This window comes from Paraburkholderia metrosideri (assembly GCF_904848625.1).
GTDB lineage: Bacteria > Pseudomonadota > Gammaproteobacteria > Burkholderiales > Burkholderiaceae > Paraburkholderia > Paraburkholderia metrosideri.
Genome location: NZ_CAJHCP010000024.1, coordinates 1 through 46151, shown reverse-complemented (window position 1 = coordinate 46151; position 46151 = coordinate 1). Strand labels below are relative to the sequence as shown.

The following is a 46151-nucleotide window of genomic DNA, read 5'->3' as shown; positions in this document are numbered from 1 at the left end:
CGCTGGCCTTGTCGCTGTACAGCGCAACCGGCTTGCCATGCTGCTCGAGGTACGCGCGCATCGCCTCGAAGTAGCTGAACGTCGATTCGGTCGCGGTAAAGTGCAGCGCCATCAGCCGGCCCGTTGCATCGTCGATGAACACCAGCAGCGTGCAGGCGGGCGCCCGTTCCTCGAACCACCGGTGATCACTGCCGTCGATCTGCACCAGTTTCGCCCAGGCACGCGCGGCGGTTTCTCGGCTGATGCAGCTTCGGTGGCCGCTGTTTGCGCGGAATCCACAACCCGGCCTCACGCATCCAGCGCCGCACGGTTTCCTTCGCCAGCACCACGCCATGACATTCGGCGAGTTTCTCGCACGCCAGCGTCGGCCCGAAATCCGCGTAGCGTTCACGCACCAGCGCCATGGCCCGCGCCCGCAGATCCACCGGCAGTTCGCGATTGCTCGGCTGGCCACGCCGCGCCGAAACGAGCCCGGCCGGTCCGGCAGCCTCGTAGCGCCGCACCAGCCGGCTGACCTGACGCTCGCACAGCTGTAGCCGCTCAGCCGCCAGCACGATCGTCAGGCGATGCTGGACGACTGCCTCGATGATCTTCACGCGCTCGAGCTCGTGCATGCTGATCGTGATGAATCCACGTCCGTTCATGGTCTGGCTCCGGGCTGGCTGGGTTGCCGCAGCATGCACCACAGCAGTCAGCCCGGAGCAGGAAACCGGACATTTCTAATGAGCCAGAACCGGACATTTCTAAAAAGCTCTGACAAGCAAAATGTTGATAATTTATATTATGTCAAATCAACTATTCGATGTCCTTAAGCAAGATGCCCAAATGACTCGACTGACACCCCGCATGGCCATGCCCGCCGTTATCCTCGCCACGCCGCTCTTCATCTTCAGCGTCAACGCAGAATCGAGCGACGTCCGATGACGGACCTAGCCGCTATAAATCTCGATGCGATTCCTTCCCCGCTCCTTCGCCCGATACAGCGCCGTGTCGCCGCGATATAGCGACTGGTCGACGCCGACGTCGCTCGTACGAATCATATCGATGCCAATACTGACGGTCATCGGGATCGGCTCATCTCCGTGCAGCATGGGAGTCCGCGAGATACGCTGCTGGACTCGCGCTGCACGTGTGATAGCCGCATCGGTACCGGTATTGGGCAGCACCATCGCGAACTCCTCGCCGCCGAGCCGGCCTACGATGTCGCCAGGCCGCACTTCAGCGCGCAGCAGCGCAGCGAAGTGACTGAGCGCTCTGTCGCCAACTGCATGTCCCCAGCGGTCGTTGAGCGCCTTGAAGTGGTCCAGATCGAACATCAGCACGGCCGCTACGCTACTGCCGGCGCGCCGGATGCGCGCTAACTCCGCCTCGCTCTGGACCATGAAGTGGCGGCGATTGGGAAGTTGCGTCAGGAAATCGACGGTTGCCAGTTCCTGTAACTCCGCCTCGATGCGCTTGCGATCGGTCACGTCCGTGATGAAGCCGTGCCACAGCGTGCTGCCGTCGTCCAGCCGTCGCGGCTGTGCATCGCCTTGTCGCCAACGCAAGCCTTGTTGCGGCAGTTGCACGCGATATTCCAGGTGCCACGGCAATAGACTCGCAGCCGATGCTTGAAGCGATTCCCGGTACGCGCCCAGATCACGCGCATCGATCAGTGCGTCGATCGTATGCGCGCTAGTTGCTGCCTGCTGCGGCGTCAGCTCGTAAATGTCGCGAATGCCGTCGCTCGCATACGGGAATGAAGCCACCCCGTCGGACATCAGCCTGTACTGGAAGACCATGCCCGGTACCTCGTTGGTCAGATTCGTGACCATCTCGATGGACTGGTGCAATTGCGCGGTTGTCTCCCGCAACGCAGTAATGTCGGTCGATGTGCCGACCATGCGCAGTGCGTGACCGGCGCTGCCGCGCTTGACGACCTTGCCGCGGCTACAGATCCATTTGTAGCTGCCGTCCTTGCAGCGAATCCGGTGCTCGACCATGTAGCTGTCGGTTTTGTTGTCGAAGTGGCTTCGCATCGTCGCCTGCACATAAGCGAGATCGTCTGGATGCACGCGAAGATAGGCGTCTTCGATGCGGTTGCCGACTTCGTGCTCCGCGTAGCCGAGCATCGATTTCCAGGCGGCCGAGTAGTCGATTTTGCCCGTGAGAACATTGCGATCCCAGGTGCCGGTTTCGCTGCCGGCAAGCGCCAGACTCATGAGCTCCCCGCTGGCCTCGAGTTCTTCGACGCGCTGACGCAGCGTGGCAAGTGACCGGTCGCGCTCAAGTCCGTGGGCAATCAGCCCTGCCAGTTCGCGCAGGAAATTCCGCTGGGTGTCATCCAGGGTGCGAGGCAATTTATCCAGCAGGGTCAGCGCGCCCAGGTGGCGCCCGTCATCGTCCGTCAGCTCGCAGCTGGCGTAAAAGCGCGGCAAGCGTGCGGCGCTGCCACTTCGTCCGCCGCCAAAACGCTCGTCGTCCGCTGTATCTGACACGACGACCACTTTCGCCCTTGGCGAAACCGCATGCAATGACGGAGCGGACAGATTCGGCGGCAACAGATCAGGCGCTAAGCCGTGGAACGCATGAAGCCGCTGTCCATGAGCGTCAGATACCGTGACTAATGCGGTATCCACGTTGAAATGAGTCCGCGCGAGGCGGGTCAATGTCTGACAGTGTGGGTCAGCCGCCGGCACGGCCAGATTGCTGGGCGCGAGCGACGCAGACACCATGTCGTCTTCAACGGAAAATGTACTGGCCACCATGGGAATGCATTCCGTACGAGATTGCAAAGCGAGGCAACGACCTGTTTAACGGCGCCGACTGCCACGAATTTAGGAGGATTGATTCTATCCCCTCGCTGGGCAATCCTCCGACGCAACCGGTGCACCCGAGGTTCTGGCGAGAAAATTCCGCGTAACATGAGCTTGGTAGAACCGGCCCAGTTCAGGGCGATGTGCCACGTGCGAGGCAGAAATGCGGCTAGCTGACTTCATCTTGCAGAACATGGAAGCGATCGTCGCGCAGTGGGAGGCGTTTGCTGCCACCCTGTTGCCCGCTGCGGCAAACATGAAATCGCCCGCTCTGCGCGACCATGCGCAGCAGATCCTGCAGGCGGTCGCAAAGGATCTCTCAACGGCCCAGACGAGGGAAGCACAATTCGAAAAATCAAAGGGGCACGCACCTCGGTTGATCGATGCTCCCGAGACTGCGGCACAAACGCATGCGATTCTGCGGGCTCGAAGCGGCTTCGACATCAGGCAACTGGCAGCGGAGTATCGCGCGCTTCGCGCGAGCATTCTGCGTTTGTGGATGGACGAGTGCCCGCGCGACGAACTGGATATGGACGATGTCATCCGGCTCAATGAGGCGATCGACCAGGCCCTCGCTGAGTCGCTAGGTCATTTTAGTGCCCAGGTTGAGCAGGCTCGTAACCTGTTACTCGGAATGCTCGGACATGACATGCGCAGCCCGCTTCAAACGATTCAGATGACCGCCTCCTATCTTGTCGCCCTGAATGCCGGAGAGAATGTGACGCGCGCGGGGAGCCGGTTGATCAGAAGTGGCGCCCGAATGCACGCCCTCCTGGACGATCTGTGTGATTTCAACCGGACCAAGCTAGGATTGGGCATCAATATAGCGCCGACGCAGGTCGACCTTGCGGCTGTGTTTGGCGACGAACTGGACCAACTCCGTACGATACATCCTGACCGTCGCCTGAGGCTGGCGATAGCGGGCGAATGTCGAGGGGTGTGGGACGGTCAGCGTCTGCAGCAAATGCTCGGAAATCTTGTGCTGAACGCAATAAGGTATGGTGCGCCGGACACGCCAGTGCGTGTCAGTGTGACTGGCGAGGATGCCGATGTCCGCGTCGTTGTCGCGAATAACGGCGCTGCAATTGCGCCGGCAGACATCGAACAGATTTTCGAGCCTCTGAAGCGCGGCGCGGACCATGAGGAAAAATACGAGGAAGACAGCCACCTCGGGCTCGGGCTGTATATCGTGCGCGAAATTGTGAAGGCCCATGGAGGCGAAATCGACGTTCGCTCCGAACAAGGGGAAACGGCGTTCTCGGTACGGCTGCCACGCAACCGCTAATGTTTCATCGGGCGCTCGCCGGAAGTCAGGACTGTCCCCTCCCCCCGCCCCCGCCCCCGCCCCCGCCCCCGCCCGTGTAAATAATTGCTCTGCACAGGGGGGCGCAGCGCTCGGTCGAGCTCAGGAAGCGTGCATGCCATATCGCCCATTACCCCGCGAGGCTGTGGTGTTGGCGGGATAGGGTCAGTCAGGCAGCGCGATTTTGCGTGCTGGGCACAACCCATGCGGCATGACAATTGGCAACGCGTTGCCATGCACGGTATTTTCGCCATGCATCCGCCAGAGCGTCCGCTCTGAGAGCCGGGCGCCCATCGTTGGGTGCGGACAACCATTCGGTTGCACCGCTGTCCGGGTTGATTCATGGTCGTACGCGATTCTGGCGGGTACGGGGACATAACGGGTCCACCTTGGCATCCGCATGGAATTGCTTCGGCCAGCAACCGGAGAAGTCTCATGTTCATTCACAACAAACGCCTCCAGTACACCGTGCGCGTCGCTGCGCCGAATCCGGGCTTGGCTAATCTGCTGCTAGAGCAGTTCGGCGGCCCTCAGGGAGAACTCGGTGCCGCCTGCCGGTATTTCACCCAGGCCGTCGGCGAAGATGATCCGGGCCGGAAGGATCTGCTGTTCGATATCGCAACGGAAGAGCTAAGTCATCTGGAGATCATCGGGTCCATCGTGGCGATGTTGAACAAGAGTGCCAAAGGCCAACTTGCCGAAGCCGTGGAGGCAGAGGCAGAGCTTTATCGATCGATGACAGGCGGCGGAAACGATTCTCACACGACGGCGTTGCTTTATGGCGGTGGCCCGGCGCTGACCAATTCGGCCGGCGTACCGTGGTGCGCGTCCTATGTCGACACGATCGGCGAACCCACGGCTGATCTGCGGTCGAATATCGCCGCCGAAGCGCGCGCAAAGATTGTCTACGAACGGCTCATCAACGTCACCGACGATCCGGATATCAAGGAAACGCTCGGCTTTCTGATGACGCGAGAGATTGCTCACCAGAAATCGTTCGAGAAGGCACTGCATTCGATTCAACCTAACTTCCCGCAGGGCAAGCTGCCGGGTGTGCCGCAATACACGAGCGTGTACTACAACATGTCAAAAGGTGATGATGCGCCGCGCGGACCGTGGAACGAGGGTCCGGATTGGGAGTTCGTCGAGTCTCCAGAGCCGGCGGTGGACGGTGGGGATGGACTGGCCTCAGTCAACGTATCGCAGCGTGATGTAGAGGTGCTGCAGGCGATGGCATCGAGAACTGCGTCGGATGCGACCTCCGATCCGACAACAGGTGCGGACCTCGGCGCGGGTCAGACTGTCTGACGTTGTTGGCGATGACGCGGCTGTCTCAACGGCCGCGTTTTCCAAGCCACCCGATTGTGTGCAAGGGCCTACAGCGTTGCGAACACACGACCCGTTGCCGTCATTCAAGTCACCGCGGGGTGTGCGGCCGTACTCAAGCGCGAACTGCCGCACGTGGCTCGCGACGACTGACCGCAAACGCCAACAAGGGCGCTTTCATCACTGACCACCAGAAGTCCGGTCATGAAAGAAGCCGACTGCAGAACTTATGTCCGATGCCGCATACGGGCGGCACTCGACAGGTCGGTTGCCACACTCCCCTCGCTTATAATCGTCCGCATTGATAGTGATTTCACCGGCGGAGAGCCCCACTTTATGAGTCAGCCACATGGGCGATATCCGGGATCTCGGGACAAGGGCGCGCGTCAATCGCGCCAGCCCTCAAAGACGACATCCCACCGACAAAACAAACCGTATGTAAAATCCCCACCCGCCCGAGATCCGGGGCAGACCGCATCCATTTTCAAAACGCGTTCGTTCAAATGGCTGGTCGATGCGGTTGGCGCGGAGAACATCGCACTGGGACTCGATTCGAACCTGTCGCGCGTGGCCGAACTGATCAACGGTGAGAGATTCACCCCCGAGACGGCCTTTCACATTGAAACGACGCTCGGGTTGCCCGACGGTTTTTTCGACCAGCCCAACCCTGCCCTCACACCCGAAACCATCAGTCGTCTGAAGGCGCCGCTTGACTTCGTCCACACAAACGCCGAACCCGAATTGGCGGACGAGCATGGTCCTTCAACGCTGGCGAACCACCGCACGCCTGCTGACCGCTTGCCCAAGGAACCAGAAATGCCAAAGAAAATGGATGGCGGCTCGCCAAAGACCGTCGTGAAGCACAGTCCTGCACCGGCAAAGTCAGCCACTGAGTCTTCATCGAAAGCCGCGTCGGCGAAAGCCAAAGCGCCGATGAAACGGGGGGCTCAGCAATCCCTGCCGTTGAACGACGAGGCGGCCGTGCAGAACCTCCGTCGCGCCAACCTGCACGTCCTCACCTCCCGCAAGGGATCGAAGGTGCGACTCGCCGCGGTGGTGGATATCAGCGCCTCCAACCTGGACAACCGTCTGTATGGTCAGAAGCGCATGGACGACGCCGAAGCTCATCGTTTCACTGAACGCCTTGGACTGCCATCAGGCTGGCTAGATGTTCCGCGTGTGGTAACGGACATTCCTGAAGCGGTGTCGGCGCTGCTCGATCCGCAATCGGGTCGGCCTGCCTCCAGTCAGCAGGAGCAACCCGCCGCGACAAAGCCGGAAACGGTAGTGGCAAAGAAGTCCACGACCAAGAAAGCCAAAACCGCGAGCGATCGGCAGGTTCACCCGCAAGGGTCTGAGTCAGAGCGCAACAACAGCACTGCCGTGACGAAGGAAGCCGTGGAGCAACAGGAGCCGGCACCCGCGCCTGCCGCCGATCTTGCGCTCAGGCAACCTGCTGACAAAGATGTCCCGACGCCCGCTTCTCACCAGCAGCCTGCGCCAACTCCGTTTACCGAGTTCGTCGCGGAGCCGCGTCGTTCTGCTTCTGTCACTAGCCTGGACGATCTGATCGGTATTGAACCGATCGCAGAGGCGCTGATCAAGACCCTTGCAGGCAAGGCACGGACTGGCCGGCTGGACGAGGCGAAGGCGTTGGAACTGTTGCGCCAGATCGTGTCGCTCTGATGGGGATGGTTAGCCCGTGGGAACTCCGCAGCGGCGGCACTGTGTCCCCTGGCTAATCAATCGCGAGACGGGCAATAACATCGTCCCTATGTAGCTTTTAGCGGTCGCCCGAACGTCGGTCTGAGCCGTTGCGCAGCTTGACGGTCTTCGTGCTGGCCACCGGTGCGTCGTCGGAGCGACCCGCCGCAAGCGCGTCGATCAACGCCTGGATGCGCGCAGTCCGCGTTCGCCCACCCGGTACGAGCAGATTGACCGGCAGCGGTGCGGGCCGGCACTGCGGCAATACTTCGACGAGTGCGCCGCTCTCCAGGTGCTGGCGCACAATGAAGGCGGGCGTCTGCGTCAGGCCGGCGCCGCGCAACGCAGCTTCAACCAACGCTTCGCCGTGATTAATGCGAAAGCGCGACGACGGGGTGACCGTGACCGGTTTGCCGCGTTCGGAGAATTCGAGCGCCCGGTCGCGGCCCGTCGTCGGCATGCGGAACGCAACCAACGTGTGGTGGCTCAGATCCGCGACCCGGCGAATTCGCGCGTGTGCACTGAGATACGCGGGACTCGCGCACAGCAGGAGATCTTGCGAGTCGACCTGCCGCGCGATCATGCTCGAATCGCGCAGCGCGCCAAAGCGGATCACGGCATCGAGCCGTTGCGCGACCAGATCGACCTGCTCGTCGGACAGTCTTAAATCAATATCGAGTGCGGGAAAGCGCTGCTGCAGATTCGCCAGTACCGGCAGCATGACGCGCGTGCCGTAGCCGATCGGCGCGCCAATGCGCAAGGTTCCCGTCGGCGTATCGTTGGCGCCGACACTGCGTAGATCCAGCGCTTCGATCTCGTCGAGCAGTCTCGAACACTTCGCGAAAAGACGCTGTCCCTCGGCGGTCAGTTGCACCGAACGCGTCGTGCGATGAAACAGCCGCACACCGAGGTCCTGTTCGAGCCGTGCGACGCTTTTCGCCACCGACGACGGGGCGAGACTCAATTCGCGAGCCGCCTGCGCGAAGCTTCCATGCGTTGCGACCGCGGCGAAATTGAGAAACTGGCTAAGGTTCTTCATCGACAGGATTCCCGACATTCAGTCATCAATGAAACGGCTCACGGGAGATCAAACGCCAGTGCGTAAAGCGGTAAATTGGGTTTCGACACAACCCGCTCAAAAGGAATTCCGATGTATGCCAAGAATACCCTTCCCGTCGAATACGATTTCGGCGGATCGCGCGCGCGCATTCTGATCTCCGGCGCACAGTCAGCCGGATCGTACTGCATGATAGAAATATTTTCACCGGCGGGGCGCGCGACGCCCATGCATCGACATCAGCACGAAGATGAAACCATCCATGTGATCGACGGAGAACTCGATGTCGATATCGAAGGCACGCGGCTCACGTTATTCGCGGGAGAAACCGTGCTGCTTCAGCGTGGCACCGCGCATCAACTGATCAATCGCAGTGAACGCACGGCTCACTATCTGGCGATCTGCGCGCCGGCCGGCTTCGACAAATTTGTGGAAACCGTCTCTGAAGTCATGACGCCACCGTTCGAGAGCGAACCGCCAACCAGCGCTGCGAAGCAACGAATGATCGACGCCGCACCGCACTTTGGCCTGACGTTGCTGCCGCCCACCGCCGCGCGCGCGGGCTGAGTTAGCGACATTGATGGTTGTCGCGGTTCGTCATTGCAAGCCGTGGACATCGTGGGCTGCAGATCATCACGCGTGGATTGGTGGTCATCGTTGCAAGTCTCATGGTGTCCCGCCTTATTGCGCTATGTTCGGGCATGAACGGAAAACCGCTGCTGCGTTCGCCGCAAGTACAGCGTGGCCTCAACCGTTTCGCGAACAGGGTATTTGTCGGACTGGCGTTGAAACTCGCCACCGCGAGACTATAGTGATGAGGCAACGCGTGTAACGTAAAGCAGACCGGGCGTGCATTGAGTCGATCAGTCAAAACAGGACTGCGTCGCGGCGGCAGTCAGCCGCTTGCGTCGACGTCAAACTTTCTTAAGGAGAATGGCATGGGCACGGCTTCGCTCACCTCGGGCATCGATCATATCGGTCTTACCGTTAAGGATATCGACTCGACCAGCGCGTTTTTTATCGAGTGTCTTGGCTGGAAAAAAGTCGGGGAAAAACCGGAGTATCCGGCGGTTTTCGTGTCGGATGGACACACGCTGTTGACGCTGTGGCAACGCAGGAGCGAAGAGCCCGTCGTGGAGTTCGACCGCAAGGCGAATATCGGACTGCACCATCTGGCGATCCGCGCTACCGATGAAGACGCGTTCAATACAATTTACGAGCGCACATCGAAGTGGCCTGGCGTGAAGGTCGAATTCGCGCCGGAACTGCTCGGCAAGGGGCCGAAGCGTCACATGATGATTTACGAACCGGGTGGAATTCGGATTGAGTTCGACCTGAACGCGCCGGCATAGGCGAGATAACGCGCATGGCCGGTGAGATGCGCGTCTATTGATCGCGTGCGGTGGCAAGCGAGTCGCGTAGCGACCTCAGCGCGATCGTCGGGCAATGCACCGGTCCCCTCTTCGACACTGCTCGTCGTCGCGCGATCTGGATCTGCTCGGGGGCACCCGTGCTCATCGTCTGGCGAAAAGCTCTGCGGCGCGGTGCCGCAGCGAACAACGCGCACAGCCACCGAGGAGACATCGCAGCGCCGTGTTTCGGGCCGCATTGTGCGCGCTGTCGCCGCCGGTAACGTCGGTCGCAGCGTCAGTTACCATGCCCGCATCATGTCGAGCCTGGCCCCCGCCCGCGCCGACATGATCGCGCCGCTTCCGAAGGCGTCAAGCTACCGCCAGCCGCCTCCCGTCCCCCGGCGGTCAATCTATAAGTTGGTGGCCTGGAAGCTGACCTGTTGCCAGGCACCATCACGTTGCGCCCATACCTGAGTGGTCATGATGTGCATGGCAATGCGCTGTGACGATTCCTTCATTTCAATGGTCTGGGCCAGAGGTCCGGTTGCGACAGCAAGGCCGCCGTAGACCCGCACGTCGAGTTTCTCGCGGCTTGCATCCAGAAAGCGGATCTGCTTTTCGACCATCCGTAGATGCGCTGCAGCACATGGAGCGTGCGATCGAAGAACTTGAGTTTGCCGTCGGCGAGTTGGGGCTTGCCGGTATCGAAGTCGGCAGCAATGTGAACGGCGTGCCGATCGGCGACCTGCGCTTCTGGCCTTTCTTCGAAGCTGCGCAAGCGCTGGGCGCGGCGATTTTCGTGCATCCGTTGCGGCCGGCCGGCATGGATCGGCTGGTCGGACCCGCGTCGCTGGAGCAGATCGTTGCCTTTCCAGGCGAGATCGGTCTAGCCGCGGCGTCTATCATCACCAGTGGCCTGACCACGCGATTTCCCCGCTTGCGCATCGCGCTGAGTCACGGTGGCGGATCGATCCAGACCTTGCTGCCACGCATGCAGTTCGCGTGGGAGCGACAGCTCGCATTGCGCGATGCGATTCCCGTAGCGCCTGGAGATGCCGCTCGCACGCTGTATTACGACGACCTGCTGTACAGTGCGGTCGGGATTCGCGCGCTGATCGACACAGTCGGCGACGATCGCGTGATGATCGGCACCGACTATCCGTTCGCGATCATGGACACCGATCCGCTGCGCGTGTGGCGTCTTTGGGGTTGGGCAATCGCGTGGAGGAAGCGTTGCGATGGAGAAATGCGGCGGCGTGGCTGGGTCTGGATCAGAGTGTTCGGGATGCCACGGGGGCTGCACTTGAGCGGTAAATGAATCTCAGCCGGCAAGACCCATCGGCATCGATTGGTAGATGCGCGGGTCCATCAGCGCCACGTCGCCGATAATCGGGCGAAATGCCATATGAGCGAGCACGTCGCGTTCGATGTCGATGCCGGGCGCCACTTCAATCAGCTGTAGCCCCTCGGGCTGCAGCTTGAATACGCAGCGCTCGGTCACGTACAGCACGGACTGCCCCTTTGCCGCGGCAAGCGGTCCGTTGAAGGTGATCTGCTCAACCGCGTCGACGAATTTGCTCGTACGCCCTTCGGCCACGATGCGCAGTTGGCCGCCTTCGGCACGGGTGGCGTCTCCGTCTGCGGTGAAGGTTCCGGCGAACACCAGCTGGCGCGCATTCTGGCTGATGTTGATAAACCCGCCGGCGCCGGCAAGATGAGAACCGAACCGGCTGACATTGACGTTGCCGGCGCGGTCGATCTGTGCCATGCCGAGGCACGCGAGGTCGAGGCCGCCGCCGTCATAGAAATCAATCTGCTGATTCTGGTGCAGTAGCGCCTGCGTATTGATGCCGACGCCGAAATCGAGGCCGCCCACGAGCATGCCGCCGACCACGCCGGATTCCGCAGTTAACGTCAACTGATCGAGTATGCGCTCCTCCGCAGCGACTGCCGCGACGGCCTCCGGCATGCCGATTCCAAGGTTGATCACGCCACCCAGAGGCAACTCGAACGCACAGCGCCGCGCTATCAGCTTGCGCTCGTTGAGTTCGAGTGCCGGCAGGCTGTCGATAGCGACGCGGATCTCGCCTGAATAGGCCGGGTTGTAATCGGTGGCATAGGTTTGCCGATGCGTCGCTGGAGGCGCCACCACCACGCAGTCGACCAGCGTGCCGGGAACGACCACGCGTCGTGCATCGAGCGAGCCGCTCGAGGCGATTCTTTCCACCTGCGCAATGACGAGGCCGTTCGAATTTCGCGCTGCCATCGCGGCCGCCTGAGCGTCGAGCAGCAGGGCCTCGCGCTCCATCGTGATGTTGCCTTCGGGATCGGCTGTGGTGCCGCGAATCAGCGCGACGTTGATTTTGAAGGCCTTGTAGAAGAGCCACTCTTCTCCGTCAATTTCCATGACGCGCACGAGATCTTCGGTCGTCCGCGCGTTGATCTTGCCGCCGTCCTGGCGTGGATCGACGAACGTCCCGAGCCCTACCTTGGTGACGGTGCCCGCCTTGTGGGCGGCGGAGTCGCGATAAAGATGAGACATCGTTCCCAACGGCAGGTTGTAGGCCTCGATGCGGTTGTCCGTCGCCAATTTCGCGAGCTTGGGAACGAGCGACCAATGGCCTCCAATGACACGACGTACCAGTCCCTCGTGGGCGAGCCGGTTCAATCCGCGCTCCTTGCCATCGCCGCACGCGGCCGCGAAAACGAGCGTCAGGTCACGTGGACCATCGGTAGTGAAGAAACGACGCTCCAGTGCCGCGATCAATTCCTCCGGCGTACCCGTTCCGACAAAGCCGGAGCAACCCACCACGTCCCCATTGCGGATCAACGCGATGGCTTCGTCGGCAGTTTTGATTTTGTCTTTCATCGTGGCTATTCCGTTTCGGGTTCCGTGAGCGCCGGAGGATCAGTGTCGGGAGATGCCGGACGCATCATCAGCCGGAATTGTAGAAACGCTGAATTAGATGAGAATTACCTGGCAACTCGAATGCCACGGCAAATAGACCAGAGGATGTATTGACGCGCGTAGCAGCATTGGGGCGCGTAGCGGCAACGGGGTGACCGCCAAATAAACTGAAATTTCTGAACCGGTCGGAAAGCTTCGCCAACTGCCCAGCCGGGGAGCGTCCTCGTTATAATTCGCCAGCCTTAAAAATATAACCAGGTGCTTCGTCCGGGGAAGTCAATGGCACGTGTCAGGTGCAAAGTCTTAGAGACCATGTTTTCGGTTCGGCGTGCGCCGTCCCTATCCGCTATCAAACGCAGCGTGTTGATGCTTCTGAGTGGGCAGCAACTTTTGATAGCCAGCGACGCACCGCAAAAAACCAGCAAACTGCTGTGGTATTACGACTGGGCGACGATCGGCGACGCCATCATGGACCTGTCACAGAGATTCCTGATAGACCCGCGCATATCCATCGATCTATGCATGCCGCATGGCCCGATCGAGCTTTTCGTCGACGATGACCGATTTCGCCGCGTGTCCCGTTCGCTGGACGATTGCGACGCACGGTACGACATGGTGATTGTTCAGAGCCTGACGACCAGAACCATTTTCAAGAAGCTTCAATATCATCCGTTCACGCCGTGGCTGTCGATCATGGCGCACCGCAAGGATGAGCGCTTTTCAAGGATTCAGCTCGCCTACGAGCAGATTGCGCGCGTCTTCAGTACGTGCGGCCCGGGCCCGGTCGAACCGGCATTGAGGCTCCCGCACCGGCCTTTACCCTCGCAGCGATTCAGTATTGCAGTCGCCGTGGGCGGCGGTGACAAGCGCCGTCGATACGAAAATTGGGCACAGCTTATCTGGCTGATTTCTTCGAACTGGCCTGAGCATATGCCGGCGCCGCGATTCGTTCTGATTGGAACAGGCGACACAGCGCTCGACACCGTGAAAACAGTTTGCGCTCAACCGGATTGCGGCGAGGTCGAACCGCACATCGATCTGCCGACCATCACTGCAGCGGCCGGACTGATCCAGCAGAGCTCATTTTTTATCGGAGCGGACGGCGGGCTAATGCATATCGCAGCAGCCTTGAGAAAGCCTGGCGTCGCGATCTTCTGTGACATAAAGCCAGAGTGGCGACTCCATTCGAACTCGAAGATGCGGCCCGTTTTCTCGGAACACGATATCAATGCTATAGCGCCCGAGAGAGTCGCAGCCGCGGTAGTCGAGTATTGTCGCGAGTTGACGCAGACAGCGACTAGCGCTCTTCCAACTCCTCAACGCGCGCAGCAGAATGGTTGGAGTGTCGAAGCCACCCTGTTTGAATAGCGATCGGCGTGTCGGTGTTCCGGATGCGGGTATCGACAGTCCATGCCGCGATCGCTCGCGCCACCTCTTCACGGCGCAGGGTCATTGCTTCGCGCTGGCCGTGGCGGGATAAACGGTCGTCCAGTCCTCCTTCATACTGACGACGACCCATCCTTCGCGGTTGGCTTCGTCCCAGGCTTTGTCGAGCCGCGCCATCGACGATTGCCTGTCATACGCGAACTCGCGATCGGCATCGTCGTGATGCAGCAGCAATGCCAGCGTTTCGCCAGGACCGCTCGCGACGTATTCGAGCATTTCCCGATCGCCGTCAGAATTACCGAACGCGAGAATGGGACGCTTACCGATCGAGCGAAAAATACCGACAGGTTTGCCGGGGCCGTCGTCGACAAAATCAATGCCCGGCTGGCGAATCAGAAGCGGCCTGCCGTTGCGGATTTCGTACTTGAGCTTCTCCTGCGTTCCCACGACCTGCTCGGGCGGAATGCCATACGCCTCATTCACCCACACGCGCATGAATTCGGCGGTGCCGCCCGAAACAATCCACACGCGAAAGCCGTTCGCCCGCAGCAAATGGAGCAGTTCAAGCTGTGGCTGGTAGACAAGAGCGGTGTAAGGACGATTGAGTACGGGATGTTTCGCGCTGGCGAGCCACGTACGGATCGACTTGTCGTATTCGTCGGTGCTCATGCCGCTGTTGGCCACCGCGATCATCTGCATCAGCGCTTTGGGGTTTTTGGCGAGCGTTGCGGTGTCGTTCGCAAGCAGCGCCTTGTAGGCCGGACTGCGGGTCCATTCCGGATGCTGCGGCGCGGCCGCTTTCAATTGCTCGATCATGAACGACAACTGGAACGGCATGGGCTGCTCGCTCCACAGCGTACCGTCGTTATCGAACACCGCGATACGCGCTTCCGGCGGCACATAAGTCGGCGACCCTTCGCGCGTCACATCGGCGATGAACTTGACGATGGCCGCGCGGGCCGCGCCTTTCTGCCACGAAGGCAACGCCGCTTCCAGTTGCTGGATAGACGGCGGCTGTTGCGATGTGGCGGCCGGTGGTTCATGGGTCGCGCACGCGCTCAGCAGCGCGCACGCGCAGAAAATGAAGCCGCTGACGCAGCGCGGCACCTGCTGTATCCGTGCATGAGATCCGAAGAAGCGCATTGTTATCCTCGCGCACTGGAAGGAATCTGATCCACGCCTCCCAAGTGCCATTGGTCGATGAAACAGGTGATGTAGCAAGCGTGCTTCACTACAGCCGACAGGTCCATTCGACTTGCAAGCAGGATATCGCGTCGTGTTCGGCGTGCATGTTCATCCGCTCGCGGCCTCTCGTGCAGCGATATGGAGCCACTGGGCGTTTTTCCCACAGAAGCTACGCTGACACCATAGGTAGTTGGGGCAGACCGATTTCCCCTTCGGGCAATATTCAACTTCGCCCTTCCCTTTCATGCCGACGGCAACTACATTAGGTTCCGCGAGTGCATCGCGAACACCCGGATGCATCTGCCGCCGACACGCCTTCAGATTCACGAGGCGTTTCTCTCACGAATGGGGAGAGCACAATGAAGCGAAGCGTTTTAGCCATTCTGATGGTGGCCGGAACGGTGGTCGCGCCTCATGTCGAGGCGCAAACGGCGTCGGACGCTGCCGCAAGCAGCCCCGCCACTGCGGCGAGCAGTCCCGCCAATCCGGTGGATCCGGCTGCTATCCAGGCGCTTAAGACAATGGGCGCGCATCTTCAGTCGCTCAAACGGTTTAGCGTGTCGGTCGATCTGATCGGCGAGCGCGTTCTCGACGATGGCCAGAAACTCCAGCACAGCGCCACCGCGCAACTCGATGTCGACCGTCCACACCGGGTACGCGCCGTGATGCGAACGGCGAGGAGCGAACACGAAATCTTCTACGATGGCAAAACCGTGTCGTTCTATGTGCCGCAACAGAAGTACTACTCGACGGTGGCGTTCGACGACAGTCTCGCGGCGCTGGTCGCGCGGCTACACGAGCGTTACGGCGTCGAGTTTCCGCTTTCCGATCTGTTTGTCTGGGGCACGCCCGACGCACCGACCGACCAGTTCGAATCCGCGATGTTCGCGGGCCAGGACTATATCGGCTCGGATATAACCAACCATTACGCGTTCCGCCAGAAGGATATCGACTGGCAGATCTGGATCACGCCCGGCGAGAAACCGTTGCCGCGCAAACTGGTGATCACGCGGCGGGATGACGATGCGCGCCCACAGTCGGTGTCGATCATCGACTGGGTCATGTCCCCGACCTTTAAAGACTCCGTGTTCACGTTCCGGCCGCCAGCGGGCGCGAAGAAGATCGAGATTGTTCCGGTTGGCGGAAAACGGGAGTAAGCCATGAAGACCGTATTTTGGCGAAATCGCACCTTGCTTCCGGTTCTTGTGACCCTTGGTGCCGCCCTTTGCGCAGCGCCGCTAACCGGTGCGCTTGCATTCGGCGGGGGCGGAGGGCATATGCAGCGAGGCGGACACGGCGGCGGTGGAGGTGGTGGTGGATTTCACGGTGGTGGTGGCGGTGGCGGAGCTCACGGTGGAGGCGGTGGCGGATTTCACGGCGGTGGCGGTCAGATGAACAATGTCCATGCCGACCCCCGCACGAACAACGTTCGCAACAGCAGCGTGAACAACGTGAACGTCAATCGCAATGTCAACGTGAATGCGAGCGGCAACGGTAACAACCACGGCGGAGACCATCACGACGACGGCCATCATGACGATCATCACGACGACTACCACCATGGCGGCTGGGACGACTATTACCACCCGGTAGCAACTGCCGCCGCGGTCACGGCGACGGTCGCGGTCACGTCGGCGGTCATCGGATCGATGGTGCGCACGGTTCCCGCAAATTGCGTCCCCGTGAACTATGGCGGAATGATCTATCAGCAGTGCGGTACGACCTGGTATCAGCCGCAGGGCCCGCAATACGTCGTGGTACGCGCGCCGTACTGACAGGTTGCCCGGTCGTCGCGTTTCCGGCGTTGGCTGACAGGCACAGGCTTGCGAGCGCGGCGGAAGCCTGTCGGGCAGCTTTGCGTTGACAGTCGCAGCCGTTTCCTTAGCCGCCCGTGAAACGGGAGGATCTCATCATGAGCACGCTGCCCGGCAAGATCAAACATGAACTCATGAAGGCCCTCCCGCCTACCCTGTTCTTTTTCTTCATTCTCCACGTCGTCACGCTGATTCGGGCCTTGATGATCAAAGGTACCGGCATTTCGGTCGGGACCTCGGGGTCGGTGCTGATCGCGTCGCTGATACTCGGTAAATCGGTCCTCGTCGCGGATATGCTGCCGTTCATCAACCGCTTCCCCGACAAGCCGCTGATCTGGAACGTCCTGTGGAAAACCCTGATGTACGCTATGGTCGCGCTGGTGGTCCATTTTCTGGAGCGGCTGTACGACTACTGGAAGGACGCGCCAAGCCTGATTGTCGCCAACCACAAACTCATCACCGAAATAAACTGGCCGCGTTTCTGGGCGATTCAGATATTGCTCGTCACGCTGATCCTGATGTATTGCGTGATCGCCGAATTGGCACGGGTGATTGGACACAGAACGCTCAAGACCATTTTCTTCGGTCCGCTCAATGGCTCGCGTGAATAAGCGCGCAGGACCCAAGCGGGGCTGATGATACCTACCGGACGGCTGGTGCGGTTGCGACGGCCCTCTTGCACCTCCTTGCAGCAAAAAATAAGCCAAAAGCAACAGCCGTGCCGCTAACATCGTGCAACGGATCTCGACAGGAGCGACGCATGCAGGATTTGATTAGACATCCCATCATTCTGTTCTTCGTCGCACTCATCCTGATGTCGCTTGCCGGCTGGATCGGCAGTTCGATTGTCAGGTCGCGGATGCCGCTGCACGAAAGCGCCAAAGACGACTACAAGCTCGTCCAGTCAGCCACGCTGACGTTGCTCGCGCTGATGATCGGATTCAGCCTGTCCATGGCGGTAGGTCGTTACGATCAACGCAAAAATTATGAGGAAGAGGAAGCCAACGCGATCGGCACCGAGTTCCTCCGCGCGGATCTGCTGCCCGCCGCTCAGGGTACGGCGATCCGCTCGCTTCTCGCTCAATACCTGCACTTGCGCATTGAGTTCTACCAGACCCGCGACACGCAACGCGTCGAGCAGATCGACACGGCCACGGCGGAGTTGGAGTCGCGTCTGTGGACGGCGGCCAAAGACGGCGCCCTCGCCCAACCCACTCCGGTCACCGCGCTTGCGGTCGCGGGCATGAACGACGTGATCAACACCCAGGGCTACACGCAGGCGGCATGGTGGAACCGGGTGCCGGTTGCAGCGTGGATACTGATGATCGTGATCGGCGTGTTCAGCAATGGACTGATCGGTTATGGCGCGGAAATCTCCAAAGGCAGAAACCGTCTTTTGTTAATCATGCCGATCACGGTGTCGCTGTCGTTCATGTTGATTGCGGATATCGACAGCCCCCGCAACGGCATTATTCGAGTCGTGCCGCAGAATCTTATTAGCACGGCACAATCTCTGCATAATCCCTGATAGCGCTCCGGATCGCCGGTGATCGGGAGCGGCGACGTCGACCTGAACGAGCGCGAGCAGGCGGTACTGCGCGGTATCGTGGCCCGGCCGGCTAAACAAACAGATAGCCATTGAGTTCGCGTTGAGCGAGTGAACCATCAAAACCCCCCGGTCCGATCTAATGCATCAATGTCATGCTGATTCGCCGGCCGATCTCATGAGGCGGGCTGATCCCGTTTTGCGAATCTGACAATGCCGTCGGCAGCACATTGCCCTGAAGGGCAATTGCATTGCCCCACGCCCCGATAGCGTCGAAGCTCGGCTCGCACGACACTTGACGTATCGGACGTTGGCACGCAATGACAGATACCAGACCGTTGATCGTAGTCGTCGAGGACGATGCCGGCATGCGTCGCGCTTTGCAGCGCCTGTTGCGCGTATCGGGTTTCGACACGCTGGCGTTCGAGAGTGCCGAGGCATTCGCGAGCGCGAACGACGCACGCGTGCCGGATTGCCTCGTGCTGGACGTGCAACTGTCAGGCGTATCCGGTCCGCGATTTTATGAGCAATTGGGTGGTCGGCGTCCTCCTGCCGTATTCATCACCTCGCACGACAGTCAGGCGACACGCAACGCAATCATCAATGCTGGCGGTCTCGAATTGCTGACCAAGCCATTTGTCGCCAGCGATCTGCTGGAGGCGATTTCACGGGCCCTATCGCGGGGTTCGCCGCCGTGACGACGCTCCGTGTCGGCAATCTCCGTGCGGGGAAATACCTCATCGCGATCGCTAACCATCGTGCTTTGCGAAAGTCGATCAATCAGGCACTTGTCGCCCTGTGCGAAGACGGGACCGGCGAACCGGTCGATCGGAAATGGTGTTCGAAATGGTCTTCGTCGAGTCAGTCGGCGGATGGCCGCGAAGGCGTTGCCGGAAAAATTTCTTTCGCTATTTTTCCATTGCCAATCAATCACTTAGCGCGATTCCTCGGCGTGGCGCATGAATCCTGAAAGCTCCGGCTAATTTTCCGTGTCTCAAGTGCCGTTATCATGCTGGCCGAACCAATATGATGGAGACAGAAGATGTTCAGGAAAGGAATGGTTTGCGCCGCGCTGCTCGTCACGGTAACGGGCGCTTACGCGGACTCGAAATGGGAGGTCATCAACCAGACCCCCACCGCGACGTTTTATATCGACACGACATCGATTGCGCGCACGGGTGACACAGTGAACGTCTGGACCAAAGCCGTGAACAGCACGCCGCGGATTCAGGATGGCGACAAGGTTGCCACCGCTTACGGGCTGGATCACTTTATCTTTAACTGCGCAGAGAAAACCGGCGCGCTCAGAAGCTTCGCCCGGTTTGACGAGAAAGGAACGGCAATCCAGTCGCTTTCGCGCAAACAATACGAACTTCAGGCGGTCGCTCCGGATACCCCAATGGCGAAGCTGCTCGAACGCGTCTGTCAGTAAGCGTTTGAACGATGCGGGCTCGCCTGAGTGAGGCAGCGAGCCGGTTCATTCTGACCAGGCTGCTTTTCAGCAGGCTCCCTGCTTACAGCCGCTTGGACCCAAGCCACGAGACGATGGCTTCGACAATCTCGTTCTTGCACTCAAGAGGCAGCCAGTGCCCGGCGGCAAGATTCGTGACGCAAAGGTCTCCGCAAGCGTCACGCATGGGGTCGCCGAGCCGGCCGCGATTGATATCGCAAATGGGGTCCCACTCACCGATGACGAATAACACCGGCTGACCTAAGCGGCCGTCGTCGGGCGCGCTATGGGCGTAGGCGATATTGGCGGTGTCGTTCAGATACCAGGCATTCGCCGGGCGAAAACCGCTGTGCCGGAATGCCCCGACCAGCGTGTCAAAATCGGCGGACGGCCAGAGCGCGGGGTCGAACGCGGTTGGCGGTGCACGATGAGACGAACCGTACCGGCCGCCATTTTGTGTGATCGACGCGGTCGGTGAAACCATTCCCACGGAAGCAGGATTGCCACGCCGATAGATCGACGCGAGCGTGGCGGGAATATCGGCCTCGAAGTCGCTAACCGTCTGGTCGAAGTGAGTCTGGTAGAAACGGAAGTAATCCCACTGCCCGTTCGGGTACCGATCGACCGGGTACAGCTGGCGGTCGATCAGCGGCACGAGACCACGCAGCGCAAACCCGTCGGGAAAGTACGGGACCGACAGCAGCACCACACCGCGGCTGCGGTTCGCATGATGCGCGCTCAGAGCGGCAGCAACGGGACTTCCCCAATCGTGACCAACCCAGATTGCCGGGCGAGCCCCCAGATGGTCGTGAAGCTCGACCATATCGCCAACGATCTCCATTAATGCATAAGCTCCGACATCAGCCGGCGCAGATGAGCCACCGTAGCCCCGCATATCCGGTGCGATACAGCGCCAGCCGCGTGACGCAAAGGCCTCGATCTGCGCGCGCCACATCAGCCCGATCTGTGGCCAGCCATGGAGGAAGATTATTAACGGCCCGTCGTCCGGACCGGCCTCCAGATAGCACGTCGTATGGCGCGGCGAGACCAAAGTTCGCACGTTCAGACGGGCTGCGTCGGGACGATCCGATCCTGCAATGACTGATTGGGTCGCACCAACCTCGTGCCCGGTGCCGCTGGCGGTGCTGCGAGAAGTAGCTGGCATGGCAACGTGTGACCTGATCAAGATGGGTTTATTAAACGCCTGTCTGACTCGCTTCAGGCTGGCTGACGGTGCGCAGAAACGTGACAAGACGGGCGTTGACCACATCAGGGGCTTCGTGTTGTACCCAATGGCCCACGTTGTCGAGTTCGAGTGCATCGATAAGACCCGGCGCGCCAGCGCGCATCCTGTCGATGCTGAGCGAATAGAGTTCTTTCAAACCGTCCGCCTTTCCCCAGATAAAGAATGAAGGCTGAGTCACTTTCGCCCCCTTCCACGCAGCGGATAAATAGAAATACGGTTCAGCGGCCCGATAGTAGTTCAATGCGCCGTGAAAGCCGGTGCGCTGGAATTCCGCAACGTTATGAGCGACGTAATCGGGCGCGACCCATGTCGGCAACGGTCGGGGAGCCGCGCGGCGAAAGCTGCGTGCGGGGTCGGTCGGACTCCACCGTTCATTCGCCGGCGCAGAACCGGAGGCCCAATAGAGAATTCCCGGAATGGTCACGGCAGCGTCGGCCCAGGCCTGGTCAGCTTCTGCGCGGATCTGGTCGAACATGTAGAAATCATCCTGATGTCCGGTTTTCCGCATTTTGTCGAAGATGCTCGTCTCACCGCGCGGCACGTAAGGAACGCTGAGGCAGAACACCGCCTTGAAGCGGTCGGGACGCATCAGCGCCGCTTGCCACGCATGGCTTGCTCCCCAATCATGACCGACGAGAACAGCGCTGCGGATATCGAGCGCATCGAGCAGTCCAACCAGGTCGCCGGCTGTCTGCAGAGGCGTGTACAAGGCTGGGTCCGATGGTGCGGAACTGCGCCCGTACCCGCGCATATCAGGCGCGATGGCGCGGTAGCCTGCCGCCGACACCGCTTGCATCTGCCGCCGCCACGTATAGGCCGTATCCGGAAAACCGTGACAAAAAATAACGGCTGGTCCCTCGCCTTGTTCAGTGACATGCAACGAGATGCCATTGGTACTGATGTCGTACTCTTTCATCGTGGAGCCCTCATCGCTTGCAGACGTGTGCGCTGAACGCTCCTCGATTCAGTAGAGGGTTCGCGCCAAACGCGGTCCCACTCGCAACGAAGATGCGCCGATCAGCAGATGGAATAGAAACAGGAGCAGGCGCAACGATGTTACTACCCATTGAGTCCCTGGTGTGCAGGCTCATGGATCTGTCAACGATGAACTTTGGGATATCGCCTACGCGGCGCGGACTTCGTGACGAACCGGTAGCGCGAGCCGGTGTGTCCATGCCGCGAGCGTCCGGCTGGCAATCGCTGGACGGCTGAGAATGGCGCTGTCGTAGTGCTTGCCGTTGAACCGCACGAAGTCGACGATGCGAAATCCTTGCGCCCGGTAGAAGGCGAGCAGATGCGTCGCGGGTTGAGGTGTGTCGAGCGCGATCTCCGCGTAACCGCGTGTCGCGGCCCAGTGATCTGCGAAGGCCAGTAATAACCGCCCCACTCCGCGGTTTTGCCACGCAGGGTCGACACCGAACTGATGCACGCTAGCGACATAGGGATGGTTGTATATCTCGCATGACGACGCCCGTTCGTGCGTGTGAAGCGTGATGGTTCCGATCAGGCTGCCGTTGCACACGGCGACGAAGCAGTCGCCCAGGCTTGCGCGTGTCTGCGTGACCGAGAGGGGCTGATCCACGCAGGTGCAGTTGAGTCCCATCGTGCCGAGACGTGCAAAGGCCCGATGCAGGAGCGCGGTCATTTCATCGAACGAGTCGCGCGTCGGATCGAAGCGTCGCACGACGATACCTGCCAGTGGGCCGCGCCGGTAACTCACCGCCACGCCTTTTTTCTGAGCTGCATGTTGCATCGCCAGGACGTCCCCCGTTTGACATCGGATACGCTGAAGTCTAGAAGTCGCGGCAAAGGCGGCGCAAGAAAAAATCCCGTAAAAATGACAGTGTGCGTTGCATCTCCGCGCTATTGCTCAGCAGCGTGCAGATGGTTAGCTGCTAGTGCGAATGGCGATGATGAATGTCGGGGAAATGCGCGTGCGTGTGCGTAATCGGAACGTGAGTATGCGGATGCGTGTGCGGCTCGTCGCCACTGTAGGGAAAATCGTGTCCGTGCTGATGATGCTCGTCGTGATGATGCCGGTGCGTGTGTTCGAGAAATGCGTGGACGTGTTCGTGTATGTGCCGCTCACGCACGTGTAGCCAGATGCCGAGCGCCATCAGGCTTGCGGCAAGCCAGAAAGTCATTGATGGCAGTGATGGCCAGATCGCGAGAGACAGCGCCACGCCGAATAACGGCGCCACCGAGAAATAGGCACCTGTGCGCGCGGTCCCGAGATGCCGTAGCGCGACGACGAACAGCACGAGACTCACACCATATCCGGCGAGCCCCGTCAGCATCGCTGCGGCGATTGTCGGCGGCGCCGGCAGCGATGCGCCGGCGCCGAGCGCAATCGCCAGATTTACCGAGCCCGCGATCAAGCCTTTGAGGCTGGCAATGACGAGCGCATCGTTCGACGAAACCTTGCGTGTCAGGTTGTTGTCGATCGCCCAGCATGCGCACGCCGCCACGATCAGAAGGGAGCCATGCGAGAGCCCCGCATCGCCTGGCTGCCATGACAGCATCACGCCGCCCGCGACAATCGCGATCATCCCGAGAAACACCTGGATGTCGACGTTCTCCCGGAACACGACCCACGCAATGACGGCTGTCAGGACCCCTTCCAGATTGAGCAGCAGCGAACTGGACGCAGCCGGTGTGCTTACCAGTCCCAGCATCAGGAGCGCGGGTCCACCCACGCCCCCGGCGATGATCGCGCCAATGAGCCAGGGCCATTCCGCGCGTTGAATCCGCTGGCCCGACTGATGGGTGGCCTGGCGGTTGCCAAAGGCTCCGAAGCGCCGAGCCACGATGACCGCGCCGAGTCCGATCCCACTCCCGAGATAAAACAGGCCGGCGACCATGAACGGCGATATCGTGCCAAGCAATGCCTTGGCTAGCGGAGTGGCCGCGCCGAACAACGCTGCGGCGACCAGCGCGGTGAGAACCGGATTAAGACGCAAATTCATGACTCGTGTGACGGGTGACAATGACGCGTTGTTTCTGGAATGGCAGATCAACGCCCATCTCATCACGAGCGGGCAATGCGAAGCAAGCGTGCCCCATGAATCGCGCACAGTTTACTTTCCAGATGCTTTCATTGAAGACGCCCGATGCGAATCGCCTTGCCTGTGTCACGGTCAGACGGCTATAATCGGCGCCTCTTCGGGGAGTAGCCGCCTTGAACTGAATGTTCAGGGGCACGCGTCAACATACTTGGAGCGGTCGCCAGACCGTCCATGGCGCGCGCAGCAATCGCCTGGCAAGACCGATGATTCACACTCCCACCAGCCGGGTCGCGGGAGTGCGTGTCATCGTGCATTGACCGTGCGGCCCGGTTATAACAACCCCCATGCAATCATTTCTCGTTTCCACAAGCGTGGTCGGTCTCGCGGAGATCGGCGACAAGACCCAGCTACTTTCTCTGGTGCTTGCAGCGCGCTATCGCAAACCCATTCCGATCGTGCTCGGCGTGTTCGTTGCCACGCTGATCAACCACGGCTTCTCGGGTGCGCTTGGCGCGTGGCTGGCAAGCATCATCAGGCCGGAAATCATGAACTGGGCCGTCGTTGCGTCGTTCGCGGTCATGGCGGTATGGATTCTGATTCCGGACAAGCTCGACGACGCGGATGCGCTGCCCGTGAAAGACTCGATGGGCGTCTTCGGGACCACAGCGATCACCTTCTTCATTGCGGAGATGGGAGACAAAACCCAGATCGTGACAGTGGCGCTCGCCGCGCGATTTCACGAATTCTTCGGCGTCGTGGCCGGCACGACACTGGGCATGATGCTGGCGAACGTGCCGGTGATCTATCTGGGTCACAAGTTTGCCGACCGATTGCCGACCAAGGCAGTCCATATCCTGGCGGCGCTGATCTTCGTCGTGCTCGGTGGCCTTGCATTGCGTACCGCGCTGTATCCAGACGCTCACCCGATGTTCTGAAGTTCCAGCTTCGCAGGCGTTGCGGATAACCTCCGCTGCGCTGCGCTGAGGTGGCGGCGAAAATGACCGTCAGTGACGGTTCCGGTAAGCCAGTGGTAACCGTCACATCGGGTCAGCCGCGTCAGACAATCGCTTACATCGGCGGCGCGACGCCGTCCTTTTCCACTACCACGCGTTGTGCGACGAATGTCCCTTGCGATGCGGGCGTGGCGACCACGAACACCTTCTTGCCGGCGGTCAGATCGGTGCGGGTGGCCGGCGTGAACGTGACGATCGGTACATTGGTCGGGACCGTCACGGTATTGTTGCCGCCTTTGTACGACAGTTTCAGATCGCGGCCGCTGGTGCCCTGAACGACTGTGTCGACATTTGCGTTGGTCATCGAGCTGTTCGGGCCCAGATCCCAGTCGTAGTGCCCTTCACCCGTGCCGCGCGCGGCTTCGGGGAAGACCACCACTTCGGTCGCAGTCAGCTTGCCATCGGTGCCGGTCGTCGCGGCTGTGCCGATGAAAGAACCGGGTTTGATGTCCGAAAGCTGCATCGACTTGACCGCCGATACGGTGACCGTCGGCTTGAGGTCGATCGACACCGTGTCGCCGCTGCGGCGATGTACCTTGAGGACGTCGCCGTCGAGCGACACGATATCGCCGCGAATGCGTGATGGTTTGACCGCGGGCGTCTGTGCGAGCGCAACGCCGGTCATTGCCAGCGTCGTGAGAGTAATGCCGAGTTTCAGACGAATAGACATGGATGCTCCGTAAAAGACCTGTTGGGTTGACATGCGACCAGTGAGCATCAGGAACCGCCGAACCAGTTGTAGCCCTGGTTCTCCCAATAGCCACCGGGATATTCGTTCGTCACGCTGATCGCGACGATATGCTTCGGGTTCTTGTAGCCGAGTTTCGTCGGCATGCGCAGCTTCATTGGAAAGCCATACTTTGGCGGCAACACCTGGCCGTCGTAGGTCAGCGTGAGCAGTGTCTGCGCGTGCAGCGCGGTCGGCATGTCGATGCTGGTCGAGTAGTTATCGGCACAATGAAACGCCACGTAGCGGGCCGTCGTATCGGCGCCGGAGCGTCTGAGGAAATCGGCGAAACGCACGCCGCCCCATTTGCCGATCGCGCTCCACCCTTCAATGCAAATGTGCCGCGTGATCTGACTTTCCTGCGGCAGCGCGCGCAGTTCTTCCAGCGTCCACACACGTTTTCCGTTCGCCAGACCGTTGACCTGAAGCCGATAGGTCGCGGGGTCGACCTCGGGCACATCGTCGATGTCGTAGAACGCGTTGAACGGAAACGGCCGTGTGATCATCGACTCCGGATAGGTCGGCGCCATCTCGTTCGGATTGAATAGCAGCGCCTGTACGTCGTCGTTGAAGAACGACATTTTGCGCAGCATCGTGTTCACCGATTTGTCATTGGACAAATCGCAACCCGACAACATCGCGATGCCGCCGAGCGTGAGAATCCGCTTTCCGAGTAACCTGCGTGCGGGGTCTTTTAATTCGCTTCGCACGTCCTTGATGATGGAGTCGGCGTGAGAGGAAAAAGATGTCGCGAGTTTTTGGGGTTTTTTTCTGAACGTCATGGTCATCGTCCGCGAATCATTAGAAGCAGAGAACGCGGCACCAGTGCCACCATCACGACGTGCAGGACGAAGAATGCAACCAGTACGCTCATTGCAATGAAGTGCACGACGCGTGCGTTGTCATATCCGCCCATTAGCGTGCGCAGCAGCGGAAACTGCACCGACTTCCATATCGCCATTCCCGACAGGATCAGAAGCGCGATATCGGCGATGACGACCAGATACGCCAATTTCTGCACGGCGTTATAGCGTGAGAGATCCTGATGTCCGAGCTTGCCGCGCATCGCAGCGACGAGATCCGTCGCAAGCGATCGTGGGCTAACCGGCAAAAGCTTTTTCCGCAGACGTCCCGACGCGATGTTCGCGCCGACATAAATGAGGAAATTCGCCACGAGGACCCACATCACCGCGAAATGCCATAACAAAGCTCCGCCGAGCCAACCACCTAGTGTGATTGCCGGAGGAAACTGAATCGCGGGAAAGATCGGCGACGCGTTATAGATCTGCCATCCGCTCGCGACCATCAACGCGACCGCGAGCGCATTGACCCAATGCGTGATGCGGACCCAGGCGGGTTGAATCGTTGCGGGATTCAAGGTTGTCTCGTCATTGGTGAGGTTGCCCAGTTCGATGCCGTCAGCAAAGATGGACGTTCCTCGATGCGTAAGCCGGCATGTGTCATGTCGACGTAAACATCCCCTGCGAGGGTTTATTCCTTGATGAGCCAAAAAAGTTTTCTTACTGAGTAGTAAGTCTTTGAGGCGATGCAACGCTGATCGCTAATCGATCGGTGATTTCATAGTCACGACGGCGTTCGCTTTCCGGAGCCTGTCTGCAAACGAAGGCTGTCGATCGAGAGGCGTGGTGGGTGGAGAATAGCGAGCAGGCGCCGTCGCAATGGCGTGTGCGAGGGTCGATCAATACGCGCGAGATGATCGCGGCGCGATTCCGTCGCGAGAATGTCGTGGAATGAACAACGACGCTTCGGTCTGGCAGCAACTGATTGCGGGTGCCGCATCGGGGCACTCGCCATCTGGAATAGCGCTGCCCTGCGCGGCCCTCGTCATCATCAAATCTGGTCCCGCCTAAATCGCGCCACGTGCGCCCGCGTGTTGTTCCCACCTGTCCTGACTTCGCGAGGACGAAATGAAATCAGACGCGTGAAGCGCAACCGTATCGCGACTGGCGATTGAACGCTTAGTACCAGCTTTAGTGAGGATGCGACTGAGGCATGAATAGAACAATTCGAGTTGTCTCGCGTCCGAGGTTTTTCGTTCCAGCTCGAATACGTCCTCGAGTACACGGCGCGATATATGGAAACGTTGAAGCCCGCGGCCAATACGAATAGAGAAAACGACGCCGTCACTATTATGTGGCACTGCTGCCCAAATGAGTGCATGGTTACTCATGAAGCCCCCGTTAATCCAGTTCTTCAGATCTAAACCGGTCAATCCATGGTCGCACACCACAACGGAGGGGGATACGTTTCATAATTGTGACCCGCAACACCTATGACATTTTTACAACGCTCTATATTGCACCGCAGCAAAAGTGTCTTACACTGAGTGTGGTCGCATCGAAGTGTGCGCTTAGGGGAAAGACAGAACGGGAGAACGGGCGATGATGATCTCTCACACGTCAATGAGCAGGACCGAACCACAGTTGCATGTTTTCGAGCAGGCAGGCGGCTGGCACTGGGGCATCACTGTCCCGCGCTCGCTGGGGAGCGGCTTTAAGGTGATCGCTTACAGCGAACAGACCTTCCCGGCCGAAGACACGGCGCGCACTGACGGGAGTCATGCGCTGGAAGCTCTGCAGGTCGCAGCGCATACGAACTGAGGCGCTCGGCTTCAGCTTCCAGCACGTCTTCAGTCCGCTCGCGAGCTGCGTCGGCAGTGGAGCGCGAAGACCTCTCCGATCGTTCGCGCACACCCGTCGGATTTCTGTATAATTGATAATGATTCTCAATTACATGGAATTGACGGCCTGTCTCGACCCTGAACTATGAAAACCTTTCTGTTTAACGATCTGACCGAGCGCTTCGGTTACGGTATGGCCGTCTATATTTCTGCAAAGACTTCCGCGATGCAGCAAAGCATCGATGCGATTAATGCCGAGCGCAAGGTGGCCGGTACGTCGCCGCTGAAGAACATTAGTATCGACGAGGTAATCGGCGTGTTGCGCAGAAAGGGCAAGCTTCCGGCGTGAAGTTAAACGGCTGGCACTCGGACTTTCTGATCACGTGCGGTTGCGATCTCGCCACACGTTTTCTCGCGTTCTACTTCGTTTTATTCCGCTATCGCACGAATTCTTCTGTCGCGATCACAAGCGGGTAAAGGGGGGATTTCGCCGCGAATAGAGCGACGCATTGACAACCCGAGTAAGTGGTCATTCCGGCGCATTCGACTTCTGCCAACGTGACAGGAGATTGGCTCGTCCAACGCCATGCGGGGCTATCATCACTACCTGTCGACATCTGTCGAGAGGAGTGCGCCGTGTCGGTACTGATCGTGGGGCTGTTGATCTTCCTTGGCTTGCACTCGGTCCGGATTTTCGCAGACGGATGGCGCAAAGCACTGATCGCGCGGATCGGCGAAAACAGCTGGAAAGCGGCGTATTCGGTTCTGTCCATCATTGGCCTCGGGTTGATCGTCTGGGGCTACGGAATGGCGCGGCGCGAGCCGGTCGTCCTTTGGTCCCCATCGGACTGGTCGCGGCCCGTTGCGGCCGTCCTCACACTCGCGGCATTCATTCTCTTTCCCGCTGCGTACGTTCCGGGGAATCACTTCAAGGCGATATTCAGGCATCCGATGGTGGTCAGCGTGATGCCGTGGGCGCTGGCTCATCTGCTCGCGAACGGGACGCTCAACGCCGTCGTGCTATTTGGCGCATTCCTGGTTTGGTCGCTGGTTGATTTCGGCGCTGCGCGACGGCGCGATCGTATCGAAGGTATTGTCTATCCGGCCGGAACGCTCTCGCGTGACGTGATTCCAGTCGTGATTGGTGTCGTCGCGTGGTTGGTGTTCGCGTTTTTTATTCATGGGTGGATGACTGGCGTGAAGCCGCTGGGGTGACATGCATTCGCCGTGAGTATGCACCGCCTGCACGCGGATAGCCGCGGGGCGTCATTACTATCGGGCAAGAGCCGATTTCTGCAAAGCATTCGACACACCCCACCGGATCGCTGACAATCGTCGAACTTTCCTTCGCCCACGCGCGTCTTCATGAAAACGACCTCCCCTGTCGCTCTGATCACAGGCTCGACTTCCGGCATAGGCGCGGCCATCGCGCGACGTCTGTCAAAAGACGGCTTCTCGATCGTCGTGCATTCGCGGAGTTCGGCAGAGGCAGGCCACGCGTTGGTCCGTGAACTCGGATCGGCAGTCTATGTGCAAGCCGATCTGGCCTGTGACGCGGACAGAGTCAGACTCGTCCGTGAAGCCATTGCGGTATGGGGCCGACTCGACGTTCTGGTCAATAACGCGGGGATCAGCCGCGTTATCCCGCATGCCGATCTGGCAGCGGCCACGCCGGACGTGTGGCAGGCGTTGCACGAAGTCAATGTCGTCGCGCCGTTTCGCCTGATAACTGAAGCGCAATCCGCGCTCCGTGAATCCGCCGCACGCGGTAAGCCGGCTTGTGTCGTCAATGTCAGTTCGCATGCGGGGGTGCGGCCCAAAGGCGCGTCCATTCCCTACGCCACGACCAAGGCGGCCTTGAACCACATGACCCGGCTGCTGGCGCTGTCGCTCGCCCCGGAAATCCGCGTGAATGCGGTCGCACCGGGTCTCGTGGACACGCCTCTCACCGCAGACTGGACGCAGGCGCGGCAACTCTGGAATGAGCGCTCGCCGATGCGTCGGGCCGCCAGTCCCGACGATATTGCTCAGGCGGTGGCATTGCTGATCGCGTCGGATTATCTAACGGGAGAGATTCTATTGTCGGACGGGGGATTGAATCTCACGTAGGCGGTTAAGGATGTCATGCTCTGCCGACTCCGCACGCCCTCTTCCGCGACAGAAACAAAAGCCCCCTCTGCTTTCCATGATGAGCACTGCGCCGACCTTCCCGTCGGCGCGTTCTGCTACACGTTCACCACTCGTTTCCAGTGTGCCTGTCAGGCCGACAGCTTCTGCATTTCGGCAAACAGATCCGCCTTCCCTTCGAAGCCGATGCCCGGCAGATCCGGCATGGTGATATAGCCGTTCTCCACCTTCACGCCGTCGGGGAATCCACCATACGGCTGGAACAGATCGGGATAGGACTCGTTGCCGCCGAGGCCAAGACCGGCTGCGATGTTCAGCGACATCTGATGGCCGCCATGCGGAATGCAGCGGCTCGGCGACCAGCCATGCTGACGCAGCATGTCGAGCGTACGCAGATATTCGACGAGGCCGTAGCTCAGCGCGCAGTCGAATTGCAGCCAGTCGCGATCCGCACGCATCCCGCCATAACGGATCAGATTGCGGGCATCCTGCATCGAGAACAGGTTTTCGCCAGTCGCCATCGGCTTGTCATAGTAGTTGCGCAACGTTGCCTGTAATTCGTAGTCGAGCGGGTCGCCCGCCTCCTCGTACCAGAACAGGTCGTATTGCGACAGCGCCTTCGCATACTGGATCGCGGTATCGAGGTCGAAGCGGCCATTGGCATCGACTGCCAGCTTCTGACCGTCACCGAGTACGCTCAGGATCGAGTCGATGCGGCGCAGATCTTCGTCGAGCGACGCGCCGCCGATCTTCTTCTTCACGACCGTATAGCCCCGATCGAGATAGCTGCGCATTTCGTCTTTCAGTCTGCCGTGATCCTGGCCGGGATAGTAGTAGCCGCCCGCCGCATACACGAAAACCTTGCGATCGGGCTGGCCATTGCCATAACGCTCCGCGAGCAGCTGGAACAGCGGCTTGCCTTCAATCTTCGCGACGGCATCCCATACGGCCATGTCGATGGTGCCGATGGCGACCGAGCGCTCTCCATGACCGCCAGGCTTCTCGTTCGTGAACATCGTTGCCCAGATCCTGTGCGGATCGAGGTTGTCGTCGGCGTCGTTGACGAGGCTGGCAGGATCGGCTTCCAGAATGCGCGGAATGAAGCGCTCGCGCATCAGTGTGCCCTGCCCGTAGCGGCCATTGGAGTTGAAGCCGTAACCGACCACCGGCTTGCCGTCGCGGATAACGTCCGTCACCACGGCGACGAGACTCAGCGTCATCTTGCTGAAGTCAATGTAGGCATTGCGGATCGGCGAACTGATCGGAACGGTCTTCTCGCGAATTTCAACGATTCTCACGATGGTGTCTCCTGAGTTTTGAGCATGGCTGGCATGCATCGGGCTGCAATGGAGCGTAGCTTATCCGCGAAAGGGAGCCTTATAATTCACCTGAATTCATATCACTTTTTACCTTAAGTGAATAATTGGAATGGCAACCGACGCAGCAGCGGACTTCGAATTTTTCATTCTTCTCGCCAGGCTGAAGAGCATGTCCGGCGCGGCGCGGGCGCTCGATCTCACCCCGCCGGCGGCGACCAAGCGTCTGGGTTTGATCGAACAGAAACTGGGCGTCCGCCTGGTCAACCGGACCACGCGGAGTATCAGCCTGACGCCCGAAGGCGAAACCTATCTGCGCTACGCGACGCAAATCGTCGGACAGGTCAGACAGATGGAAGAAGAGTTAGCCGGAGCCCGGCCTGATCCTCATGGGCTTTTGCGGATCAACGCAACGCTCGGCTTCGGGCGCACGACCATTGCTCCGCTGGTGTCGGAGTTCGCGAAGCGTTTTCCCAACGTCGACATCCAGTTCGAAGTGACCGACCGGCCCATCGATCTGGTTGCGGATGCGTTCGATCTGGCCATCCGCTTTGGCGAACTTCCGGATAGCCGTCTCAGTGCCCGACGCATCATGAGCAACCGGCGCTTCTTCTGCGCATCGCCAAAGTATCTGGAGCGGTTTGGCGCACCGCAGCGCGTGGAGGATCTGGTGCAGCACCGTTGCATCGTTCATCGTCAGAACGATGATGCGTACGGCGTGTGGCGATACCTGCAGGGGGACCGCATCGAAGCGCTGAAAGTCAAAGGCGCGCTGTCGAGCAATGACGGCGATATCGTGTTGCGGTGGGCGCTCGACGGACACGGCATCCTGATTCGTTCCGAATGGGACCTGGCGAAGTACGTACAGAGTGGCCGCCTGAAACTGGTGCTGCCCGATACGCCGCTGCCGTCAGCCGACCTGTTCGTGTACTACCCCAGCCAGCGCAACCAGACCACCCGTGCGCGCGCCTTCATCGACTTTCTGGTCGATCATTTTCAGGCGCCGTTTGTTCCGGTCGAGACCGGCGCTCTGATTTACGCACAAAAAAAGCAGGCGGGGAGAAAGACGTGAGCCCGCTTTCTTCGCCTGCGTTCGGGAGGATCCCGCCGCGGTTTATCGAACGAGGAAACCGTACGCTAGCGGATCCCTCGCATCGATGATCCAGTTGGCAAACCCACACACAAAAGCGTTACCTTCGACTTCAGGAATGACCGCCTTGAATTCGCCGACGGTCGTCTCGCTCAGCACGCGTCCTTTGAATACCGTGCCGATGATGGACTCGTTCACCAGCGTCTCGCCTTGGCCCAACTGCCCGCGCAGATAGAGTTGCGCAACACGTCCACCGGTACCGGACCCGGTCGGCGAACGGTCCACTTCGCGGTCCGCAAACACGCAGCAATTGGCTTGCGTCGAACCCGCATGGCGCGGCGTGTTAGCGATGATGGTTCCGTAGATGTGATTGATCTCCGGGATATGGGGATGCTCGACGGGAAAGGCCTGGTTGGCAGCCGCCTTCACCTCCGCACCGAACCGGATGAGTTCCTCCACCGACGACTCGCGTACTTCGAGCCCATGCGGTGCGCCGTCCGTATAGAAATAAAACGCGCCGCCGAATGCGATATCGCCAGTCACCTTGCCGAACGAAGGCGTGTCGACGGTGACGTCCCTCTTCCAGATAAACGACGGGACATTGACGAACCGCACGTTGCCGGCATGCTCACCGTCCCACTGCACGAACGCTTCGATGAACCCGCAGGGTGCGTCGATGCCGACGCGCGTCTCGGGAACCTGACGCTGCACCCAGCCCAATTCGACGGCAGCCGTCGAGAGCGCGATTACACCGTGGCCGCAGTGATCGCTATAGCCCTCGTTATGCAGAAAGATGATGCCGAAGTCGGCGTCCGGACTCACCGGTTCGGTCAGATAGCCGCCGTACATGTCGGCATGGCCACGCGGTTCGAACATCAGCGCGCGGCGGATATCGTCGGCATTGTCTTTTAGCCACGCGCGTCGCTTGACGATGGTGTCGCCAGGCAACCTCGGCAAACCGCTCGTGACGATACGGAATGCTTCGCCGCCGGTGTGAACTTCAACAGTCGAAATGGTGCGGGTAATTTTCATGTGGGCTTCGTGAATTCAGTGGACGGCTGCATGCCGGGCCAACGAGTGGCCCGATTACTGACCGTACGGAACCGGCAGGCCGCTCTTGATGACATACACGGTCGTCGGCGCGCCTTTCAGATCGCCATGCTCGTCGAACGAATAGGTGCCGGCGACGCCCTTGTAGTTTTCCTTGGCCAGTTGTTCAGTGAGTTTTGCCTTGTCGGTCGTCGTGCCGGCCTTCACCATCGCATCGGCCAGCATCTTCACGCCGTCGTAATAGCTGACGGCGTAGACCTGCGTATCGATGTTGTACGCGGCCTTGTATTTCTGCAGGAACTCGCGCCCGGCCGCGGTTTTGTCGAGCGCGATGCCGCCCTGCGCGCAATACACGATAGACGCCGCATCGCCGGCCACCTTGCCCATGTCAGCGGAACAGATGCCGTCGCCGCCTAGCAGCTTCGCGCGCAGGCCGCGTTGACGCATCTGTTTCGCCATCGGCGCGCCTTGCGCCGCGTAGCCGCCGAAGAAAATCACGTCCGGGTTCTTCGCCTTGATCGTCGTCAGAATGCCGAGGAAGTCGGTTGCGGAAGAACTGGTGAATTCCTGATCCACGATCTGGATACCGTTTGCCTTGGCTTCCTTGATGAACTGTTCCGCGACACCTTGACCGTACGCGGTGCGATCGTCGATCACGGCGGCGGTCTTTGCCTTCAACGTCTTCGCCGCGAATTGCCCCATCGTGCCGCCAAGCTGTTCGTCGCTCGCGCCGATACGGAAAATGTTCTTGAAGCCCTGTTTCGTCAGCGTCGGATTGGACGCGACGGGCAACATTGGCACGCCGCCGGTGTTGTACACACGCGAGGCTGGAATCGCCACCCCGGAGTTATACGGTCCCACCACTGCGACCACGCCACTGTCGACCAGTTTCTGCGCGACCTGCACCCCGACTTTCGGATCGGCCTGATCGTCTTCCGAATCGAGTTTGAACGTGACTTTCTGGCCCGCCACGGTCAAACCGGATTTATTCAACTCGTCGATCGCGAGACGTGCGCCGTTTTCGTTGTCCTTGCCATTGGGCGCTTGCGGGCCGGTGAGCGGCGCGGAGTGACCGATCGTGACGACGACCTGCGCACTGGCGGACAGGGTGACGCCGGTGGCCACCACAGCGGCCACGATTGTTGTGAGACTGCGCATACGAACTCCAGGTTGACCAGGAAAGAACCCGCCCTTGAGGCTGGGTCGGCACACGACGCGACTTCGGTAAAGCAGATGACACGACAACAGCTAGCGCCCGGCTAACGCCTGACGTACGACGCGGCACGCGGCCAGGTCCCACGCGGCACAGCCAACGCTTTTGAAGAAAATCGGTGCCTCGACGGTCAGGCGGCCGGCGATGGCGTCGGCGAGCGCGGAAACGGCTTTCCAATCTACGTTTGCCTGAATCAGATCGCCCGCTTCGTGCTTTGCGCCGACGGGGTCGTCCACGATCAGGAAGCTGCCGTCGATCGTGGTCTGGCTGACCTCGGCCGCATCTGGCGTAAAAGCGCCGACGCCGATCACCAGGCGTCCCGCGCGCGCCGACTCGTTGTAGACGGGCGATTTGCTGGTCGTGAGCGTGATGACAACCTCGACGCTGTCGGGAATCGCGTCGCTGTCCAGCACGACGAGATTCGGCGCGGCGGATTGCATCCGCTCGACGAACGCCTGGGCTGATTCGCGCGAACGGCTTTTCACATAGAGCCGCGCGTCGGGAAAGATGGCCGCCAGTGCCTCTGCATGGTTGGCCGCCTGTTTGCCCGTGCCGATCAGCACCAGTTCGCGTGGCGCCGTGCCGTGCAGTGTCTGAATGCCGAGCACGGTCACCGCGGCGGTTCGGCGGCCTGTGACGGTCGGGCCGTCCAGAACGAAGAGCGTTTCACCCGTGTGGGAATCGTACGCGACCACCTGACCGTGAATGGTGGGCAGCCGGATTTTTCCGTTCGACGGGCATACGTTCACGAGCTTGTGAATCGCGATATCCGCCGCGCTCGCTGGCATCGACAGCATCAGCCCGCCCTCCTGCAGCGGGACGACCATGCGTTCCGGGCTAACGATTTTTCCCGCACCATATTCGAGGACGGTTTGCCGCAGACCTTGCACGAGAGCGGGATAGTCGAGTAACTCAGCGGTCGCCTGGGCGTCGAAATTCCTGGTGATAACGGCAGTCATTCGGCTCACTTATAGAGGGACGCTCGCTACGGCGAACGGTGCATAACGGGAAAGAATTCCACCGCGATTCACGCGGGACGGCCGTGCTGCGCTTTCAGACCACCTCGATCGATTTGTGGATGGAATCTAAACCAAAAAAATTCAGGAAACAATTCGGCTTCAAAAAAGGAGAAGAACGTTGACTTGAATTAAGACCAGTTTTGCTGACAGAACTCGTCGATGCAAGCTACTATAGGACCAATCCCGTGATTCCGGTTTCGTGACAAACCCTCGGTTGTGCGCCGTGACCACGGTGCAAATCTGGTATTTTCAAGAACCACATTGGGTCCATAAAAAGCGACATGTCCTCCCCCCTCGGCGAGTTTGAGAGTCACTTCCGTCCATTGCAGATTTACGAGCAGGTCTCGGAGAAAATTCGCGCCGCGATCCGGTCCGGCGTATTTCTGCCAGACGCGCGCCTGCCGTCCGAGCGGGAACTCGCGGCGCGTTTTGGCGTTGGCAGACCGGCGGTGCGCGAGGCCATCGGCGCGCTGCAGAACGAAGGTCTGGTCATCACGCGGCGCAATTCCGGCACCTATGTCGCCGCTACGGCGGGGCAAATTCTCGCGTCCGCTGCCGCAACCAATCCAGCGGAATCGGAGGCCTTCGACTTCAGCCCTTCGGCCACGTTAGACGTGCGATTGATCCTCGAACCCGCCATCGCCCGGCGGGCTGCGGCGCATAAAAAGCGCGACCGGCTCGCCGAACACTATCTCGCGCAGATGGAAACGCTCACCGACGTGGCCGATCCTGAACAGCGGGCTTTGTGGAATAACAGCGACCGGCTTTTTCATCGGCAGCTTGCGGTCATGACCGGCGATGCATTGCTCGCCAAACTGGCCGAAGAGATCGCCGCGACGATGGACCAGTTGCTGTGGAAACGGGTAAAAGACGATGGCATTGACGACCCGGCGCGAATCCGGCTTTACGTCGCGGAGCACCGGCTGATCTACGAAGCGATCGTGACCGGCAATGCAGACGCTGCGGCGTTCTATGTGGAACAGCACATTCATCGGGTGCAGCGCGATATCGCTCCGCAATAGGCACGGCAAACGGTGTGCTCAAACGCACCGAGCGAGGCTCTCATGCATGGCAGAGTGTCGACACACTAGCGCCGGAGTTCACCTTGTTAAAGACGCTGCAACGCCTGATCAACGCGATCGTATGGACTCCCAGAATCCTGTTCGTCTGGCTTCTGTTGTGTTTCCTCAACGAGGAACCGGACGCCGGCGCCCGCCGTTCTCGCGAGCACCATGCAAAAGAGGCTGCTCCGATGAGACCTGACCTGGCCACTGGTGATCGAATGACGCTTCAGTGAAGAGGGTGGCGTGCGGGGATTGCGTGGTTTCTGGTTCCGTGTGAGACGCTCACCTGATGCGTCAATACGAGAACGAGAGCCCGTATCTGTACGGAAAGAACGCGTGGGTTATAGCGCGCGGCATGTCGCGCCGACACTCCGACGTGGTGCTCCGCGTGCACATTGATCAGCGGGTGGTTTGCTCACTCGGGGCTTGCTGCCCGCATACGATCGCCGTCAGCACCAGAGGGATCACAGGATGCACAACGGCGGAGCTGCCCGCATCGCTGAGGCGCCGCTTGACCACCTCTGCCGAGCCCAACACGACCACGCCGTAGACCGGACCTGACGGCGTTTCGTTTCCGCCCGCCTTGAAAAGCGGATCCCCCGGCTGGTAGCCGAAAACCGCATGAACGTGCAGCCCGAACGCGGTCAGACTGCTGTCGCTCGCCGGGCGATACGCATTGACCGAATTCGGCTCGACACGCATGGCAGGGGTCTTGATGGACTGCGTGTCGACGAGGTCGGAGACGAAATCGTGTGCGGTTTCTGCGCACGACAGGTGATCGTCCAGCGTCTGGCTGAATGCCGATGCTGGAACTATTGCAAAGATAGCCAGTAACGCAAAAATCAGACGCATGGCACAAATTTCCTCAACGTCGCCCCAAAATGGGTCACTGGGTGACCGCCTGGTTGCATTTGCCCCGGCGCAGTGGTGTTGTCGTGCGAGGCCGACAGATATCAAGCATGTGTCGTACCAGATGCTGTGCGCGCCGCGCCGGGGACATTGCCTGAACCCGCTGTTGGGTGTTAGCGAACATGCGTCGGTCTGGATGACTGTTGGCTACCACCGGCTGCGAACACGTAGAGCGCGTAACGCGCATTGCTGCTGCGACGATTTGCCGACAGTGTTCAATGATGCCTCAATAATGTGTCGTCTTGCTGTCGACCCCGGATCAGCGTCATGTCGACGATAGCTTCTAGCCGAAAAAGCCTACACGGTTTCACCCCCCGCCTCCCGCTTTCCCCGCAACTCCCGCACCCCTCTTCCCAACCGCCGACGCAACAGCGTACGCAGTGTCGCGCCATCGACATAACCCACTTCGGCGGCGATCCTCTCGATATCGAGCCGGCTGGTTTGCAACAGATGAACCGCCCGCTCCACGCGAAGATCCTGAAAATACGACAGCGGCGATTTTCCGAGCACGGCCTCGATCCGACGTTGCAACGTACGTGTGCTGGTCGCGAGCGACTCGGCCGCTGCGTCGAGCGAAAAACCTTCCGCAAGCCGCCCTCGCGCCCAACGCTCGAATCGTTCGACCAGCGGATCCGCACGCGCGAGATGATCGGGAATCATATAAGCCGCCTGCGAAGGCCGGGCGTCCACCAGCAGATAGCGCGCGACCACCGCCGCCACATCCGGACTGGCCTGATTCAGCAGCCACAGCGCGAGATCGAGATGCCCCATTGCCGCGCCCGCCGTGCAAAAACGGCCGGACGGCACCACCATCCGCGAACTGTCCAGACGCACCTGCGGATAACGCTGCCGGAACAGCGGCGCGAGCCACCAGGTCGTGGTGGCTTCCTGTCCGTTCAGCAAGCCCGACTCGGCCAGCACGAACGTGCCGATGCAGGCGGCGGCGACCTTCACACCGTCCGCGTGACTTTCACGCAGCAACGCCATTGCATCGACAAAATCGCGTCTCGCCAGCGCCGGCAGCAATTGCTCGGGCATCTTGGCGCCGGGCGCGGGCACCACGATCCAGTCCGGCCGCTCCATCGCGCTCGCAGGCTTGACGGGCACACGCAGGCCAAAGCCGGTGCGCACATCGCGCCTCATTCCTACCACGCTGACGTCGAAGCGCGGGCCCACGCCCGGTTGCTGGCGCGCCGACAGGTCATTGGCGGTTTTGAACGCGTCGATCAATGCAGCAAGCCCGGTATCGAACAGCCCATCGAGCGCGAGGATCGAAATCTTCATGGCGCAAATGACTCCAAAAATGTCATTTACGACAATAGTACCAATGGCTTCCGGTGTCTACAGTGGACCTCAATCCAGAACGCACCAGCAAGCGTTCCGGACCACACCCCGACTACCTTTTCCCTCTGGAGCACAGCATGAAAGTCATGGCAATTGGCACCCTCAAACCGCTCAGCCCCGAACAGGCGCAAACCCACATGCCGTCGGAAGTCCCGGCGACGCTGCAGCTTTACCTCGACGGAAAAATGGAACAATTCTGGTTGCAGGACCAGAGCAAAGGCGTCATTTTCCTGATGAACGTCGAGTCCGTCGACGAAGCGGACAAGCTTCTGAAGAACCTGCCATTGGGCCGCGCGAATCTGCTGACCTTCGACCTGCTGCCGATCGGCCCGCTGCTGCCGCTCCGGTTGCTGATGAAGGCCGCCTGACCCCACTCTGAGAACGTTGCGTAAGCAACAAGGAACCGAGATGAATGATTCGACCCAACTGCCGCTCGATCGCCCGATCTGGTCAGCGCTCACGACCCGCCAGGCGCATCTGCGGCAAGGCGACCGGCTTGCTTGCCGCTACTTTCCCGACGTGGCTCCGTTTGCGGCGATGTCGCCGGAACCGGGGGAGACTGCTGCGAACTGGCACGCGCTGCACGATCTTCTACAGGCGGATGAGGCTGTGTCGTTGTTGTCGCTCGACGCGCTCGACCCCATCGACGCATTGCAGGCAGAGCGCATCGGCATGCTTCATCAGATGATCGCACCGCGCCCGCTGAACGAGACCGTCGACGATCAGGACGTCATTCACCTGACCGGGCGCGATGCCCCGGCGATGTTCGATCTCGCGCAAACCACCAAACCGGGCCCGTTCGGCCAGCGCACGCACCAGATGGGCCACTACATCGGCATTCGCGACGGCGGACGTCTGATTGCGATGGCGGGCGAGCGCATGCAGCTCGACGGATTTGTTGAAATCAGCGCGGTGTGCGTGGACGCCGACTATCGGGGCAAGGGTCTCGCGGGCCGGCTCGTCAATGTGCTGCGCAAGCAGATCGGGCAGCGCGGAGACATCCCTTTTCTGCACGTCTTTAGCGCCAACCAGGCTGCCATCACGCTGTATGAGCGGCTTGGCTTCGAACAGCGGCAGGCGTTCGTTCTGACGAGAGTCAAGCGCGCGGATTCCGCTCCGGGCTGACCCTGCCTAACGTCGTGGGTAACGCCATGTCCGGAAACTGAACACTTTCAGCTCGCCCCGCCGCCCGCCGCAATGCTTCCAGCCGGTGGAAGAAATACCGATAGCCGTGTCGTCGTCGAACTCCTATCTTCAACGACCGGCGGCCCCCTCGCGGCGGGCCATGGCGACACTGAACCGTTCAGGAGAAAGCATGAGCGTGAACCTTCCTTCGAAACTACTCGATAGCGACATCTGGCAAGCACGCCTTTACACCGGCGACTGGCACGCCGGCAGCAGCGAGGCGGACGTGCTGGAGCCGGCGACGGGCCAGCGCCTCGGCCGCATCGGCATGGCCGACGCGACGCTCATCGCCGCATCGGCCGCGGCCGCCGCTCGCGCCCAACTCGCGTGGGCCGCGACGCCCTATGACGAACGTGCGGCCGTGCTGCGCCGTGCCGCGCAAATCGCCGAAACGCATTTCAACGAAATTGCCGAATGGATCGTCAGGGAAAGCGGCTCGACCCAGATCAAAGCGGGCTTCGAGACCTCGGTGACCGTCAAGGCGCTTCACGAAGCGAGCGGCTTGCCGTCACGCTCGGCCGGCGAAGTGCTGCCGTCGTCGCCGGGACGTCTTTCGCTGGCGCGCCGCCGCCCGCTTGGTGTGATCGGCGTGATCTCGCCGTTCAACTTCCCGCTCTATCTCGCGATGCGCGCCGTCGCGCCCGCCCTCGCGCTCGGTAACTCGGTCGTGCTGAAACCGGACCCGCGCACCGCCGTGTGCGGCGGATTTGCGATTGCGCGCCTGTTCGAACTGGCCGGCTTGCCCAAGGGCGTGTTGCACGTGTTGCCGGGCGACGGCGGCGCGGGCGCGGCGCTGACGAGCGATCCGCATATCGCGATGATCCAGTTCACCGGATCGACGGCGGCGGGCCGGAAGGTGGGTGAAGCGGCCGGCCGGCATCTGAAGAAGGTCTCGCTGGAACTGGGCGGCAAGAATTCGCTGATCGTTCTCGACGACGCCGATCTCGAACTGGCCGTCGCCAACACGGCCTGGGGCGCTTATCTGCATCAGGGGCAAATCTGCATGGCAACCGGCCGGGTGCTGGTGCAACGCAAAATCTACGACGCGTTCGTCAAGAAACTGGTGGCGAAGGCGGCCAGCCTGAAAGTCGGCAACCCCGCTTCCGGCGACGTCGCGCTCGGACCGCTGATCAATGCGACCCAACGCGACCACGTGGCACGCGTCGTCGCGGACGCGCAGAAAGCCGGCGCGACGCTGGAAACCGGCGGCAACAGCCAGGACCTGTACTTCGAGCCGACCGTGCTGAGCGGCGTCACGCCGGCCAACCCCGCGTTCAAGGAAGAGATATTCGGACCGGTCGCGGTCGTCGTCCCATTCGACACGGACGAGGACGCCATCGCGCTCGCCAATGACACGGAGTACGGCCTGTCCACCGCCATCGTCACGGCGAATGTCGGCCGCGCATTGCAGATGGGCGAACGGTTGCGCACGGGCCTGCTGCACATCAACGATCAGACCGTCAACGATGAGGTGATCAATCCATTCGGCGGCGTCGGCGCATCGGGCAACGGCACCAGCATTGGCGGACCGGCGAACTGGGAAGAATTCACCCAGTGGCAATGGCTCACGGTGAAGGGCGAAGCGCCCCTCTACCCGATCTGAATTTCACGGAGACAAGCATGGCAACAACAACGGGACTTCGTACGATAACCGCCGCCGTCGCCCGCGCAAAGGGTGAGCCGTTCACGATCCAGCAAGCGCGCATTCGCGGCCCGAAAGCGGACGAGGTGCTGGTGCGCGTGGTGGCGACCGGCCTCTGTCACACCGATCTGATCGTGCGCGATCAGTACTATCCGGTGCCGCTGCCGTCGGTGCTCGGACATGAAGGCGCGGGTATCGTCGAAGAAGTCGGCCCCGCAGTGAAAGATCTCAAAGCGGGCGATCACGTCGTGCTGACCTACGGCGCATGCGGTCACTGCAACGCGTGCAATGGCGGCCACGGCGCGTACTGCAAGCAGTTCTTCGGGCTGAACTTCGGCGGCGGCGATCTGGAAGGCCGTACCGCAATCGAGGACGAACAAGGACGGCCGCTGCACGACCACTTCTTTTCGCAATCGTCGTTTGCGAGCTTTGCGCTGGCTCGCGAGAACAACGCGATCAAGGTGCCGCATGACGCGCCGCTCGAACTGCTGGGTCCGCTCGGTTGCGGGATCCAGACCGGCGCGGGCGCGGTGATCAACTCGCTGAAGGTTCGTCCGGGCAGCAGCTTCGCGAGCCTTGGCGCAGGCGCGGTCGGCTTGAGCGCCGTGATGGCGGCGCGGGTGGCCGGTGCGACCACGATCATTGCTGTCGATGTCGTGCCGTCACGCCTCGCTCTCGCCAAAGAGCTTGGCGCCACGCATACCGTGAATAGCCGCGAAGTCGACATGATCGAAGCGATCCGGCAGATCACGGACGGCGGCGTCGATTTCGCGCTCGAATCGACCGGGCGGCCGGAAGTGCTGTCGCAGGGCATCGACGCGCTCGGCAGTCTCGGTGCGATGGGTGTGGTCGGCGCGCCGCCGCTCGGCACGAAAGCCGAGTTCGACATCAATAGCCTGTTGCTGGGCGGGCGCACGATTCGCGGGATTGTGGAAGGCGACAGTGTTCCGCAAGTCTTCATTCCGCAGCTCGTGCAGTTGTATCAACAGGGGCGTTTCCCGTTCGACAAACTGGTCAAATTCTATTCACTCGACCAGATCAACCAAGCCGCCGAGGACAGCACGAGCGGCGTCACACTCAAGCCGATTTTGCGGTTTGCGCATTGACGGGCATTGACGGGCATTGGCGGGCATCGACGTGAGCCGGGTCGCCGACGGTGCGCGGAATCGCTGAGGTATTCTGTGCGCCACACACTGCGGCGCGAGTCGGGCAATCCGGCCGCGCCGCGCTGACAGGAGACTCGTGTGGCAAAAATCGCATCGACGAATTCGCGGCAGGAACGCCTGAATGCCGCTCGCGCGCAATTTATCAGCGGCGAGCAGTTGCCTGCCGCGCTGCTGTCGGCGCCGGTTGCGCGTTCGTGGGAGCGCTCGCGCGGCGCGGGTCTGCTGCCGTCCAGCACGCCGCAATACGAGCTGCTGGACAAGGCCCGCACGGTGCCCGATTCGAAGGCCGACCGTCGGCTTTATAGCTGCGTCGTCGATGAGATCGAACAGTTGTGGGATGCATTCGGCGGCATCGACTGGACCATTTTCTGCGTCAACACCGAAGGTACCGTGATCCACGCACGGCACAGCCCCGCGTGCGACGACGACCTTTTGCTGCCCATCACGTGCGGCCGGCGCATCGTCGAATCCAATATCGGTACGACTGCGCCGAGTTGTGTGATCCACGACGGCACTGAAGCGATCGTGGCCGGTGGTGAACACTATCTCGACGAGTTCGAACGGGTGTTCTGCGTCGCCGTGCCGCTGTTCGGCTTTCACGGCGAGGTGATCGGCGCGCTGGACATCACCGGCACCGGAAAACGTGACGTGTCGCAGGTGCAGGAGCAATTCCGGCTGGCGGCGCTGGCGGCCGAACAGCGCCTGTTCGCGACACTGCGCGGTTGTCATCTGCTGCGTCTGCAACATGATCCGCGCTGGTTGGGTACGCCGCTCGCGGGCATCGTCGCGATTGAAGAGGATGGGCAGGTACGCGCGGTCAGCAGGGTGGCGCGCCGCATGCTGTCGCTGCCGGCGGGAGCACCGCTGCCACCACTTGATCTACGGCAGATTTTCGACGACGCGTCACCGGCGCAACTCGGCCGGCTGCTTCAGCGAGGTCGTGGCGTGCAACGGATGGCGCGTGCGGACGGAAGTCATCTGTGGGTCGAATATGCGCGTGGGCCGCAAAACCGCAGCACGGCGCGCAACGCGAATCAGGCTGCCGCGGCGCGCTTCGACGAACCCGCGCCGCCCGCCCCCGCAGCGAGCTCTGGCGCCAGTCTCAAGGAACAGACGCTGAGTGCAATCCAGAGCGCGCTACAGGAACACCACGGAAACATCGCAGCGGCTGCGCGGCAACTGGGTTTATCGCGAACCACGCTTTACACGAAGCTGCGCCAGCTTCGCGACACGGGGATGATCGGCGCAGCGGATTAAGCGCCGCGCCTGGTTTCTTCAAAGGTTTTTTTGATCGACCCGACCGGCGCGCCGCCGTAATCGGGCGCGGTCTGGTTCGCGTTACTTCTTCGAAATCGCCGCCGTCGTCGGGTCATACTGATAGCCCTTCTGCGAAAGCCGCTCGCCCATCGTCGAACTGATCAGCTTTTGCTGCGCGTCCCGCGAGATCAACTCGTGGTCGGGCTTGAACCGTTCGAGTTCGGTTGCGAGTCTGCGGATCAGCGCCACTTCGCCCATGCTGCGTGCGTCGATAAACACGATTCTTTCATTCGATACGCTCAACCGCTGCTTCAGATCCTTCGCATGCGTGACCCATTGCTCGGCCAGGGTGTGAAGTTCGTTGAAGGCTTTCTCGTGCGCTTTGGCCTGCGCGGTGAGCTGACGTTGCAACGACGCAAACTCATCGGCTTTCGTGGATTCGCCGCGTTGGGTTTCTTCCTGATGGGTGGTGGCGAGTTCCGCGAGACGCTGTTTCAGTTCGACGATCTGCTGTTCGGCGGCCTGAGTGCGTTGTAGCGCAGCGGATAGTTGTTGGGCGGCCTGAGAGGCTTCGTCGCTGGAGGCTGCTTTGGCGGTCTCCATGACGGCGAGTTGCTGCTCGGCTGTTTGCGCCCGCTCTATCGCGGCGGAAAGCTGCTGGGCGGCTTGAGCCGTCTCATCGCTGGCGGCGGCTTTGGCGTCTTCCAGAGCGGCAATCTGATGCTCGGCGGCTTGCGCACGCTGCAGCGCTGCGGACAGTTGTTGTTCTGCGCGGACGACGTCATCGTTGGTGGCGTGTTTCGCGTGTTCCAGCGCGGCGGCTTGCTGCTCGGCGGCTTGGGCGCGTTGCAGCGCGGCGGATACGCGTTGGGTGGCCTCGGCCACTTCGTCGCTCATGGCCGCTTTTGCATCCTCCAGAGCGGCGACTTGCCGTTCGGCGGCTTCGGCGCGTTGCATCGCCGCGGAGAGTTGTTGCGCAGCGCTGGCTACTTCGTCGCTGGCGGCTGCCTTTGCGTCTTCCAGTTCGAGCACTTGCAATTCGGCCGTTTCGGCCTGTTGCTTCGCCGCAGCAACCTGTTGCGCGGCCAGCGCTATTTCATCGCGCATGGCTGCTTTTGCGTCTTCAAGAACGGCCACCTGCTGTTCTGCGGTCTCCGCGCGCTGTATGGCGGCCGATAGCTGTTTAGCGGCTTGAGCCGCTTCATCGCTCGCGGCCGCTTTCGAGTCTTGCAGTTCGAGGACTTGCATCTCTGCAGATTCGGCCCGCTGCATCGCGGCCGATAGCTGTTGAGCGGACTGAGCCATTTCATC

The 46151-nt window shown here is 60.6% G+C and carries 45 protein-coding genes, 3 pseudogenes and 1 riboswitch; of the genes and pseudogenes, 27 read left to right on the top strand and 21 right to left on the bottom strand.

What is annotated here, in order from left to right:
* Positions 1-644 (bottom strand): annotated as a pseudogene (locus tag LMG28727_RS32745) (ISNCY family transposase); the annotation flags it as partial.
* 285 nt (positions 645-929) lie between these two features.
* The gene (locus LMG28727_RS32740) at positions 930-2747 is read right to left on the bottom strand and encodes a sensor domain-containing diguanylate cyclase (protein WP_201646452.1); all 1818 of its coding nucleotides are present in this window, start codon (positions 2745-2747) and stop codon (positions 930-932) included.
* Between the two features lie 211 nt (positions 2748-2958).
* Here LMG28727_RS32740 and LMG28727_RS32735 point away from each other — a divergent pair, with 211 nt between their 5' ends.
* The 3 genes from LMG28727_RS32735 to LMG28727_RS32725 all read left to right on the top strand — a co-directional run bounded on the left by LMG28727_RS32735 (position 2959) and on the right by LMG28727_RS32725 (position 7110).
* Entirely contained in the window at positions 2959-4080 is a 1122-nt protein-coding gene (locus LMG28727_RS32735; RefSeq protein WP_201646451.1) for a sensor histidine kinase, read from the top strand.
* 453 nt (positions 4081-4533) lie between these two features.
* Positions 4534-5406: a manganese catalase family protein gene (locus LMG28727_RS32730; protein ID WP_201646450.1), complete on the top strand. Its 873-nt coding sequence runs from the start codon at positions 4534-4536 to the stop codon at positions 5404-5406.
* A gap of 354 nt (positions 5407-5760) precedes the next feature.
* A complete protein-coding gene (locus tag LMG28727_RS32725) occupies positions 5761-7110 on the top strand; it encodes a hypothetical protein (protein WP_201646454.1) in 1350 nt (449 codons plus the stop codon).
* A gap of 97 nt (positions 7111-7207) precedes the next feature.
* Here LMG28727_RS32725 and LMG28727_RS32720 read toward each other — a convergent pair whose 3' ends face one another.
* Entirely contained in the window at positions 7208-8167 is a 960-nt protein-coding gene (locus LMG28727_RS32720) for a LysR family transcriptional regulator (protein WP_201646449.1), read from the bottom strand.
* A gap of 111 nt (positions 8168-8278) precedes the next feature.
* Between LMG28727_RS32720 and LMG28727_RS32715 the strand changes: the two genes are divergently transcribed.
* Together LMG28727_RS32715 and LMG28727_RS32710 are read left to right on the top strand one after the other, a co-directional pair.
* On the top strand, positions 8279-8752 hold the full coding sequence (locus LMG28727_RS32715; RefSeq protein ID WP_201646448.1) for a cupin domain-containing protein: 474 nt from the start codon (positions 8279-8281) through the stop codon (positions 8750-8752).
* A gap of 371 nt (positions 8753-9123) precedes the next feature.
* Positions 9124-9537 carry a VOC family protein gene (locus LMG28727_RS32710; protein ID WP_201646447.1) on the top strand — a complete coding sequence of 138 codons (414 nt, stop codon included), beginning with the start codon at positions 9124-9126 and terminating at the stop codon, positions 9535-9537.
* A 410-nt stretch (positions 9538-9947) separates the two neighbouring features.
* Here LMG28727_RS32710 and LMG28727_RS32705 read toward each other — a convergent pair whose 3' ends face one another.
* Positions 9948-10163, bottom strand: coding sequence for a nuclear transport factor 2 family protein (locus LMG28727_RS32705; RefSeq protein ID WP_201646446.1), 216 nt, complete (start codon positions 10161-10163; stop codon positions 9948-9950).
* Positions 10164-10183: 20 nt separating this feature from the next.
* On the opposite strand from LMG28727_RS32705, the gene LMG28727_RS32700 reads away from it, so the two are divergent.
* A complete protein-coding gene (locus tag LMG28727_RS32700) occupies positions 10184-10855 on the top strand; it encodes an amidohydrolase family protein (protein WP_236592542.1) in 672 nt (223 codons plus the stop codon).
* A gap of 12 nt (positions 10856-10867) precedes the next feature.
* Here the strand turns inward: LMG28727_RS32700 and LMG28727_RS32695 are convergent.
* Positions 10868-12406: pseudogene (locus LMG28727_RS32695) on the bottom strand (acyl CoA:acetate/3-ketoacid CoA transferase); the annotation flags it as partial.
* A 405-nt stretch (positions 12407-12811) separates the two neighbouring features.
* On the opposite strand from LMG28727_RS32695, the gene LMG28727_RS32690 reads away from it, so the two are divergent.
* On the top strand, positions 12812-13813 hold the full coding sequence (locus LMG28727_RS32690; protein ID WP_236592545.1) for a glycosyltransferase family 9 protein: 1002 nt from the start codon (positions 12812-12814) through the stop codon (positions 13811-13813).
* An 81-nt stretch (positions 13814-13894) separates the two neighbouring features.
* Here LMG28727_RS32690 and LMG28727_RS32685 read toward each other — a convergent pair whose 3' ends face one another.
* The gene (locus tag LMG28727_RS32685; protein WP_201646443.1) at positions 13895-14974 is read right to left on the bottom strand and encodes an HAD family hydrolase; all 1080 of its coding nucleotides are present in this window, start codon (positions 14972-14974) and stop codon (positions 13895-13897) included.
* Between the two features lie 401 nt (positions 14975-15375).
* On the opposite strand from LMG28727_RS32685, the gene LMG28727_RS32680 reads away from it, so the two are divergent.
* From LMG28727_RS32680 to LMG28727_RS32645, 7 genes are all read left to right on the top strand, one after another.
* Positions 15376-16173 (top strand): DUF2092 domain-containing protein, encoded by a 798-nt coding sequence (locus tag LMG28727_RS32680; RefSeq protein WP_201646442.1) that lies wholly within the window; start codon positions 15376-15378, stop codon positions 16171-16173.
* A gap of 120 nt (positions 16174-16293) precedes the next feature.
* Positions 16294-16791 (top strand): hypothetical protein, encoded by a 498-nt coding sequence (locus tag LMG28727_RS32670; RefSeq protein ID WP_236592538.1) that lies wholly within the window; start codon positions 16294-16296, stop codon positions 16789-16791.
* 137 nt (positions 16792-16928) lie between these two features.
* Positions 16929-17441, top strand: coding sequence for a hypothetical protein (locus LMG28727_RS32665; RefSeq protein WP_201646441.1), 513 nt, complete (start codon positions 16929-16931; stop codon positions 17439-17441).
* 149 nt (positions 17442-17590) lie between these two features.
* A complete protein-coding gene (locus LMG28727_RS32660; protein WP_201646440.1) occupies positions 17591-18358 on the top strand; it encodes a bestrophin-like domain in 768 nt (255 codons plus the stop codon).
* A gap of 338 nt (positions 18359-18696) precedes the next feature.
* Positions 18697-19074: a response regulator transcription factor gene (locus tag LMG28727_RS32655; protein ID WP_201646439.1), complete on the top strand. Its 378-nt coding sequence runs from the start codon at positions 18697-18699 to the stop codon at positions 19072-19074.
* A complete protein-coding gene (locus LMG28727_RS32650; RefSeq protein WP_201646438.1) occupies positions 19071-19346 on the top strand; it encodes a hypothetical protein in 276 nt (91 codons plus the stop codon). The genes LMG28727_RS32655 and LMG28727_RS32650 overlap by 4 nt, the downstream gene beginning before the upstream one ends.
* A 72-nt stretch (positions 19347-19418) precedes the next feature.
* Positions 19419-19808: a surface-adhesin E family protein gene (locus LMG28727_RS32645; RefSeq protein ID WP_201646437.1), complete on the top strand. Its 390-nt coding sequence runs from the start codon at positions 19419-19421 to the stop codon at positions 19806-19808.
* Positions 19809-19890: 82 nt separating this feature from the next.
* On the opposite strand, the gene LMG28727_RS32640 is transcribed toward LMG28727_RS32645, so the two are convergent.
* From LMG28727_RS32640 to LMG28727_RS32625, 4 genes are all read right to left on the bottom strand, one after another.
* Positions 19891-20877, bottom strand: coding sequence for an alpha/beta fold hydrolase (locus tag LMG28727_RS32640; RefSeq protein WP_236592536.1), 987 nt, complete (start codon positions 20875-20877; stop codon positions 19891-19893).
* Positions 20878-21022: 145 nt separating this feature from the next.
* Positions 21023-21988 (bottom strand): alpha/beta fold hydrolase, encoded by a 966-nt coding sequence (locus LMG28727_RS32635; protein ID WP_201646436.1) that lies wholly within the window; start codon positions 21986-21988, stop codon positions 21023-21025.
* Positions 21989-22195: 207 nt separating this feature from the next.
* Positions 22196-22831: a GNAT family N-acetyltransferase gene (locus LMG28727_RS32630; protein WP_407945894.1), complete on the bottom strand. Its 636-nt coding sequence runs from the start codon at positions 22829-22831 to the stop codon at positions 22196-22198.
* Between the two features lie 136 nt (positions 22832-22967).
* Positions 22968-24038 carry a DMT family transporter gene (locus tag LMG28727_RS32625; protein ID WP_201646434.1) on the bottom strand — a complete coding sequence of 357 codons (1071 nt, stop codon included), beginning with the start codon at positions 24036-24038 and terminating at the stop codon, positions 22968-22970.
* A gap of 191 nt (positions 24039-24229) precedes the next feature.
* Positions 24230-24409: riboswitch (yybP-ykoY riboswitch) on the top strand.
* Between the two features lie 12 nt (positions 24410-24421).
* On the opposite strand from LMG28727_RS32625, the gene LMG28727_RS32620 reads away from it, so the two are divergent.
* Positions 24422-25012 carry a TMEM165/GDT1 family protein gene (locus LMG28727_RS32620; protein WP_201646433.1) on the top strand — a complete coding sequence of 197 codons (591 nt, stop codon included), beginning with the start codon at positions 24422-24424 and terminating at the stop codon, positions 25010-25012.
* Positions 25013-25145: 133 nt separating this feature from the next.
* On the opposite strand, the gene LMG28727_RS32615 is transcribed toward LMG28727_RS32620, so the two are convergent.
* From LMG28727_RS32615 to LMG28727_RS34430, 4 genes are all read right to left on the bottom strand, one after another.
* Complete coding sequence (locus tag LMG28727_RS32615; RefSeq protein ID WP_201646432.1) at positions 25146-25760, bottom strand: hypothetical protein; 615 nt, start codon at positions 25758-25760, stop codon at positions 25146-25148.
* Positions 25761-25807: 47 nt separating this feature from the next.
* Entirely contained in the window at positions 25808-26599 is a 792-nt protein-coding gene (locus tag LMG28727_RS32610; RefSeq protein WP_201646431.1) for a molybdopterin-dependent oxidoreductase, read from the bottom strand.
* Positions 26600-26601: 2 nt separating this feature from the next.
* On the bottom strand, positions 26602-27195 hold the full coding sequence (locus LMG28727_RS32605; RefSeq protein ID WP_201646430.1) for a cytochrome b/b6 domain-containing protein: 594 nt from the start codon (positions 27193-27195) through the stop codon (positions 26602-26604).
* 489 nt (positions 27196-27684) lie between these two features.
* A complete protein-coding gene (locus LMG28727_RS34430; protein WP_236592534.1) occupies positions 27685-28008 on the bottom strand; it encodes a hypothetical protein in 324 nt (107 codons plus the stop codon).
* Between the two features lie 211 nt (positions 28009-28219).
* Between LMG28727_RS34430 and LMG28727_RS32600 the strand changes: the two genes are divergently transcribed.
* The 4 genes from LMG28727_RS32600 to LMG28727_RS32585 all read left to right on the top strand — a co-directional run bounded on the left by LMG28727_RS32600 (position 28220) and on the right by LMG28727_RS32585 (position 30567).
* Entirely contained in the window at positions 28220-28438 is a 219-nt protein-coding gene (locus LMG28727_RS32600; protein WP_201646429.1) for a hypothetical protein, read from the top strand.
* 165 nt (positions 28439-28603) lie between these two features.
* Complete coding sequence (locus LMG28727_RS32595) at positions 28604-28807, top strand: hypothetical protein (RefSeq protein WP_201646428.1); 204 nt, start codon at positions 28604-28606, stop codon at positions 28805-28807.
* A gap of 287 nt (positions 28808-29094) precedes the next feature.
* The gene (locus LMG28727_RS32590; protein WP_201646427.1) at positions 29095-29673 is read left to right on the top strand and encodes an NnrU family protein; all 579 of its coding nucleotides are present in this window, start codon (positions 29095-29097) and stop codon (positions 29671-29673) included.
* Positions 29674-29823: 150 nt separating this feature from the next.
* A complete protein-coding gene (locus tag LMG28727_RS32585; RefSeq protein WP_201646426.1) occupies positions 29824-30567 on the top strand; it encodes an SDR family NAD(P)-dependent oxidoreductase in 744 nt (247 codons plus the stop codon).
* Positions 30568-30716: 149 nt separating this feature from the next.
* Here LMG28727_RS32585 and LMG28727_RS32580 read toward each other — a convergent pair whose 3' ends face one another.
* Entirely contained in the window at positions 30717-31883 is a 1167-nt protein-coding gene (locus tag LMG28727_RS32580; RefSeq protein ID WP_328811619.1) for a mandelate racemase/muconate lactonizing enzyme family protein, read from the bottom strand.
* Positions 31884-32013: 130 nt separating this feature from the next.
* Between LMG28727_RS32580 and LMG28727_RS32575 the strand changes: the two genes are divergently transcribed.
* Positions 32014-32973: a LysR substrate-binding domain-containing protein gene (locus LMG28727_RS32575; protein WP_201646424.1), complete on the top strand. Its 960-nt coding sequence runs from the start codon at positions 32014-32016 to the stop codon at positions 32971-32973.
* Positions 32974-33015: 42 nt separating this feature from the next.
* Here the strand turns inward: LMG28727_RS32575 and lhpH are convergent, their stop codons facing one another.
* The 3 genes from lhpH to lhpI form a co-directional block, all read right to left on the bottom strand.
* Complete coding sequence (gene lhpH / locus LMG28727_RS32570) at positions 33016-34023, bottom strand: trans-3-hydroxy-L-proline dehydratase (RefSeq protein WP_201646423.1); 1008 nt, start codon at positions 34021-34023, stop codon at positions 33016-33018.
* Between the two features lie 54 nt (positions 34024-34077).
* On the bottom strand, positions 34078-35199 hold the full coding sequence (locus LMG28727_RS32565; protein ID WP_201646422.1) for a branched-chain amino acid ABC transporter substrate-binding protein: 1122 nt from the start codon (positions 35197-35199) through the stop codon (positions 34078-34080).
* Positions 35200-35289: 90 nt separating this feature from the next.
* Complete coding sequence (lhpI, locus tag LMG28727_RS32560; protein WP_201646421.1) at positions 35290-36213, bottom strand: bifunctional Delta(1)-pyrroline-2-carboxylate/Delta(1)-piperideine-2-carboxylate reductase; 924 nt, start codon at positions 36211-36213, stop codon at positions 35290-35292.
* A 341-nt stretch (positions 36214-36554) separates the two neighbouring features.
* Between lhpI and LMG28727_RS32555 the strand changes: the two genes are divergently transcribed.
* Positions 36555-37295 carry a FadR/GntR family transcriptional regulator gene (locus LMG28727_RS32555; protein ID WP_201646420.1) on the top strand — a complete coding sequence of 247 codons (741 nt, stop codon included), beginning with the start codon at positions 36555-36557 and terminating at the stop codon, positions 37293-37295.
* Positions 37296-37378: 83 nt separating this feature from the next.
* A complete protein-coding gene (locus tag LMG28727_RS32550) occupies positions 37379-37570 on the top strand; it encodes a hypothetical protein (protein WP_201646419.1) in 192 nt (63 codons plus the stop codon).
* Between the two features lie 166 nt (positions 37571-37736).
* Here LMG28727_RS32550 and LMG28727_RS32545 read toward each other — a convergent pair whose 3' ends face one another.
* Together LMG28727_RS32545 and LMG28727_RS32540 are read right to left on the bottom strand one after the other, a co-directional pair.
* On the bottom strand, positions 37737-38189 hold the full coding sequence (locus tag LMG28727_RS32545; RefSeq protein ID WP_201646418.1) for a hypothetical protein: 453 nt from the start codon (positions 38187-38189) through the stop codon (positions 37737-37739).
* Between the two features lie 354 nt (positions 38190-38543).
* Complete coding sequence (locus LMG28727_RS32540) at positions 38544-39530, bottom strand: GlxA family transcriptional regulator (protein ID WP_201646417.1); 987 nt, start codon at positions 39528-39530, stop codon at positions 38544-38546.
* 137 nt (positions 39531-39667) lie between these two features.
* Here LMG28727_RS32540 and LMG28727_RS32535 point away from each other — a divergent pair, with 137 nt between their 5' ends.
* The 5 genes from LMG28727_RS32535 to LMG28727_RS32515 all read left to right on the top strand — a co-directional run bounded on the left by LMG28727_RS32535 (position 39668) and on the right by LMG28727_RS32515 (position 44840).
* A complete protein-coding gene (locus LMG28727_RS32535) occupies positions 39668-39958 on the top strand; it encodes a hypothetical protein (protein ID WP_201646416.1) in 291 nt (96 codons plus the stop codon).
* Positions 39959-39998: 40 nt separating this feature from the next.
* Complete coding sequence (locus LMG28727_RS32530; RefSeq protein ID WP_201646415.1) at positions 39999-40715, top strand: GNAT family N-acetyltransferase; 717 nt, start codon at positions 39999-40001, stop codon at positions 40713-40715.
* 190 nt (positions 40716-40905) lie between these two features.
* Positions 40906-42378, top strand: coding sequence for a benzaldehyde dehydrogenase (locus LMG28727_RS32525; RefSeq protein WP_201646414.1), 1473 nt, complete (start codon positions 40906-40908; stop codon positions 42376-42378).
* A 17-nt stretch (positions 42379-42395) separates the two neighbouring features.
* Complete coding sequence (locus LMG28727_RS32520; protein WP_201646413.1) at positions 42396-43523, top strand: NAD(P)-dependent alcohol dehydrogenase; 1128 nt, start codon at positions 42396-42398, stop codon at positions 43521-43523.
* A 138-nt stretch (positions 43524-43661) separates the two neighbouring features.
* Positions 43662-44840 (top strand): helix-turn-helix domain-containing protein, encoded by a 1179-nt coding sequence (locus tag LMG28727_RS32515; protein ID WP_201646412.1) that lies wholly within the window; start codon positions 43662-43664, stop codon positions 44838-44840.
* 81 nt (positions 44841-44921) lie between these two features.
* On the opposite strand, the pseudogene LMG28727_RS32510 reads toward LMG28727_RS32515, so the two are convergent.
* Positions 44922-46151: pseudogene (locus LMG28727_RS32510) on the bottom strand (DNA-binding protein); the annotation flags it as partial.

Excerpts from the sequence above, each read along its gene's own strand:
- LMG28727_RS32740 (WP_201646452.1), bottom strand. The coding sequence starts at position 2,747 with ATGGTGGCCAGTACATTTTCCGTTGAAGACGACATGGTGTCTGCGTCG.
- LMG28727_RS32735 (WP_201646451.1), top strand. The coding sequence starts at position 2,959 with ATGCGGCTAGCTGACTTCATCTTGCAGAACATGGAAGCGATCGTCGCG.
- LMG28727_RS32730 (WP_201646450.1), top strand. The coding sequence starts at position 4,534 with ATGTTCATTCACAACAAACGCCTCCAGTACACCGTGCGCGTCGCTGCG.
- LMG28727_RS32725 (WP_201646454.1), top strand. The coding sequence starts at position 5,761 with ATGAGTCAGCCACATGGGCGATATCCGGGATCTCGGGACAAGGGCGCG.
- LMG28727_RS32720 (WP_201646449.1), bottom strand. The coding sequence starts at position 8,167 with ATGAAGAACCTTAGCCAGTTTCTCAATTTCGCCGCGGTCGCAACGCAT.
- LMG28727_RS32715 (WP_201646448.1), top strand. The coding sequence starts at position 8,279 with ATGTATGCCAAGAATACCCTTCCCGTCGAATACGATTTCGGCGGATCG.
- LMG28727_RS32710 (WP_201646447.1), top strand. The coding sequence starts at position 9,124 with ATGGGCACGGCTTCGCTCACCTCGGGCATCGATCATATCGGTCTTACC.
- LMG28727_RS32705 (WP_201646446.1), bottom strand. The coding sequence starts at position 10,163 with ATGGTCGAAAAGCAGATCCGCTTTCTGGATGCAAGCCGCGAGAAACTC.
- LMG28727_RS32700 (WP_236592542.1), top strand. The coding sequence starts at position 10,184 with ATGGAGCGTGCGATCGAAGAACTTGAGTTTGCCGTCGGCGAGTTGGGG.
- LMG28727_RS32690 (WP_236592545.1), top strand. The coding sequence starts at position 12,812 with ATGCTTCTGAGTGGGCAGCAACTTTTGATAGCCAGCGACGCACCGCAA.
- LMG28727_RS32685 (WP_201646443.1), bottom strand. The coding sequence starts at position 14,974 with ATGCGCTTCTTCGGATCTCATGCACGGATACAGCAGGTGCCGCGCTGC.
- LMG28727_RS32680 (WP_201646442.1), top strand. The coding sequence starts at position 15,376 with ATGAAGCGAAGCGTTTTAGCCATTCTGATGGTGGCCGGAACGGTGGTC.
- LMG28727_RS32670 (WP_236592538.1), top strand. The coding sequence starts at position 16,294 with ATGCAGCGAGGCGGACACGGCGGCGGTGGAGGTGGTGGTGGATTTCAC.
- LMG28727_RS32665 (WP_201646441.1), top strand. The coding sequence starts at position 16,929 with ATGAGCACGCTGCCCGGCAAGATCAAACATGAACTCATGAAGGCCCTC.
- LMG28727_RS32660 (WP_201646440.1), top strand. The coding sequence starts at position 17,591 with ATGCAGGATTTGATTAGACATCCCATCATTCTGTTCTTCGTCGCACTC.
- LMG28727_RS32655 (WP_201646439.1), top strand. The coding sequence starts at position 18,697 with ATGACAGATACCAGACCGTTGATCGTAGTCGTCGAGGACGATGCCGGC.
- LMG28727_RS32645 (WP_201646437.1), top strand. The coding sequence starts at position 19,419 with ATGTTCAGGAAAGGAATGGTTTGCGCCGCGCTGCTCGTCACGGTAACG.
- LMG28727_RS32635 (WP_201646436.1), bottom strand. The coding sequence starts at position 21,988 with ATGAAAGAGTACGACATCAGTACCAATGGCATCTCGTTGCATGTCACT.
- LMG28727_RS32625 (WP_201646434.1), bottom strand. The coding sequence starts at position 24,038 with ATGAATTTGCGTCTTAATCCGGTTCTCACCGCGCTGGTCGCCGCAGCG.
- LMG28727_RS32620 (WP_201646433.1), top strand. The coding sequence starts at position 24,422 with ATGCAATCATTTCTCGTTTCCACAAGCGTGGTCGGTCTCGCGGAGATC.
- LMG28727_RS32615 (WP_201646432.1), bottom strand. The coding sequence starts at position 25,760 with ATGTCTATTCGTCTGAAACTCGGCATTACTCTCACGACGCTGGCAATG.
- LMG28727_RS32610 (WP_201646431.1), bottom strand. The coding sequence starts at position 26,599 with ATGACGTTCAGAAAAAAACCCCAAAAACTCGCGACATCTTTTTCCTCT.
- LMG28727_RS34430 (WP_236592534.1), bottom strand. The coding sequence starts at position 28,008 with ATGAGTAACCATGCACTCATTTGGGCAGCAGTGCCACATAATAGTGAC.
- LMG28727_RS32600 (WP_201646429.1), top strand. The coding sequence starts at position 28,220 with ATGATGATCTCTCACACGTCAATGAGCAGGACCGAACCACAGTTGCAT.
- LMG28727_RS32595 (WP_201646428.1), top strand. The coding sequence starts at position 28,604 with ATGAAAACCTTTCTGTTTAACGATCTGACCGAGCGCTTCGGTTACGGT.
- LMG28727_RS32585 (WP_201646426.1), top strand. The coding sequence starts at position 29,824 with ATGAAAACGACCTCCCCTGTCGCTCTGATCACAGGCTCGACTTCCGGC.
- LMG28727_RS32575 (WP_201646424.1), top strand. The coding sequence starts at position 32,014 with ATGGCAACCGACGCAGCAGCGGACTTCGAATTTTTCATTCTTCTCGCC.
- lhpH (WP_201646423.1), bottom strand. The coding sequence starts at position 34,023 with ATGAAAATTACCCGCACCATTTCGACTGTTGAAGTTCACACCGGCGGC.
- LMG28727_RS32565 (WP_201646422.1), bottom strand. The coding sequence starts at position 35,199 with ATGCGCAGTCTCACAACAATCGTGGCCGCTGTGGTGGCCACCGGCGTC.
- lhpI (WP_201646421.1), bottom strand. The coding sequence starts at position 36,213 with ATGACTGCCGTTATCACCAGGAATTTCGACGCCCAGGCGACCGCTGAG.
- LMG28727_RS32555 (WP_201646420.1), top strand. The coding sequence starts at position 36,555 with ATGTCCTCCCCCCTCGGCGAGTTTGAGAGTCACTTCCGTCCATTGCAG.
- LMG28727_RS32545 (WP_201646418.1), bottom strand. The coding sequence starts at position 38,189 with ATGCGTCTGATTTTTGCGTTACTGGCTATCTTTGCAATAGTTCCAGCA.
- LMG28727_RS32540 (WP_201646417.1), bottom strand. The coding sequence starts at position 39,530 with ATGAAGATTTCGATCCTCGCGCTCGATGGGCTGTTCGATACCGGGCTT.
- LMG28727_RS32535 (WP_201646416.1), top strand. The coding sequence starts at position 39,668 with ATGAAAGTCATGGCAATTGGCACCCTCAAACCGCTCAGCCCCGAACAG.
- LMG28727_RS32530 (WP_201646415.1), top strand. The coding sequence starts at position 39,999 with ATGAATGATTCGACCCAACTGCCGCTCGATCGCCCGATCTGGTCAGCG.
- LMG28727_RS32525 (WP_201646414.1), top strand. The coding sequence starts at position 40,906 with ATGAGCGTGAACCTTCCTTCGAAACTACTCGATAGCGACATCTGGCAA.
- LMG28727_RS32520 (WP_201646413.1), top strand. The coding sequence starts at position 42,396 with ATGGCAACAACAACGGGACTTCGTACGATAACCGCCGCCGTCGCCCGC.